Origin of the sequence: Plantactinospora solaniradicis, from assembly GCF_042658085.1 — a bacterium.
Classification (GTDB): domain Bacteria; phylum Actinomycetota; class Actinomycetes; order Mycobacteriales; family Micromonosporaceae; genus Plantactinospora; species Plantactinospora solaniradicis.
Map to the genome: position 1 here is coordinate 1 of NZ_JBHSPR010000032.1, position 54,953 is coordinate 54,953.

Consider the following 54,953-nt stretch of genomic DNA (forward strand, 5'->3'; position numbering starts at 1 on the left):
CGCCGACCCCGACCTGATCCCGGCGATCGAGGCCAACGCCCGGGTGCTGCTCGGCCCCCGCTACTACGGCCCGCCGAATTTCTCGATCCACAACCACGGACTCATGTCCAACCTCCAGTTGGTGTACGCGGCCGACGTGATCGGCCGGCCCGCGTGGAAGCAGACCGCCTTGCAGCGGATGGCGTCGGAGGGCCCGCAGTCGTTCTCCGACATCGGCATCTCCTGGGAGCAGTCGTCGATGTACCAGGAGGGCAACGCGATCCTGTGGGGTTACGCCGCCGACGTGTTCTCGCAGGCGCCCGGCTATGAGGACGAATCCGCGACGATGACCGCCCTGGTCGACCAGGCGTTGGCGTCGTACTCGTGGATGACGGAGCCCGACGGTGGCATCGTCCAGATCGGCGACTCGGACGAGCAGCCCGGCCGTCCCGCGCCCGCGTCGTGGACGGAGCGGGTGTTGCGGGACGATCAGGCCGGCTGGCTGATCGGCCGCTGGTCGTGGAGTGACCCGGCCACGAACTACTACACGGTCCGCTACGGACCGGGCCGGCGGGCGCACGGCCACCATGACCGCGCCGGCGGCGTCACCTGGAGTACCCAGGGGGTGCGGGTGCTGGTCGGCCCGGGTCGCTTCGCATACGACTCGACCAGCCCGTACCACGCCTACCAGATCAGCCCACAGAGCCACAACGTCGCGATCCCCGACGGTCGTACCGTCTCCGGCTCGGCGTACGCGTCGATCACCAGCTCCAAGGTGCAGGGACCGGCACACGCCTGGAACCTCGGCGACACCGTCTACGGCATCGCCCACACCCGGAATGTCAACATCAACCGCGATCTCAACCAGATGATCGTCAGCGACGACTTCCCGGCCGCGTCGCTGTGGCGGCAGAGTTGGCACCTCGATCCCGACTGGCAGCTCACCTCCGGCGGCGCCGACAGCACCCGGTTGACGTTCGCGCACCCGTCCGGGCGCACGCTGACGATCACCACCACCGGCCGGGTCTCGTCCGTGACGCTGGGCCAGACCCGACCGCCGGCCGGCTGGCACTTCCCGAAGTTCGGACTGCGGGAGTGGGCGCCGGAGATCGTGATCCGGTCGTACGGGCGGGCCAACACCACCACGTTCGTCCTGGCCTGATCCGGGCTCTCGGGCCGGGGGCGCAGGCCGCCGGCCCGAGAGCAGCACCGCGCGGGCATCCGGTGTGCCGCATGCTCCCGTTCCGGCCCTCTCCGTCGACCGCCTTGGCAGGCGTGGCTAATGAGGGTAGCTTTATGGCTATGACAGCCACGCAATACCTCCGGCGCCCCGAAGGACGAATCGCGTACGACGTACAGGGCAGCGGCCCGCTGGTGATCTGCGTACCCGGGATGGCCGAGCTGCGGCAGGCGTACCGGCTGCTGGTGCCGAGGTTGCTCGCCGCGGGCTTCCGGGTCGCCACCATGGACATCCGGGGGCACGGCGACAGCGACGCCACCTTCACGGCGTACGACGATGTCGCGCTCGCCGGCGACCTCCTCGCGCTCATCGACGAACTCGACGGGCCTGCGGTCGTGGTAGGCAACTCGATGGGCGCCGCCGCCGGGGTGATCGCCGCCGCCGAGGCGCCCGCGAAGGTGTCCGGCCTGGCCCTGCTCGGCCCGTTCGTCCGCGGCCCCGCCGGCGGCGCGATGCAGAAGCTGCTGATCCGGGCACTCTTCCTCCGCCCGTGGGGTCCGGCGGCCCTGCTCGGCTACTACCCGAAGTGGCTGCCGGGAACCAAGCCCGAGGGGTACGAGGAGCACAAACGGCGGGTACGCGACAACCTGCGCCGGCCCGGCCACTGGCGGGCCTTCGTCCGGACGAGCCGCACCTCGCACGAGCCCGCCCGGCGGCGACTGGCCGACGTGACGGCGCCGGCCGTGGTGGTGATGGGCGCCGCCGACGTGGACTGGGCAGACCCCGGAGCCGAGGCCGAGTGGATCGGCGGACAGTTGCGGGCCGAGGTGGTCATGGTCCCCGAGGTCGGCCACTTTCCCCAGGCCCAGGCGCCGGACGTGGTCGCCGCCGTCGTGACCCGCCTCGTCGAGCAGGTCGGCAAGGCGTGAGTGGACGGTTCCCGGCCGATCCGACGCCGGGATCCCCCGCTCCGGCGTCGCGGTTGACCAGGCAGTCCACGTCCGGCGGAAAACCTGGCCGGGAATGGTCGAAAAAGATGTTGCTCCACGCCATAGGTCGCCCTACCGTAGTTACCAGAGCGATCAACAAAGCGACACCAGACGACAGGGAGCATCCGATGTTGTGGCAACCATCATCGCAACCGCGACGGCACGTGCCGTCCGGTCCGATGGGTTACGCCATGCTCGGCCGACCCGTCGACCTAAGTGCCAGTGAGTGTGCCGATCTGGGCAACTGGCGGACGTAACGCGACTTCCGACGCGACTACGCCGCCCACCCAGACCGGGACCGGGCGGCGTTTTTCTTTACCCACACAGGGGTGTGGCGCAACTGGCAGCGCAACGGCCTCCAAAACCGAAGGTTGCAGGTTCGAATCCTGTCACCCCTGCTCTTCCCCCGACCTCGGCCGGCGGGACCGGTACCTGTTTGAAAACTCCACAGTGGATGGCAAGAGAAAGCGCCCGGCCGGTGCCGTACCACCGCGCCGGCCGGGCTGATCCGGGGCGAGGGAGACGGCTGACCCGCCTGTTTTGGGAACAGGAGACACCGAGTTCGATTCTCGGGTCCCGGACGCATGGGGCGGTAGCTCAGTGGGAAGAGCGCTGATCTGGCAGGTCTGAGGTGAGGGGTTCGAGTCCCCTCCGCTCCACCACACGCACAGGGACCGTTGGAGTAGTGGTTATCTCGCCAGACTCTCGATCTGGAGAAGGCCGGTTCGATTCCGGCACGGTCTACGCACGACAATCGCGGCCATAGCTCAATGGGAGAGCGCCTGGCATCCAACCAGAGGACCGGAGTTCGATTCTCCGTGGCCGCTCGCGGTGTCCCGTCGGGGAATGGTGTAACTGGCAACATGCCCGGCTTTGAACCGGGAGACGGTATCGCTTGTGCTGGTTCGAGTCCAGCTTCCCCGGCGCCCGCTCCGGTAGCCCAATGGCAGGAGGCAGCGCGCTCAAACCGCGCACAGTGTGCGTTCGAGTCGCACCCGGAGCACCCCGCACCAACACCAGCACCAACACCAACACCAACACATACCCGCGGCTGTAGCTCAGTAGGCAGAGCGCGACATTGCCATTGTCGAGGCCCCCGGTTCGAACCCGGGTAGCCGCTCGAAGATGCGAACCCCACCAACGACGACGAGAAGAGGAGGCATCCGGTGGACGTCCTGGTCATCAACGCCGATCTCGGCCCGCTCCACCGGGTCAGTGTCCGGCACGCCGTACGGATGCTCGTCCGGCGGGTCGCCGAGATCCACGAGGCCGAACCGGACCGGCTGATCGGGGTCTACCCGATGCCGAAGGTCGTCCGGCTCGTCCGGTACGTCGTCACCCGCTGGCGCTTCACGTCCGGACCGGCCTGGTCCCGCTCGGGTGTCCTCGTGCGGGACGGCCGCCGCTGCGGGTACTGCGGCGGACACGCCACCACCGTCGACCACATCCTGCCCCGCTCGCGCGGCGGCCGGAACACCTGGAACAACACCATCGCATCCTGTGACGGATGCAATCAGCGCAAGGCAGACCGCACCCCCGCCGAGGCGGGTATGGCACTGCGGTCGGCAGCGTCGGTACCCACGTGGGCCGCGCTGACCCGGCGCTGAGACGCGGCCGGCGGATCTCGCCCCCGCCGGCCGCCTTTCCCGGATCGTCCAACCGGCAGGACGTCTGACTCTGGATCAGAAAATCGAGGTTCGAATCCTTGTTCGGGAGCGCAATGCCCTCGTGGCCCAATCGGCAGAGGCAACGGTTCGAGGGACCGTACGGTGCGCGTTCGAATCGCGCCGAGGGCACGTTCTCCTGGGGTGGGTGCTGGTGCACAGCGTTGCCTTGCAAGCTGCGCGTGCGCGGTTCGATCCCGCGTCACTCCATCCCGCCCGGGTAGCCCAACGGAAGAGGCCGCCGGCTCAGAACCGGTGTGTTGCAGGTTCGACTCCTGCTCCGGGTACGAGCACAACACGGTGTCGTAGCTCAGTAGGTCAGAGCGCCGGACTGTCGATCCGGAGGTCGCGGGTTCGAGCCCCGTCGACGCCGCGCACGGAGGGTTCGCCATTGGCAAGGCAAGCGGGTTGCTAACTCGTCGCGGGTCACACCGCTGCCGGTTCGACTCCGGCACTCTCCTCTCCGTTCCGTCGTGGTGGGAAGTCGAACCCTCCCGACGGACCACGCCCCTGTAGCTCAGTGGACAGAGCGCTTGGCTACGAACCAAGAGGTCGGACGTTCGAACCGTTCCAGGGGCACACATCGGGACGTGGCGCAGCTTGGTAGCGCACCGCACTGGGGGTGCGGGGGTCGTCGGTTCGAATCCGGCCGTCCCGACTCGACACGGTCGCCGCCATGCGGCGACGACGGATATCGTCTCCGCGACGACACCGAAAGGATCCTGGTGCCCAACCCGACTGAACTGCATAAGGTCAACGCCCTCGTCCAGGGCTTCAAGCCGAAGGCCAAGCGCGAGCTCACCGACGCGCATCGGCGTACCCAGAAGGCGCCGCCGCTGTCCGGCATCTCCCGGACGTACCAACCGTTCGCCGACGACGTCCGGGAGCAGTTGCCGCCGGAGTCGACCCGGGTGCAGTACACCGTCAAGGAGGTCCTCGACGAGGTCGCCTCGACGATGGGCCGGCTGTTCGACCTGCAGCTCATGCAGGACTCCGGGAACGCCGAGGCAAAGGCCGACGTGGTGGTGGACGGGCAGTTGCTCGTCGGGGAGGCACCGGTCACCTACCTGCTGTTCCTGGAGAAGCAACTGGTCGACCTGCGGACCTTCGTCGACGGACTGGCCACTCTGGACGCGGCCGAAAAGTGGGACTTCGATCCCGACCGAGGCTGCTACGCCAGCACTCCGAGCCAGACCCAAAAAATGCGCAAGGTGCACCGCAACCACGTCAAGGCCGAGGCGACGGAGAAGCACCCGGCGCAGGTCGAGGTCTACACCGAGGACGTACCTGTGGGCACCTGGACCACCGTGAAGCTGTCCGGCGCCCTGCCGGCGGAGCGGGTCAAGGTGCTGCGTAGCCGGGTCGACAAGCTGCTGGAGGCCGTAAAGGTGGCCCGCGAGGAAGCGAACGGCAGCACCGTCGAGGACCGCGCGATCGGTGACCAGGTGTTCGGCTACCTGTTCGGGTAAGCTTCCAGACGCCCCCTTGGAGCGGGGGTTACGCGCGAAAGCGCGAAGCTGAGACTGACCTGTCAGGCTCACAAGGGTGACGGTTCCAGTGGAGGTTCGAGTCCTCCTCCCGGCACTTCGGGCCGGGATAGCCCAATTGGTAGAGGCAGGCCGTCTCCGGTCAGGCTGAGATTATCGCTCCAGACTCAGCACCCCCACCCATCGCCAGACCTACCGACCACGACAACCTCGTTGAGATGCTGGTTCGAGTCCAGTCTGCCGCTCCAACCTGCGGCGGTAGCTTAATGGCAAAGCGTTGCGACCGAAGACTGATCGTGGAACTTAAACGCCGCTGGCGTGCGAACGGGTGGACCTCAGGGACCCCGGGGCAGGGCATGCCCCGGGGCTCCGCCAATCGGCGGGTTGTGGCTCAGCTTGGTAGAGCACCGCGTTCGGGACGCGGGGGTCGTCGGTTCGAATCCGGCCAACCCGACAATGGAAGGCGCCGCTCAGCGGTGGGCGACCGGTCTTGAAAACCGGGGTGCCGGCAACGGCAGGGGTTCGACTCCTCCGCCTTCCTCTCCACATTTCCCAGCAGCAGGACATCGCGCGCCGCTAGCTCAACGGTAGAGCTACGCACTCTTAATGCGTAGGTTCGGGGTTCGAGTCCCTGGCGGCGTACTCGCGCCGATGGCGCAGTGGTAGCGCGGCGGTCTCATAAGCCGCAGGTCCCGGGTTCCCGGTCCCGCCTCCGTTCCGGTAGCTCAGCCTGGTAGAGCGCCGCGTCGACATCGCGGAAGTCGCTGGTTCGAGTCCAGCCCGGAACACGCATGGCGCCGTAGACGAGTGGCCAGAGTCGCCGGGCTTTCACCCCGGAGTTCGCGGGTTCGAATCCCGTCGGCGCTACAGAATCCCAGCCTCGGCGGCCCGTACGCCGGGGCGACGCCCGGATAGCTCAGCGGCAGCAGCGCCTCGTTTACACCGAGGAGGTCCCTGGTTCGATCCCAGGTCCGGGCACGGTGGCGGAAGCTCAGCCAGGTTGAGCGCCGGAATGTGAATCCGGAGGTCGCGGGTTCGAATCCCGTACGTCACCCCAAGCGCGTCGTGGGCGGCTGGTCGCCCGGCGGCCTGTAAAGCCGTTGCTTCGGCATGCCTGGTTCGAGTCCAGGGACGCGCACCGTGCCCCCGTAGCTCAGCGGAAAGAGCGCGGCGTTCCGAGCGCCGGGGCCGCTGGTTCGATTCCAGCCGGGGGCGCAGCACGACCTCGTCTCGTCCCCGGTGGGGCGGCCCGTCTGCAAAACGGGTGATTCTGTTCGGGTTCGACTCCCGACGAGGTCTCGACCTGCCATCCACTGTGGGCGTCGTGGGCGCGGGCGTCAGGATTCAATCATCCACATGACACTTGTCATCTAGACGATTGAACAACTATCGTCGCGGCATGCCCGAGAGCGAAGATCCCCCGTCCCGGCCGAGGCGACAACCCCGTCGCGCATCCACTCCGGACGAGCGGGGCCGGGCAGCCGAGCAGACTCGCGACCGGATACTCCAGGCTGCGGTACAGGAGTTCGGCGCGAAGGGGTACGCCGGAGCCCGTACGGCGGAGATCGCGGCCCGGGCCGGGGTCAACCAGCAGCTTATTTCGTACTACTTCGGCGGGAAGCGCGGGCTGCTGGACGAGTTGCGGCGCCGCTGGGCGGCCACCGAGGCCTCGGTCCGCCCGGCCGACACCAGCTTCGCGGCCTCGGTGTCGGCCTATCTGGACGCGACGCTGGACCGGCCGGACTGGGCCCGGCTGGTGATCTGGCAGGCGCTCGGCGACGACCGGGGCGACCAGGTCGACCCGGTCGACAGCCAGCGGGCACGGCTCGGACCGGCCCTGGAGCGGCTCCGGCAGCGTCAGCGGAGCGGCGAGGTCACCTCGGCGGTCGACGCCGAGTTCATCCTGCTGCTGACCCACCTGGTGACGTTCGCGCCGGTCGCGATGCCGTCCATCGTCGAGGCGATCTTCAACGTCGACCCGTACTCGCCGGAATACCGGGACCGGTGCCTCGCCCAGTTGCTCACGCTGCTGCACGCGCAGGACGCCGCCGGCACCACCTCGGCCACCGACCCGGACACCACCTCCCCGATCGCCGCGGACGACGCGACCAGAGCGGACGACGCGACCAGAGTGGACGACGCGACCAGAGTGGACGATGAGATCGGAGCAGACGATGAGTAGGACCGTCGTGTTCGACAGTTACGGTGCCGCCGAGGTGCTGCACGTCATCGACGTCGACCCGCCGGAGCCGGGTCCCGGCCAGATCCGCGTCGAGGTCAGGGCCGCCGGGGTGCAGCCGTTCGACGCGCTGTTCCGCAGGGGGGCGGCCCAGCAGTGGCTACCGGCCCGGTTCCCGCAGCGGCTCGGCAACGAGTTCGCGGGCGTCGTCGACGCCGTCGGCTCCGGGGTGGCCACGTTCACCGTCGGTGCCGAGGTGCTCGGCTGGGCCATGCTCACCTCGTACGCCGAGCACGTCGTGGTCGGTGCCGGTGATGTCGTACCGAAGCCGGCGGCGATGCCGTGGACCGAGGCGGGGGTGGTGTCGGCGTCCGGACAGACCGCGTGGAGCGCGTTGCGCCAGTTGCGGATCGACGGCTCCGACACCCTGCTGGTCCACGCGGCGGCCGGTGGTGTCGGCTCCTTCGCCGTACAGCTCGCCAGGGCCCGGGGTGCCGTTGTCATCGGTACCGCCAGCGAGCGCAACCATGGCTACCTCCGCACTCTCGGCGCGATCCCGGTCGCGTACGGGGACGGCCTCGTCGACCGGGTCCGGGCCGCCGCGCCGGACGGAGTCGACGTCGCGCTCGACGCCTCCGGCACGGTCGAGGCCCTGCGGGCGTCACTCGACCTCGTCGGCTCCCCCGAACGCGTCGGAACGGTCGCCTTCCAACCCGCCGCCGCCGAGTTGGGCATCCGGCGGCTGAGCACCGAGCGATCCGCCGAGCAGTTGCGCGAACTCACCGGGCTGTACGCGGCCGGAGCACTGCGGGTCACGATCGACCGGGCGTACCCGCTCGCCGAGGCGGCGTCGGCGCACCGCGCGATCGAGACCGGGCACGCCCGGGGCAAGATCGTCCTCGTTCCGTGACCCCGCCGGAACCGGTCTTCACCCCGGGAGAGCTCGACTACCTGGCCGCCCAACCGTTGGGCCGGCTCGCGACCGCCCAACCCGATGGCACACTCCAGATCAGTCCGGTGGCGTTCTACCACCACCCGGACAGGCAGACCATCGACATCGGCGGTCACGGCATGGCCGCCAGCCAGAAGTTCCGGAACGTCCGCGCCAACGGCCGGGTCGCCCTGGTCGTCGACGACGTCGCCTCGGTCCAGCCGTGGCGGGTCCGGTGCCTGGAGATCCGGGGGCGCGGCGAGGCTCTCGTCGATCCGACGGATTCGGCGGCGAGGCTGCCAGGGGCGATCATCCGGATCTACGCCCTGCGCATCATCAGTTGGGGCATCGACCCGCCGGGGCTTGGACGGGGCAGCCGCAACGTCCCGGGACCGCCACCCGGGCGCTGACCGCCGGCCCACGCGACCGGCTGGCGGCAGCCGGGTGGGTCAGCGTCGAGCGGCCGTCGCGGCCCGCCAGGCCCGGATCCCGAGTACGCCGACCGTCGTACCGATCACCAGGGACGCCCCGATCAGCAGGGCGTGTACCCACAGGAAGCTGGTCGGGCTGCCCTGTCCGATCTCGCCGGTCGACCAGGCGCGGGCGTCGTTCCAGATCGCGACCCCGAACCGGGGCCAGATGACCCAGGTCCACACCCCCACCAGGATCAGGAAGCCGGACCAGGCCCGCGTCAACATCATGGCTGGCCAGTATGCCAGTCACCCCGATCGGGTCGAGAGCGACCGGTCACCCCCTGACCGGCCGCTCTCGACCTGACCGGCCCGCCCGGACCGATCTCCCCCCGCCGGACCGCCCCGGCCGATCTCCCCCCGACCGATCGGCCTCCGGCCTGTTCAGCCCGCTCCGCTCAGCTCGGCACCGGTCCGGCCTCGACGGTCGTGGCGAGTCGACGCCGGACGCCCAGCAGTACGAGCCCGCCGAAGACCATCCCGAACGCCACCGTGCCCAGCAGGGCGAACGACTCTCCGGGCAGCAGCCCACCGACCGACCGGGCCACGGTGCCGAGCGCCATGTAGAGCCCGGCCCAGAGCACCGCGCCGACCGCCGCGAACCCGACGAACCGGCGGTACGACATCCGTAGTCCGCCCGCGGCGAGCGGCAGCAGCGCGTTCAGCACCGGCAGGAAGGGCGCCACCATGACCATCCGGCCCCCACCGCTGCCGAGCATCCGTTCTGCGGCCGCCCAGCGTGCCTCCCCGATCCACGCCCCCGTCCGGCTGCGGCGCAACCGCGCACCGAACCGCCGCCCGGCGAAGAAGGTGAGCGACCATCCGCCGAGGCAGCCGCCGATCACCGCGAGGAACGCACTCACGCTCGCCGGCCGCCCGACCCCCACGGCGGCGAGCACCGCGACGTCGCCGGGCACGAGTACGCCCAGCAGCGGAATCGCGTCGAGCATCATGACCACACCGAGCACCGCCAGAAAGACCACCGACGGAAGCTCCCCCACCTGAACCAGCCAGTCAGCCACGTGAAGAACGTTACGGAGGAAACGGGGCGTGGACATCCGGGTCAAGCCCCCGGAAGCGCGGCCGGTAACCCTGACACGATCTCGGGGTATGTCCCCCGCCCGGCGTAGCCCGGAACTACCCCGGTCGCGGTACGCCGGACTCGCCCGGCAACGGTACGACTCGCGACTTCCGGCCGCATTCGGCAGCCCGGGGGGCTACTGTCGGTGCGTGCGGGGCGCGCCGCTTCCCAGACGCGCCGCTAAGGAGACACGTATGGCAACCGGGACCGTGAAGTGGTTCAACTCGGAAAAGGGCTTCGGCTTCATCGAGCAGGATGGTGGGGGGCCGGACGTTTTCGTCCATTACTCGGCGATCTCGTCGTCCGGCTACCGAGAACTCAACGAGGGGCAGAAGGTCGAATTTGACGTGACGCAGGGCGACAAGGGTCCGCAGGCGGCGAACGTCCAGCCGCGCTGACCAACCCGACCCTCCGGCCCTGGACCCATCCGTCAGGTTCGGTCCGGGGCCGGGCGGTCGGGCAGTTCCCGGTGCCGGCGGAGCGGACCGATCAGCAGGATCAACCCGGCCAGCGCCAGGCCACCGGTGATCAACCACATCGCCGGGCGGAGGCCCAGGGCGGTGCCGAGGGTGCCGCCCAGCACGGCACCCAGCGGGATGGTGCCGTAGTTGACGACCTGCATGCTCACGATGGCCCGACCGAGCAATCCGTGCGGCACGTACGCCTGGCGGAAACTGCCCTTGAGCACGTTGCCCACGACGGTGCCGGCGCCGATCACCACTCCGGCGACGACCACGAACGCCAGCCGTATCCCGGGTCCGGCCAGTGGGATCAGCAGTCCGAACGGCGCGGCGCCCAGGTTGCTCACGAGCATCGCCCGGGCGCTGCCGAGTCGCTGGCGCAGCGGTGTGGCGAGGGCGGCGCCGAGGACTCCGCCGAGGCTCATGGCGGCGACCAGGGCCCCGACCGCGCCCGGACTGACCCCGACCTCGCGGACCAGGAAGACCACCAGGATCGCCTGGTATCCGGTCAGCCCGAGGTTGCTGACCGCGCCGAACACGGTCATCACCCGCAGGTAGGGATCGCGGGCCACGAACCGGATGCCCTCGGCGATCTCCCGGCCCAGTCCGGCGGCGGCCCGGTCGACGGCCCGGCGCGGTTCCCGGACCCGGATCGCCAGCAGGCAGGCGGCCGAGCCCAGGAAGCTCGCCACGTCCAGCAGGAGGGCGAGCACCGGGCCGACCGCCGAGGCCAGCAGCCCGGCGGCTCCGGGGCCGGCGACCTGGGCGACCGCCTCGGTGCCCTGCAACTTCGCGTTGCCCTCCGGCAACTCGGACCGGGCCAGTAGCACGGGCAGCCAGACCTGGTACGCGGTCTTGAAGAAGACGCTGACGATGCCGCCGCCGAGCGCCACGGCCAGCAGGTGGCCGATGCTCAGCGCCCCGAGCCAGGCGGCGATCGGCACGCTGAGGAACAGCAGCGCCGCGACCAGGTCGCAGACCAGCATCACCGGCCGGGCCGGCAGCCGGTCGACCCAGGCTCCGGCGGGCAGCCCGACGACCAGCCACGGCAGCCAGGCCGCCGCGGTCAGCAGCGCGACCTGGAACGTGCTGGCGTGCAGCACCGTGACGGCGACCAGCGGCAGCGCCACGCTGGTCACACTGCTGCCGAAGCTGCTCGCGGCCTGGCCGGTCCAGAACAGTCGGAAGTTCCGTCGCCGCAGCAGTCCGCCGGGGCGGCGTGGCGGGCCGGCCCGGGTCAGCGTCGGGGCCGACGTGGGGCTGCTCACGGCCGGGCCGGAATGCCGTAGGCGAAGAGGAACACCGGCTCGCGCCGACGGCCGTCGTCCGGTACCTCGCGGTCGGCCCACCGGGCCAGTACGGCGTTCAGTTCCTCGCTCAGCGCGGCGAGTTCCTCGGGGGTGAGCCGTAGCCACCGGTCGGTGGAGAAGGGGCCGTCCCCCCATGCCTCGTGCACGTCGTCAGCGGCGGCGTGCCAGTCCCGGACCAGGCCGGCGTGCCGGTCGAGGTTGAGCGAGACGGCGGCCTGCTGCACGGCCTGGGCCGCCGGGTCGGCGGCGAAGTCGGAGCTGGACCAGCGCACGCCGGGGGCGACCAGGCGCCACCAGCGTTCGCGGCGGTCCCGGGCCAGTTCGGGCGCTTCCTGGACGAGTTCGGAGGCGGCGAGCACCTTCAGGTGGTGGCTGACGTTGGCCACCGCCTGTTCGGTGCGCTCGGCCAGCATGCTGACGGTCGACGGCCCGTGCACCTTGAGCACGTCCATCAGCCGGCGCCGGAGCGGATGGGACATCGCGGCGAGCACCCGCGAGTCGGTGACCTGACGAACCTGCTTCTCCATGACCTCAGACTGACATGTACAACGATCGTTGCGCAACCGCTCTTGCGCAACAGTTGTTGTGCATCACCCGGAAAGCCCACGATCCACCACCGCCCAAAGGCCATATTTGTGAATACATAGCGACAACCTCACCTGCACACCATGACGTAGCATGGCTCCCGTGGTTCTCCCGGGTGAACGCACCGAGAAGGTCCCGGTGGACGGCGTCGTCATCGACCGCGACAGTCCGATGCCGCTCTACTTCCAGATCGCCCAGCAACTGGAGCAGGCGATCACCAGCGGTGCGCTGCCCGCCGGCTGCCGGCTCGACAACGAGATCGAACTCGCCGACCAGCTCGCGGTCAGCCGACCGACCCTGCGCAAGGCGATCGAGACGCTGGTCCGACAGGGTCTGCTGGTGCGGCGGCGCGGCCTCGGCACCGTGGTGATGGCCCGGCCGGTACGCCGCCCGCTCGCCCTCACCAGCCTCTTCGACGACCTGGCCAGCACCGGCCGGGCACCGACGACCGAGGTTCTCGAGTTCGGACTCGGGCCGGCCGACCACGACGCGGCGGCGGCGCTCGGCATACCCGAGGGCACCGAAGTGATCGTGGTCGAGCGACTGCGCCGTTCCGACGGCGAGCCGCTGGCGCTGATGCGCAACTACCTGCCGCCCGCCCTGGTCAGCGTGGACCGGGAGAGTCTGGGCGAGTACGGGCTCTACCAGTTGCTGCGCCGGCAGGGCGTGACCCTGCACCTGGCCAACCAGCAGGTCTCGGCCCGACCGGCCCGTCCCCGGGAGGCCCGGCTGCTCGGCGTGCCCCGCAACACCACCGTGCTCACCATCCACCGGACCACGTACGACTCGGCCGGCCGCGCCGTCGAGTACGGCGCCCACTGCTACCTCGCGGCGCGCTACTCCGTCGAGATGACCCTGGTGACCCGGTAACCCGGTAACCCGGTACCCGGCGCGCGGATCGCCGTCCGCCGATTTCCGGTCGGCGGGCGCGGCGGTGGATGGCCGGGCGTCGGTTCGGCTGATAGCTGAAGCGCTGGCAACCCGCCCGCGGGCGAATTTAGCGTGATGGCATGGAGAAGCTCGCCGTCGTCGTCGGGGCCACCGGTCAGATCGGCCGGGCCGCCGTCAGGGCCCTGGTCGCCGACGGCTGGCGGGTCCGGGCCGCCGCCCGTGGCCTGCGGGCCGGCGCACCCTGGCCATTGGACTGGGACGTCGAGTTGGTGCCGCTGGACCGCGAGGACGACGCCGGGCTGGCCACCGCGCTCGGCGACGGCTGCGACGTACTGGTGGACACGGTCGCGTACGGCGCCCGGCACGCCCGCCAACTGCTCGGGCTCGCCGACCGGATCGGTTCGGCCGTCGTCGTCTCCAGCGCGGCGGTCTACCTCGACGACGCGGGTCGGGGCTTCGGCACGGAGGGCGTCCGGTTCCCCGTACCGATCGCCGAGACCCAGCGGACCGTCGACCCGTTCGACCCCGACAGCACAGCGGGGAACGAGGCGCCGACCGAGGACACCTACGCGGCCGGGAAGGCGGCCCTGGAGCGCCGACTGCTCGCCGCCGGAGCGGTGCTGCCCACCACGCTGCTCCGGGCCGGCGCCGTACACGGGCCGCACACGGTGCACCCCCGTGAGTGGCACTTCGTCAAGCGCGCCCTGGACAACCGGCCGGTCCGGGTGCTGGCGTACGGCGGCGAGAGCCGCTTCCACCCGGTTTCCACCACGAACCTCGCCGAGTTGATCCGGCTCTCCGCCGCCGAGCCGGGCGCCCGGGTACTCAACGCCGCCGACCCGGAGCCGCCCACCGTACGGGAGATCGGTGCGGCCATCCACGACGTGCTGGGGCACGACGCGGAGGAGGTGCTGATCGACGGACCGTCCCCGGCACCGCCGGTCGGCGAGACGCCGTGGTCGACGCCGAACCCCGTGGTGCTGGATATGAGCCTGGCGGAACGCCAACTCGGCTACCGCCCGGTGACCGGCTATCTCGACTCGTTGCCGGAGACCGTGCGGTGGCTGGTGGACGCGGCGCACGGGCGGGACTGGCGGACCGTCTTCACCGACCTGGCGGAGAACTACCGCACCGACTACTTCGACTACCTCGCCGAGGACGCCTGGTTGCGCCGACGCCACTGACGCCGGGCCGGTCGCCCGCCCCGAACGCCCGGCTCAGGCGGTGGCAGTGGCGCTGGTGCTGGCAGCCAACTTGGCGGCCAGCTCCGCGGCCCGGTCCCCGAAGGCGGCCTTCAGGGCGGTGACGGCGTCGTCCAGGTCCTTCGAGCCCAGCCCGGCGAGCACACCGTCGATGATCTGCTGCTCGTTCACCCAGTCCTTGCCGAGTATGGTCATCTGATTGGCCTTGATCGCGACCAGCATGTCCTCGATCTCGTAGAAGTACTGCCGGAAGTCGGTACGGCCGACGCCGTCCGGCTTCCGCGCACCCTGCCAGAGGATGTAGTTGGTGTCCTTGGCGTACTTGAGCAGCTGCTCCTGCTCCGCATCGGACAGTGCCGGCATGATGTTCTCCCCTCCGGACAAGGTCCCGGCGACGTCGCGTCGGAACTTGTCCATGTTGAAGCTGGGATCGGTCTTGACGCTGGGATGCCCGTAGCCGCCGGGCTGGTGTTCCTTGTGCCCGGCAATCCCCCAGCCGGTACGGCGCTTGATGGCCGCCGCCCCCCGCACGTACGAGTCGTACTGCCGGTCGGTCCACGGCTCGCCCAGGGCGTGCTGCGCCTCGATGCCGATCAGGCCGGAGTTGCCGACCCCCTTGAAGGGCCCGGCCCAGCCGACCCGGACGTGGTTGCACCGGCCGGAGGCGATGACGTGCCAGTGACCCGTACGGGACAGGTAGAGCTGGGCGATCGGCGGTGGCGCGGTCGCGGAGCCGTTGAGCAGGACGTGTATCTCTCCGGCGTCGGTGGAATGCAACGAGCCACGGGTCTCGTGGCAGATGATCCCGTGTGGGTCGAAGGACGTGGACCCCCGGCTGCGCCACCCACCGACCTCGTGCACGGTCAGTCCGGCGGAGCGAAGTACGTCGGCGAGCCAGAGCAGTCTCATCGGTCAGCCCTCCTAACTAGGAGGCAGGGTCTCACTACCGACCGTATCGATGGCATCGACCAGAGTCCAGTCGTAAAACATGCCAATCTGACCAATAAGCAATGGTCAACCTAGGTGCGACCAAGATCCAGCCGGTGGTCTCCGGAGTCCACTCAGAACTGGAGACACTCACACTCCGTCATCAGTGCCCGGACGTTGCGCACGTACTGCGGGTTCGGGATCTTCAGCCCGTCGTCGGTCACCACCGCGCCGGGCCCGAAGTTGTACGCCGAGATCACCGCGTTCAGCAGACAGGAGTTGAGTTCGGTCGTGCAGTCTGCCGCGGAGACCCCGTAGGCGCCGTCGAAGAAGGCGTCGCCGATGTACTTGATCAGCCAGGCCAGGTAGTTGGCGCCGAGCGTGGCGTTGTCCCGATAGGCGTCGATGTCGTACGACTGGTCGAAGCGCTGGTTGACGAAGTCGGCGGTGTCCGGCATCACCTGCATCAGCCCCACCCCGCCGTCACAGGCGATGATGTTGGACTGCCACCCGCTCTCCTGCCAGGCGGTCGCCTTGACCAGGTCGACCGGGACCCGGATGCTCGGTGCCGAACTGGGCCAGTACACTCGCCCCGCCGCCTCGGTCAGCGCCTGCTTCACCTGCGCCCGGCTGGCCTGGGTGCCCTCGTAGCGTGGCTTGGTGCAGCTGGCCGGCGCCTTCGGCGGTGGCGGCGGCAGCTTCGTCTCGGTGGGCGGCTTCGGAGTCTTCCGTGGCCCCGGCTTCCGACTCGGCGTCCGGCTCGGGGTCGCACTCGGCGTCGGACGGACGCCGAGCCCCTGCACCGCCGGGGGTGGGTCGGTGGTCGCCTCCGCCTCCGGAACCGTCTCCGACCCGGACACCTGCTCGACGTCGGTACCCGTCGCCGCCGCACCGTCCCGCCCCGGGCCGCCGTTCGCGCAGCCCGCCACCGTGACAGCCAGCAGCAGCGTCACCAACACCTGTCCGGCTCGTCGCGCCCGCCGAGTCATCCCCGCTCCCCCCACCGTCTCCGGGGCGCACCCTAACAGGCTGAGCGGCGACTCAGGGGGCCTCGGCCGCCGGCTCGACGGAGGCCGCCGGCTCGCCGGAGGTGGCGGGCGCGGCGGGCGGCGCGGGTTCCGCCGGCACGGCACCGCGTACCGCCCGGTCCCGGGTCGCCCAGGCCACCATGAACACCGCCGTCCAGAGCACGCCGAGCAGTATCGAGGTGACCGTCTCGCTGGCCGTACTCCAGCCGACGTAGAGCCGGGCCGCGCCGATGGTCACCACGCCGACCGCCGCCACCGTCCAGGCCGCCACCGCCATCGGCCAGCGGCTCTGCCGGGCCAGCAGCCAGGCCAGCGTGCACAGGCTGGCCGCGACGACCGCGTTCTGCGCCGGAAACAGCGCGACCGGCGTACTCCGGGTGGGTCCGGTCACATCGGTGACCAGGGTCAGCACGACCAGCGGCACGAACGCGCCAACCGTACCCAGCACGCTGACCAGGTCGACCCGCCACGGCCGGGTACGCCAGCCGAGCACCGCGGCGACCAGCGCCACCACCAGGATCAGCACCGGTCCCCGGAGCGCCCCGATCGCGCCGTGCGCCAGCTCGGCGACCCCCTCGGTACGCCGCGACGTGAACCAGTCCGCGATCGCGTGGTCGACCACCGACAACCCGCTCTGCGCCACCACCAGGTCGAGCAGCCAGGCCAGCACGAGCCCGATCACGAACAGCACCGCCAGCCCGGCGACCAGGTTGGTCAGCAGGGTCCAGCCGGGCCCGATGTGCATCGACAACAGGAAGAACAGCACGCCGTACCGCCGGGCCAGCCCGCGTAGCGGGGGTGTCGCGACGGCCCGGGTCAGCAGCGACCTCGCCGGGTCCGGATTGCGCCCCAGCCACCGGCCGACCAGCACGATCGCGACGATGAACAGGATCAACAGCAGTACGGCGCCGGTCGCCTTGCCCAGGTAGTGGGAGACCGTCTCGTACGACTCTCCGGCCAGGTAGCCGGCCAGCACCGACCCGCCGACCCAGCTCACCACCCCGGCCAGGTTCCACGGCGCGAACCGCCGGTACGGCATCCCGGCACTGCCGGCCAGCCGGGGCACCAGGGTCCGGGCGAAGGCCACCCAGCGGGCCACGAAGACCCCGCGCCCACCGAGTCGGGCGAGCATCGCGTCGGCGCGGGCCCAGCGTTGCGCGCCGACCCGGGACCCCCATTTCCCGGCCCGCAACCGTGCACCGTGCCGTCGTCCGCTCCGGAACGCCAGCGCGTCGCCGATCACCGCTGCGAGAATCATCACCACCAGCGCCGGTGCCAACCGCAACATTCCGGTGTACGCCAGGAAGCCGACCAGCAGCAGGGTGGCCTCGGCCGGCATCACCAAACCGACGATCACCGCCGTCTCCGCTGCGACGAGCAGCGCTGCGGCCAGGTACACGAGCACCGGTGGCAACTCCCGCACCACCGTCAACACATCCTGCACGGCGACCCCCCGAACACCCCGGCCAGCATGCCAGGCTGACAGCGGGACCACACACCGATTCCCGTGGAGTACCGGGTTACCTCAGGGGGAACCCGGACGCCGGCCAGGATCGCCGAGGCGAGAGGATGGAGGACATGCAGACCCGCGCCGACCTTCGTAACGTCGCCATCATCGCCCACGTCGACCACGGCAAGACCACGCTGGTCGATGCCATGTTGCGGCAGTCCGGCGCGTTCTCCGCCCGGGCCGAGCCGACCGACCGGGTGATGGACTCCATGGACCTGGAGCGGGAAAAGGGCATCACCATCCTGGCCAAGAACACCGCCGTGCGCTACGTGCCGGCGGACGGTTCCGACCCGGTCACCATCAACATCATCGACACCCCCGGGCACGCCGACTTCGGCGGCGAGGTGGAACGCGGCCTGACCATGGTCGACGGGGTGGTGCTGCTGGTCGACGCCAGCGAGGGCCCGCTGCCGCAGACCCGGTTCGTGCTGCGCAAGGCGCTCCAGGCCCGACTGCCGATCATCCTGGTGATCAACAAGGTGGACCGGCCGGACGCCCGGATCAAGGAAGTGGTCGACGACACGTACGAACTCTTCCTCGACCTCGACGCGGACGCCGACCAGATCGACTTCCCGATCATCTACGCCTGCGCCCGCGACGGCGTCGCCTCGCTCACCCAACCGGCCGACGGCACCGTGCCCGACGACAGCAGCTCGCTGGAGCCGCTGTTCCGGACCCTGCTCGGCACCACCCCGCCGCCCTCCTACGACGAGGGCTTCCCGCTCCAGGCGCACGTCACCAACCTCGACGCCTCGCCGTTCCTCGGCCGGCTGGCGCTGTGCCGGGTCCGGCAGGGCACCATCCGCAAGGGCGAGACGGTGGCCTGGTGCCGCACCGACGGCAACGTCGAGCGGGTCCGGGTCTCCGAACTGCTCATCACGGAGGGTCTGGAGCGCAAGCCGGCCACCTCCGCCGGGCCCGGCGACATCATCGCCGTCGCCGGCATCCCCGAAATCATGATCGGTGAGACCCTGGCCGACCCCGAGGACCCCCGGCCGCTGCCGCTGATCACCGTCGACGAGCCGGCCATCTCGATGACCATCGGCACCAACACCTCGCCGCTGGTCGGCCGGGTCAAGGGCGCCAAGGTCACCGCCCGGTTGGTCAAGGACCGGCTGGAGCGGGAACTGGTCGGCAACGTCTCGCTGCGGGTGCTCCCCACCGACCGGCCGGACGCCTGGGAGGTGCAGGGCCGGGGCGAGCTGGCCCTGGCCATCCTGGTCGAGCAGATGCGCCGCGAGTCGTACGAGCTGACCGTCGGCAAGCCACAGGTGGTGACGAGGGAGATCGACGGAAAGATCTGCGAGCCGGTGGAGCGGCTGACCATCGACGCCCCCGACGAGTACCTCGGCGCCATCACCCAACTGCTGGCCACCCGGAAGGGCCGGATGGAGCAACTGGTCAACCACGGCACCGGCTGGGTCCGGATGGAGTGGCTGGTCCCGGCCCGGGGCCTGATCGGCTTCCGGACCGAGTTCCTCACCGACACCCGGGGCACCGGCATCCTGCACCACGTCTTCGAGTCCTACGAGCCCTGGTTCGGCCAGCTCCGTACCCGGAACACCGGATCGCTGGTGGCCGACCGGTCCGGCGTGGCCACCCCGTTCGCGATGATGAACCTGCAGGAGCGCGGCACCCTCTTCATCGAGCCCACGACCGAGGTCTACGAGGGCATGCTGGTCGGCGAGAACTCCCGGTCCGACGACATGGACGTCAACATCACCAAGGAGAAGAAGCTCACCAACATGCGCTCCTCGACCAGCGACGAGACCGAGAAGCTGATCCCGCCGCGCAAGCTGTCGCTGGAGCAGGCCCTCGAGTTCTGCCGCGAGGACGAGTGCGTGGAGGTCACCCCGACCTCCATCCGACTGCGCAAGGTCATCCTGGACGCGCCGTCCCGGGCCCGGGCCACCGCGCGGCGCAAGCACGCCGGCTGAGTCCGGCCGTACCTGCCGCAGATGACCTGGGACGAACTCGACACCGAGCTGGCCGGTTTTCCCGGCACGGTCTCGGTCTACGCCGGCCGGCTCGGCCGTCCGCCGGCGTACACCCGGCTCCCGGACGCCCGGCACTACGCGGCCAGCACCATGAAGGTGGCGGTGCTGGCCGCCCTGTACCGGGCCGCCGAGGCCGGGAACCTGGACCTGGCCGCGCCGGTGCCGGTGGTCAACGGGTTCACGTCGGCGAAGCCCGGCGCCGGGCGGTTCTCCTGCGCGTCGGACTACGACAACGACGAGGCGGTCTGGGCCCGGCTCGGCGACACCGCGGCACTGCACTGGCTCGCCGAACGGATGATCGTCAGGTCCAGCAATCTGGCCACCAACCTGGTGATCGAGCAGGTCGGGCTGCCCGCCATCGGTGCGGTCTGGGCCGACAGCGGCGCCCGGCACAGCCGTACCGACCGGGGAATCGAGGACTTCGCCGCCCGGGACGCCGGGCTGGACAACGAGGTCACCGCCGCCGACCTCGCCGGGCTGCTCGGCGGGATCGCCCGGTCCCGGCTCGCCGGACCCGCTGCCTGCACCGCCATGCTCGACGTGCTGTTCCGCCAGGAGCGCGGGGAGGACCTGGCCGCCGGGCTTCCGCCGGGCACCCGGATCGCGCACAAGAACGGTTGGGTACGCGGAGTCCGGCACGGTGCCGGCGTGGTGTTCCCGGACGACGCGCCCCCGTACGCCGTGGTGGTCTGCACCACCGCCACCCCGGCCCGGGACGGCGGCGCGGACCCGGGTCGGGACGACGAGGCCTGCCGGCTGATCGCCCGGATCTCGGCGACGGTCTGGGCGGGCCGGCACCGGTTGGGCCCGCTCGGCTGAACTGGGGCTGGATAGGGTGCCCCCATGTCGATCGCCTCGGTACGCACTCACCGGCTCTCCGCTCCGCTGCACACCCCGTTCGTGACCGCACTGCGCCGTACCTCCACAGTAGAGACCCTGGTCGTGGAGGTGGTCGACACCGACGGGCGGTCCGGGTTCGGCGAGGCACCCCAGGTGTGGCAGGTCACCGGCGCCTCCATCGGCGGGGCGCGGGCCTGCGTCGAGGAGATGCTCACGCCCCTGCTCACCGGCCGTGACGCCGACGACCTGGTGGCCCGGTGCGCCGAGGTACGTCGGGCGGTGGTCGGCAACGAGGCGGCCAAGGCAGCGGTGGACACCGCCCTGCACGACCTGGCGGCCCGCCGGCTCGGCGTACCGCTGGTCCGGCTGCTCGGCGGGGTGTCCCGCCGGGTGCCCACCGACGTCACCCTCTCGGCCGGAGACGCCGTCGAACTTGCCGGTGCGGCCAGACAGCGGGTCGCCGAGGGCTTCGACGTGCTCAAGGTGAAGGTCGGCACCGACGCGGCGGGTGACCTGGCCCGGGTCCGGGCGGTACGGGCGGCCGCCGGACCGCAGGCCCGGATCCGGCTCGACGCGAACCAGGGGTGGACGCCCCGGGAGGCGGTCCGGGTGATCCGGGGCATCGAGGACGCCGGGCTCGACGTCGAACTCGTCGAGCAACCGGTGCCGAGTCGGGACATCGCCGGCCTGGCCTGGGTCAGTGACCGGGTCGACCTGCCCATCCTGGCCGACGAGGCGGTGTACGGGGTGCGGGACCTGGTCGAGGTGATCCAGCGCCGTGCCGCGGACATGGTCAACGTCAAGCTGGCCAAGTGCGGCGGGCTCGGTCCGGCACGGACTCTGCTGGAACTGGCGACAGAGCATGGCGTCGGGACCGTGGTCGGGTCGATGATGGAAAGCCAGATCGGGTTGGGCGCGGCGGCCAGCCTGGTCGCGGCGTACGGCACCAGCGCGGTGTCCGATCTGGACGCCGCCTGGTGGCTGGCCTGGTCACCGGTGCAGGGCGGGATCCGTTACGAGGGCCCGAACGTGCTGCTGCCGGACGCACCGGGGCTGGGCATCGCCGGCCTGCACGCCCCGCTGCCACAACAGCGGTGAAGGCAATGTTCAACTAAACGTTGCAGTGCGGCGCTAAGTTTCATATCGTTCGGACGGAGAGCGGTCGAGGACGGGTGGGATCGACATGGTGCTGCGCGCCGGCCAGGAGGCCGTCGTCCGGGTCGCCGTCGCCACCCTCTGGGCACGCCCCGAGGCCGTCCGGCCGGTGGACGCGCCAGCCCTGTCGAGCCGGACCGACATCGCGGGATGGATCTCCGGAATGAGTTCCGACCAACGGGTCGGGGACTGCGTACTCAGCCAACTGCTGCTCGGCGAGCGGGTGCTGATCGAAGAGGTCAGGCCGGACGGCTGGGTCCGGCTCGTCGCGGTGGAGCAGCCGGCGGCCAAACTCGACCCGCGGGGCTACCCCGGCTGGTTGCCGCTCGAACAGCTCGCCGCGCCCGCCGGACCGGACGAGGCGCCCCCCGGCCCGACTCTGGTGGTGGCGGCCACGGTGACCCGGCTACACGCCGCCCCGGCCGGCGCGCTGGTGCTGCCCGGCGTCATCCTGGGCACCCGGCTGACCGGGGCGGGACCGGCCCGGAACGGCTGGCGCCCCGTCCGGGTGCCCGGCCACGAACAGCCGCTGTGGGTGACCGAGGGACATCTGGCGCCCGCGCCGACCCGCCTGCCGAGCGCGGTGGAGGTGCTCACGGTGGCCTGCCGGCTGCGCGACGTCGTCTACGTCTGGGGTGGCGTCTCGGCGTACGGCATCGACTGCTCCGGACTGGTGCACCTGGCCTGGCGTCGGTTCGGGGTCCGGCTGCCCCGGGACGCCGACGACCAGGCGGCGGCGACCACGCCGGTGCCGCTCGGCGCCGAGTGCCCCGGCGACCTCTACTTCTTCGCCCGGCCCGGCCGGCGGGTCCACCACATCGGGATCGTCACCGCCCGGCCCGGCCCGCAGGGCGCCCGGCGCATGCTGCACGCCTGCTACACGAAGCGGCGGGTGCTGGAGGAACCGATGCCCGCCGACCGGACCGCGACCCTGGTCGGCGCGCATCGGGTTGCCCTCTGAGCCGCTCCGGCGGTCAGCCGACCGGCACCTGCTCCTCCGCCCGGCGGTCCCGGCTCGACTTGATCAGACTGGCCACGGTCGCGATCGCCAGGGTGCCCAGGATGATGGTGAGCGAGAGCCAGATCGGGATGTGCGGCGCCCAACCGATCGGCTCGCCGCCGTTGAGGAACCCGAGGTTGTTGCCCGCGAGCGCCTCCAGCACCAACTTGACGCCGATGAAGCCGAGCACCACCGCGAGACCGATGTTGAGGTAGACCAGCCGGTCCAGCAGGCCCCCGAGCAGGAAGTAGAGCTGCCGCAGCCCCATCAGCGCGAAGACGTTGGCGGTGAAGACCAGGTACGGCTCCTGGGTGATCCCGAAGATCGCCGGGATCGAGTCCAGCGCGAAGACGAGGTCGGTGGTGCCGATCGCGATCAGCACGATCAGCATCGGGGTGAAGAGCCGCCGACCGTTCTCCTGGACCGTCAGGCGGGTGCCGGAGAAGTCCCGGGAGACCGGCAGGGCCCGGCGGCTCCACCGGATCAGCGCGTTCTCCTTGAAGTCCTCCTCGTTCGGCTCGCCCTGCCGGAAGAAGTTGATCGCCGTGTAGATCAGGAAGGCGCCGAAGATGTAGAACACCCAGGAGAACTGGGCCAGCAGGGCGGCTCCGGCGGCGATGAAACCACCCCGCAGGACCAGGGCCAGCACGATGCCGATCATCAGCACCTTCTGCTGGTACTGCCGGGGCACCCCGAACCGGGCCATGATGATCACGAAGACGAAGAGGTTGTCCACCGAGAGGCTGTACTCGGTGAGCCAGCCGGTATAGAACTCCCCGGCGATGGTGAAGTCGTTGGTCAGGGCCAGACCGACCCCGAAGATCAGCGCAAGACCGACGTAGAAGGCGACCCAGAGACCCGATTCGCGCAGGCTCGGCTCGTGGGGTCGACGGCCGATGACGACGAGATCGAGTATCAGGACCGCCGTCAGCACGACAAGCGAGATGGCCCATACCCAGGCGGACACGTTCAAGACACTCCTCCGGCAGACACGCGGCACCGCCGGTCGGCACGTGGGTCACGTGCGTCAGGCGGTGTAAACGGTGGTGACTGTCGGAGGTCTCTTCCGCCACCGCCGCACGGACCGCGCGGCGACAACCTACGGTGCCGGGTCGTCGTGCCGGCTGTTGACCGACCGACGACCGTGTTGACGACACCGTCGCGAAGGAATACTCCCCTCCTACAGGGCCATTGTTCACCATTCCCCGTCGGTTGCGCATCTCCCCTAGCTTCGTGTGCTAGCCGGCACCCTCGGTAATCATCCTAGGACCCTAGGTGTCAGCCCCGGGCGACATCGGGGCGGACAGGGACCAACCCGCCGCCAACAGCGCGTCGCAGGCCCGGACCGCGGCGCGGAGCCGCTCCGGATGTGGCCCGGTGAGTTCAATCACTGGTACGCCGGAATCGGCCAGTACCTCCCGGAACCGACCGGTCATCCATTCCCGTAGATGCTCGCCGTCGCGGAGCCCGTCGTCGTGGAACGGCACCCCGCGATGGTCCGTCAGCAGGTACAGGTCGGGCCTCCGGGCCGCGGCCCGGACCTGCGGCGACGCCGACCCGAGATAGCGCTCCTCCCAGACCGCGGTGGCCCGGGCGTCGGTGTCGCAGAACAGCAGTGGCCCGCTCCGGCGTGCCGCGGCGTCCTCCGCCGCCCGCTGCTCGCGGACCACCGACAGGAAGTCGGCCCGGTCCCATTCGACGTCGAAGACCGTCGCCTCCGGCTTGACCTGACGCAACCGGGCCAACTTGTCGGCGGTGAGTTCCCGGCCGTACTCCGGCACCCAGGCCGTCCGGTAGTGCCCGGCCAACGCCTCGGCGATCGTGGTGGTCCCGGTCGACTCGGCCCCGACCACGACGACCCGGCGGACGAACCAGGCCCGCACCGGCGGACCGAGCAGCTCCCAGTGCGCCACCGGATCGGCCCGGACCGCGCTGCCGGAGACGGGCACGGCCGCCCGGTCCGGGTCGACCAGGACGTTGACCGCATCGAACCGGCGAGCCAGTTCGGCACCGTACGCCTCCGAGGAGAAGACCGCGTCCACCCGAATCCCGCCGACGGCCTCCCGGAACACCGCGCAGTGCGCCTCCCACGCCGCCGGATCGGCATAGTCCACCGGATGGTCGTCGTACCGGCCCACGAACCGGACGTGCGGGTCGGCGGCGTGCGTCTCGCGTAGCCAGTCCAGCCGCGACCCGAGCGGAATCGACTCCCGCCGGGACGGCGCGACCACCACCGTGACGGCGGCGCACCGCCGGGCCGCCGCCGCGATCAGTGCGTGGTGCCCGGCATGCGGCGGATAGAACTTGCCGACCACCAGCCCGTGCCCGAACCGGGTACTCACGTCGTGGCGGGCGCCGGACCAGGAGCCACCGGCCGCGCCGCGGTGAGCCGGCGCAGGTCGGCCTGCCAGTTACGCAACCCGAACACGCAGAGTGCGAGGAAGACCAGGTACAGGCCGGCGGTGAGGTACAGCCCCTTGTACGCGTAGAGCGGGATGTAGATCAGGTCGGCGGCGATCCAGATCCACCAGCTCTCCACCCGCTTCCGGCACTGGCCGTACGTCGCCATCAGGGACAGTGCGGTGGTCACCGCGTCCGGCAACGGCACTGTCGAGTCGGTGGCCCGGTCCAGGAACAGCCACAGCAGCAGCGTCAGCACGGCACCGGAACTGGCCAGCACCATCCACTCCCGGGCACCGGTCCGGCTGACCACCAGCCGGCTCCGCTCGGCACCACCGAACAGCCACGCCCACCAGCCGTACAGTCCGAGCGCGACGTAGACGACCTGTAGGCCGGCATCGGCGTACAGGCCGGCCGTCCAGAACAGCAGCATCAGCAGCAGTACGTTGGCGATGCCGATCGGCCAGTTCCACATCCGCTGCCGGGCCAGCAGCCAGACGTTGAGCACGCCGGTCGCGAAGCCGAGCAGTTCGGCCCGGCTGGTGGGCGTGTCCGCCACGGTGAACGCCGTACCGGTAAGCCAGTCGAGCATGCCGCACCTCCCGCGCAAGATCCCCCTGGAGGTCCTACGGTAGGGACCGTCTGCCGGGACGGGTAGACCCCCGATCGACCCGCCGGACCAGCCCGTGCCAAGATCCGGGCATGGTGCTGGAGGTTGCGCTGATCGACGTGCTCGCCGGTCAGGAGGACGCGTTCGCGCAGGCGTACGCCAAGGGTCATCCGGTGCTGGCCGGTACACCCGGTTGCCGCTCGGTACGGATGACCCGTGGCATCGAGTCGCCGTCACGGTTCGTGCTGCTGGTCGAGTGGGACTCGGTCGCGGCCCACCTGGAGAACTTCCGGGAGACCGAGCGGTTCACCACCTGGCGCTCGCTGATCGGCCCGTACTTCGCGGCACCGCCGGTGGTCGAGCACTTCACGGACGTCGCACCGCCGGCCTGACCGCCACCGCGGCGGCCGGTACGCCCCAGCCCGGATCGGCGGGGACCCGCTCCAGTACCCCGCCGGCGAAGACGTCGTACAGCGGCAGGGTCTTCAGGTGGACGTACCCGATGTGGCAGTCGCAGGCCGCGTTCGGACACGGACGGGGCCGCAGCGCGGCGCGGTACGACCCGTCGTAGAGGTTGCCCAACGGGGTGTCCACGAAGTGGCACCGCCGCACGCTGCCGTCCCCACGCACCGAGATCACCGTCTCCCCGGCCCGGCACGGCGCCCCGGCCGACGGATGGGGTCGCACGCTGTACCCGAACAGCGGGTCGACGGCCGACCAGTCGGTCTCCTGCTCGGCGGTGTAGTGCTGCCCCTGCGCCGCGTTCACCCAGAGGTAGACGTCGGCGGGCAACGCGTCCCGCAGCGCCCGCGCCTCGGCCAGGTGCGTCGGCAGCCCGACCACGCCGACCGAGAACCGCACCCCCAGTTCGACCAACCGGTCGCAGCGGCGCAGGAACGTCTCCCGGCCCACCTGGCCGGGGTGGAAGGTGGCCCAGAGCGCGACGGTCCGGCGGTCGGCGTCGTCCAGCCAGTCCAGCCGGCAGGCCAGGTTGGTCTGGATCGCCACCCGGTCCAGGTGCGCCAGGTGGGAGAGCCGGACCAGCGCGTCCCGGTACCAGGACCGGGTGAGTCCCTCGCCCCACGGGGTGAACAGCACCGAGAGCCGGTCGGCGTCCGGGTTGCGGGTCGCCCAGTCGACGAACCGGCCCAGCGCGGCCCGGTCGGCGTCCAACTCGGCGCGGCTGTCCCGCCGCTTGGCGAACGGACAGTACGGACAGTCGTAGTTGCAGCTCGCCAACGGTCCCCGGTACAGCACGGAGAGGTTCATCGGAGCGGGTACCCGGCCATCGCCCGGCGTACCGGGGCGGAGACCAGCCAGGGGCCGATCGCGTCGGCACGCTCCAGCCCGGCGTCGGACAGCGCGGTCCGGTCGCCCGCCGAGCCCAGCCAGCCCCGGTCGGCGAGCACGTCGAGCTGTGGAAAGTCGTCGTCGACGGGCTGGCCGAACCGGTCCCGGTACGCCGCCGGATCGAACCCGTCCGCGCGGAGCAGCGACTTGACCAGCCACCGTCGGCGCTGCTCCACCGGATCCAGCCGGAAGCCGACCTCGGCGACGTCGAAGTCGGCTTCCGGCCGACGCAGATAGTCGTCGATGATGGTCCGGACGTGCCGGACCCCGACCGCGTAGTCGAACGAGTAGTGCAGGTCGGTGGTGTACGAGCGGGCACCACAGCCGAGCCCGACCATGCCGTCGTCCTGGCAGCAGTAGACCGGCCCCCTCGCCTCCGGGTCGTGCTCGGGCGCCAGGTCGGCGCGGCGGAAGTGACGCAGCGAGAGTTGCCGGTAGCCGGCGGCCCGCAGGGTGTCCCGGCCCTGCCGGTAGAGCGTGAGCCGCTGCGCGTCCCAGCTCGGGTCGGCGGTGTCCCCGCCGTCGGGCCCGGCTCCGTGCACCGGGCCGGACCCGCCGATGTCTACTGTGGATGTCCGTCGGCCGAGGCCGGTGAGCGGTCGGACGTAGAGCGGGTAGAGGAACACCTCCTCCGGCCGCCAGTGCAGGGCGCAGGAGAGCGACTCGGCCCAGGTCCGTTCGGTCTGCCCGGGGATGCCGTAGATCAGGTCGAGGTTCAGCTCCGGGATGCCACAGCTCCGGATGGTGGCCAGGGCACGCTCGACGTCGGTCCGGCGCTGCGGACGGCCGGCCGCCCGCGCCTCGGCGTCGAGGAAACTCTGCACCCCGATGCTGACCCGGGTGACGCCGCGTTCGGCGAGCACCCCGATCCGGTCCGGGGTGGCGGTGCTCGGCGAGGTCTCGACCGCCGTCGGCACCGCGCCGACCCGGGCGCCGAAGCCGGCGAGCAGGTCGAACATCGAGTTCAGCTCGCCCGCCGTCAGGTAGGTCGGGGTACCGCCACCGACGGCCACCCTGGCGAACCCGGCGTCGCCGAGCGCCGCGCGTACCCGCCCGGCCTGCCGACCCAACTGGGCAAGGTAGGCGGTCACCTGCTCGCCGGGCGGATTCGACCGGGTGAACAGGTTGCAGAACCCGCAGCGCATCTCGCAGAACGGCAGGTGCAGATAGAGGAAGAGGGCGTCGCGTGGCTCCGCCGCCCAGACCTCACGCAGCGCGGGGCGCGGACGCAACGGCCGGTACGCCGTCTTGTGCGGGTACGCGTACAGGTAGCCCTGGTACGGCGAGCCATCGAGCGGGTTCACCCCGGCACTCCCCGCCCGGCCGGATCACCCGACTCGGGCCAGTCCCCCGGCTTGCCCCAGTCACCGGGGTCGAGCACGAACTGCCCGTACGGCACCGTCCACACCACCTCGTGGCCGAGCCGGTGCCCGCTGTGCCCCTCCTCGCCGTACGCCGTGCCGTGGTCGGCGCAGAGCAGCACCAGGCACGGCCGGTCCCGGGAGGTGACGAGGGCGAAGAGCCGACCGATGTGCCGGTCGACGTACTCCAGCGCGGCGGCGTGGCTGTCCCGGCTGTCCCGGTCGGCGCCCGGCAGGTAGTGGCGGTTCGGCTGGTGGATCGCGGCGACGTTGACGAACAGGAACAGCGGCTTCTCCTCCGGCACCGTCGGCAGCACGGCGGCGATCCGGTCGAGCTGCGCCTCGAAGCAACGCGGCGCGGAGACGCCGAACTCGGCTTCCCAGTGCGCCTCGGCGAACAGCCCCGGCAGTACGCCGCCCAGCGGTGACTTGCCGTTGAAGAAGCCGACCCCGCCGACGCAGACGGTGTGGTAGCCGGCGTCGGCCAGCGCGCGGACCACGTCCGGGGCGTCGAAGGTCCAGGTCTGCTCGCCGGTCGTCTCGCTGCCCGGGAACGCCGCCGCGAAGAGCCGGGGATGTGGACCGGGAGTGGTCGGGGTGGGCAGGAAGCCGGCGAAGAACGCCTGGTGTGCCGCGTAGGTGAAGCTGGCCGGACTGTGCCGACGCTCCCACACCCCGTCCGGCAACGCCCGCGCCAGGTTCGGCGTACGCCCGGCGGCGGCCAGCTCGGCCGCCACGTCGTAGCGGAGCGTGTCGAGGGTGACGAACAACAGGTCATGGGTGCCGATCAGGTCTTTCATGCTGCCCTCCCGGCCGACGTCCCGGCCCGCCACCGGTCGAACCGACCGGACCTCAGCGCATGCAGTTCGGCCGCGTAGCTGTCCCGGCCCGCCGGGTCGAACACTCCGGGGAGGAGGTCCCCGAACGCGTTCACCTCGGCGACCGCATGCCGCCGCCAGTCGGTGCCGACCAACAGGTCCACCCCGACGTGCAGGCTGGTGGAGAAGCATGCGGCGGCCCGTACGCAGCTGTGCAGCGCCGCCGCGTACGCCCGTTCGCCCATTGCCGTACGCACCGCGCCGAGATCCCCCCGGGCGTTGCCCAGGTGCAGGTTGGTCAGCGGACCGGGGCTGGACCGGACCACGACATGCTCTGGCCGCCCGGCGACGACCAGCACCCGCAGGTCGATCGTCGCGTCGTCCAGCCCCGCCTTGGGGAACCAGCGCTCGACGTGCAGCCCGTCCGGGGCGAGCCGGTCCACGATGGTCGCGACCTCCCGCTCCCCGGTGTAGTCCCGGACCCGCAGCGAGTTGAACAACCGGCCGTCGGCGGCGAGTTCGACCGAGGTGGTGGCCCGGATCCGGCCGGGTGCCACCTGGAGGGCGAGCACCCCGGAGGCCGACGAGCCGTGCGCGGGCTTGACGAAGACCCGGTGCCAGCCGGCGGCCCGCATCGCCGCCCGCAGCTCGCCGTAATCGCCGAGGCCGCCCGGCCGAGGCAGTGCCGGCGGCACGGGAACTCCGGCGGCGGTCAGCCGGGCGTGACAGGTGCGTTTGTCGAACATCCCGAGAACGTCGGACGGCGGGTTGAGCAGGGTCGCTCCGGCGGCGTGGGCGGCCTCGTCGAGCCGATCCAGGGCGGCGCGCAGGCCGGCGTACCAGGGTGCGAGTCCGATGATCTCGCCGTGCTCGGCCGGTCGGCCGGCACCCCGCAGCAGCCGGTCGACCTCCGCGTCCTCGCCCGGTGAGTCGATCCGGACCATGGCCTGCCGTGGCAGTCGGACCGGGGCGGCCACCAACCGCCGCCACGGCAGCACCGTGGTCGGCACGCCGGCCTCGGCAGCGGCGGTCCGGAACAGCGTCACCCGCCGGTTGTCCGGGTTGCCGACGACCACCAGCGGCGCCCTGCCAGTCATCCGTCGATCATGCCAGTCACTCGTCGACGGCCACGTACCGGTCGCCGTGCCCGTCGGGCACCTCGGCCTCGGCCAGGCTGACCTCGACGCCGGGCAGCTCCGCGACCAGCCGCGCCGCCAACTCCCGCCCGATGTAGTGATGCCGCAGGTCGAGCCGATCCAGATGGGTCAACGGCTGCCCCGCCAACAACGCCGCGGCCCCCTCGTCGCCCAGAGTCCCCAACGACAGATCCAGCCGCCGCAACCGCGCCACCACCGGCGCACCCGCCAACGCCCCCGCAACCCGATCGGCGATCTCCGCGTTCCGCAGACCCAACGACACCAACGCCGGCAACCGCCCGCCATCCAGCACCGGCGCCAGATCCTCCACCGAGGCGTCGCCACCCCACCGATCGGTGCCGAGCCACAGCTCCAGATGCTCCAGCGCCGGCAGGTCGCACTCGCCCACCGCCCGGACCACGGCGGCCGACAGCCCCGCGGACTCGACAACCAGCTCGCGCAGCGCGGTGTGCCGGATCGGCGAGAGTTCCAGGCCGGTGCCGTGCTCGGAGTTCGTGTCGCCGCTGCGGATCCGCAGGACCTCCAGCTTCGGGTACGCGGCCAGCAGTGGCGTGACGTCCCCCTGGCAGATCCACGACAGCTCGCACTCCTCGGCGGGAACGTCACCGAGGAAGAGCGCGCGCAGCCCGGTCAGACGGGAGGCGGCGGCGCAGAGCTGGTCGATCGGTGCGGCGTTCATGGCGGAGTAGCCCCACTGCCCGATCACCAGGGCCCGGACGCCGGCCGGGTTGACGAGGTCGAGGAACTGTTCGAACGCGCTCTGGAAGGCCGGCGAGGGTCCGTAGTCCCAGTTGTCGTCGTCCTCCCACGCCTCGATCCGCCAGGCCACTGACCGGGGGTTGAGCGGCAGCCCCGCCTCGGGAACCAGCACCGGCGGATCGTCCGACCAGTGCTGGGTCAGCCCGAACACGGGCAGTCCGGCGAACTCGCGTGCGTGCCGGTGGAAACTGGTCCTCACTCGGCCACCGCGATGTACCGGGCACCGTTCCGGCCGGCCTTCCTGGCGTCGACCAGGTCGCCGCCCTCCGGGCTGTCGCGCAGTCGAAGCCGCCGGGCGACCGCATCCGACGCCACGCCCGCCGGTCGGTCGGGATCGACGTCCACCACCGGCAGGCCGGCGAACTCGGTGATGTGCGAATTGATCGTCATCTGTGCGACTCCGAAGCACTCGAGGGCGGCAAAACCCTAACAAGTCACACCGACATCCCACCGCCCGCCGCGACGGCATCCATACCACTGTGGACACTCCTGGCTCTGAACACCGGTACGGCGCCGCAACGGGCCCGCCCGACCCGGAACCGGGTGGCCAGGAGCCGGCCGATCCGGTTGACTCGGCACATGGATGAACGGGTAGCCCTCGTCACCGGGGTCAGCCGACGAATCGGCATCGGCGCGGCGGTGGCCCGCCGGTTCGCCGCCGCCGGCTACCGCCTACAGCTCACCGGCCTGCCCGGATACGACGACGCGCAGCCCTACGGCGGCGACCCCGACGGCGTACCCGCACTGCTGGCCGAACTGCACGGGGTGACCGGCGATCCCGACGCGGTCCGCTACCGGGCCGTCGACCTGACCTCCCCGGCCGCACCCGCCGAACTGATCGAGACGGCGGTACGCACGCACGACCGGCTGGACGTCGTGGTCGCGGCACACGCCTACTCGACGCACACCCCGCTGAACGGGCTCGACGCCGCCGAGATCGACCGGCACCTGATCGTCAACGTCCGGGCCACCCTGCTGCTGGCCGAGGCGTTCGCGGCGGCGTTCGACGCCGGCTCCGGCGGCCGGCTGGTGCTGTTCACCAGCGGTCAACGGCTCGGTCCGATGCCGGGCGAACTGGCGTACGCGGCCAGCAAGGCCGGCGTGGAGAACCTCACCCGGCAGTTGAGCCCCCTGCTCATGCCGAAGGGCATCACGGTGAACTGCATCAACCCCGGGCCGACCGACACCGGCTACGCGTCACCGGAGACCCTGGCCGTGGTCGGGCGGATGTTTCCGGGCGGCGAGTGGGGCCGCCCGGACGACGCGGCCCGGCTGATCGAGTGGCTCTGCTCACCCGACGGACGGTGGCTCACCGGACAGGTGATCGACTCCGAGGGCGGCTTCGACCGGTACGCCTGAACCGGGCCGGGGTCACTTCATCCCGGCCGCGTCCATCCCGCGCAGTTCCTTCTTCAGCTCGGCGGCCTCGTCCCGGATCCGGGCGGCGAGTTCGAACTGCAACTCCCGGGCCGCGGCGAGCATCTGGTCGTTCAACTCCTGAATGAGCTGGGCCAACTCGGCACGGGCCATCCCCTCCCGGGCCGGCGCCGTCCCGACCCGGCCTCGGCTGCGGGTCTCCGGCGCCTTGCCCCGGGACATCTGCCGCACCCCGCCGCCGACCCGGGTGGCGGTGCTCTCGTTCTCCTCGGCCTCCCGGTAGATGTCGTCCAGGATGTCGTGGATCTTCTTCCGCAGCGGCTCGGGACTGATCCCGTTCGCCTCGTTGTGCGCCACCTGCTTGGCCCGGCGGCGGTTCGTCTCGTCGATCGCGGCAGCCATCGACGGGGTCATCTTGTCGGCGTACATGTGCACCTGGCCCGAGACGTTACGGGCGGCCCGGCCGATGGTCTGGATCAACGATCGGCCGCTGCGCAGGAAGCCCTCCTTGTCGGCGTCGAGGATCGCGACCAGCGACACCTCGGGCAGGTCCAGACCCTCCCGCAGCAGGTTGATCCCGACGAGTACGTCGTAGTCGCCCTTGCGCAGCTCGCGCAGCAGCTCGACCCGGCGCAGCGTGTCGACCTCGGAGTGCAGGTACCGGACCCGGATGCCGTGCTCCAGCAGGTAGTCGGAGAGGTCCTCGGCCATCTTCTTGGTCAGCGTGGTGACCAGCACCCGCTCGTCCCGCTCGGTACGCAGTTTGATCTCGTGCATCAGGTCGTCGATCTGCCCCTTGGTGGGCTTGACGATCACCTCGGGGTCGATCAGGCCGGTCGGCCGGATCACCTGCTCGACCACCTCGCCCTGGGCCTGCTCCAGCTCCCACGGCCCCGGGGTGGCGGAGAGGAAGACCATCTGGCCGACCCGGTCCAGGACCTCGTCGAACCGCAGCGGGCGGTTGTCGGCCGCGCTGGGCAGCCGGAAGCCGTGGTCGATCAGCATCCGCTTGCGGGAGGCGTCGCCCTCGTACATCGCGCCGATCTGCGGGATCGTCACGTGCGACTCGTCGATCACGGTCAGGAAGTCGTCCGGGAAGTAGTCGAGCAGACAGTGCGGGGCACTGCCCGGCGAGCGGCCGTCGATGTGCATCGAGTAGTTCTCGATGCCGGAGCAGAAGCCGACCTGGCGCATCATCTCGATGTCGTAGCTGGTCCGCATCCGCAGCCGCTGCGCCTCCAGCAGCTTGCCCTGGCGCTCCAACTCGGCCAGCCGCTCGGCCAGCTCGGCCTCGATGCCGGCCAGCGCCCGCTCCATCCGCTCCGGCCCGGCGGTGTAGTGGGTGGCGGGGAAGATCAGCAGGTGGTCCACCTCACGGACCACCTCACCGGTCAGCGGGTGCAGGTAGTAGAGCTTCTCCACCTCGTCGCCGAAGAACTCGATCCGCAGCGCCAGTTCCTCGTACGCCGGGATGATCTCCAGGGTGTCGCCCCGGACCCGGAACGTGCCCCGATTGAACGCCATGTCGTTGCGGGTGTACTGGATGTCGACCAGCCGGCGGAGCAGCTTGTCCCGTTCGACCTCCTGGCCGGTCCTGATCCGGACCGAGCGGTCGAGGTATTCCTGCGGGGTGCCCAGGCCGTAGATCGCGGAGACCGTGGCCACCACGATCACGTCCCGACGGGTCAGCAGGGACATCGTGGTGGCGTGCCGCAGCCGCTCGACCTCCTCGTTGATCGAGGAGTCCTTCTCGATGTAGGTGTCGCTCTGCGGGATGTACGCCTCGGGCTGGTAGTAGTCGTAGTACGAGACGAAGTATTCGACCGCGTTGTGCGGCATCAGCTCGCTGAACTCCTTGGCGAGCTGGGCGCAGAGGGTCTTGTTGGGCGCCAGCACCAGGGTCGGCCGCTGTAGCCGCTCGATCAACCAGGCCGTGGTCGCACTCTTACCCGTGCCGGTGGCGCCGAGCAGCACCGAGTTCCGGTCGCCGCGCCGCACCCTGCGCTCAAGATCGTCGATGGCAGTCGGCTGGTCGCCGGAGGGAACAAACTCGCTGACCACCTCGAAGCGGCCGTCAAGTCGTGGAATGTCGAGCGCCATGACCTCAACCGTACGCCGACGGTGTGACAAGCCGCCGGGGCGACGGTGGGTACACGATCGGCTTCGATATCGTCATTGTGTGTCAAAGATCACCGCGATACCGTTCTAGGGTAGGCCGCTCGCGGCGGCCGACCGGGTAAGCGACGAAGCCGCCACACCGGTATCGTCGCACCCGGCGCAGAGGTTGCAGCCCCGGCGCAGGCCGGCGTGCGCACCTGATGCGGTCGCGCGAGAGCGCAGACCGGCCGCCGCGAGCGCCCCTTCGTCCGGAAAGGCCCTCAGGAGCCCGCTCGCCGTCAGGGGTCCGCTCGCCGTCAGGGGTCCGCTCAGGGCCGCCAGTCGCTCGCTGCCGCCCACTCCTCCGCGCGCCGGTGTTCCAGGTCGAACCACGGCTCCTTGGCGCCGGAGTACGCGTCGAGGTCCGGACCGATCTCCGCCAGCGCCCGCTTGACGGCCAGGTAACCCGCCCGCTGCTCCGGGTCGGCCCGCAGGTGGTCCCGCATCAGCAGGGCATACCGCCAGCCGGGCGAGCCCGTCACCCGGACGTGCAGGTTCACGAGCCGGCCCGGGTCGGCACCGCCGTGCAGCCGCTTCTCCCACCGGTCCCCGCCGTCCGGGTAGCGGGGCTGGTCCCACCACTGCCCCGGACACCGGGGAAATCCCGCGTCGGCCAGCCGTTCGGCGAGCGCGTCGGCCTCCGCCAGGGCGGCCACGCCGAGCTGGATGTCGATGACGTCCTTGGCGGCCAGCCCGGGAACCGCCGTCGAGCCGATGTGATCGACCCGCGCCTCCACGGGGCGTACCGCGTGCCGGATCCGCGCCGCCAGCCGGGCGAACTCGCCCGCCCAGTTCGGGTCGGGCTCGACCAGCCGGACCTCGTCGGCCCGTACCGGCCGGCGCGCCCGGACGTTCCGCTCGTACGGCAGCAGCCGGTCGTGCCAGAGCGCGTCCACCGCGGCGTACAGCTCGGGAAGTTCGCCGTCGTTGTCCAGCAAAACGTCGGCGGCGGCCTCCCGCCGGTCGTCGCCGGCCTGGGCCCCGATCCGCTGCCCCGCCTGCTCCGGGGTCATGCCACGGTCCCGGACGAGTCGGCCGATCCGGGTCCCCTCCGCCGCCCGTACCACCACCACCAGGTGGTACGTCGGGGCGAGCCCCACCTCGACCAGCAGCGGTACGTCGTTGACCACGATCGCGTCCGGGGCCGCCTCCGCGACGAGTTGTGCGGTGCGGGCGCGTACCCGGGGGTGGATGATCTCCTCCAGTCGAGCTCGCGCCGCCGGGTCGGCGAAGACGACCTCACCGAGTGCCGCCCGGTCCAGGCTGCCGTCGTCGCGGCACACCCGGGCGCCGAAGGCGGCCACCACCTCCCGCAGCCCGTCCGTACCCGGAGCAACCACCTCACGGGAGATCCGGTCGGAATCGATCACGACCGCCCCGAGACTGGCCAGTCGGGCCGCGACGACACTCTTGCCCGATCCGATCCCACCGGTGAGTCCGACCTTCAGCACCGGTCCAGTCAACCCGATCGGCGCCGAGCCGCCAAGATCTCCCGGGGCGGGCGTGTCGCCGGCCGGGTGGCAGCGGCGGAACCGGCGCAGGCAGCCCCGCTCCCCGACCCAGCGGAACCGGCGCAGCAGCCCCGCTCCCCGACCCAGCGGAACCGGCGCAGGCAGCCCCGCTCCCCGACCCAGCGGAACCGGCGCAGCAGCCCCGCTCCCCGACCCGGCGGAGAACGGCGGAGGCCCGCTCCCCGACCCGGCGGAAAACGGCGGAGGCCCGCTCCCCGACCCGGCGGAACCGGGGATGGGGAACGGGCCTCCGTCTTGGGACTACTTGCCTCCGGCGAGCTTCTCGCGCAGCGCCGCGAGCGCCTCGTCGGTGGCCAGCGTGCCGGCCGGCTCCTCGGCCTGGCGGGCCGGAGCGGTGCTGGACGACGTGCCGCCACCGCCACCGGTGGCACCGCCAGCGGCGGGGACGGCCGGGGTCGGGTTGGCCGCAGCCTCGGCGTCGGCAGCGCGGGAGTTCTGCACCTGCTTGGTGTGCGCCTCCCAGCGGGTACGAGCCTCGGCGTACTGGGTCTCCCAGGTCTCCCGCTGCTTGTCGAAGCCTTCCAGCCACTCCCCGGTCTCCGGGTCGAAGCCCTCCGGGTAGATGTAGTTGCCCTCGTTGTCGTAGGTCGCCGTCATGCCGTAGAGGGTCGGGTCGAAGTGCTCCTCGCCCTCGACGAAGCCCTCGTTGGCCTGCTTGAGCGACAGCGAGATCCGCCGACGCTCCAGGTCGATGTCGATGACCTTGACCATGACGTCGGAGCCGACCTGGACAACCTGCTCCGGGATCTCCACGTGCCGCTCGGCGAGCTCGGAGATGTGCACCAGGCCCTCGATGCCGTCGTCAACCCGGACGAACGCCCCGAACGGCACCAGCTTGGTGACCTTACCCGGCACGATCTGCTGGATCGCGTGGGTACGGGCGAACTGCCGCCACGGGTCCTCCTGGGTCGCCTTCAGCGACAGCGAGACCCGCTCACGGTCGAGATCGACGTCCAGCACCTCGACCTCGACCTCCTGGCCGACCTCGACGACCTCGGACGGGTGGTCGATGTGCTTCCAGGAGAGCTCGGAGACGTGCACCAAGCCGTCCACGCCGCCAAGGTCGACGAACGCGCCGAAGTTGACGATCGAGGAGACAACGCCCTTGCGGACCTGCCCCTTCTGCAGCTTGTTGAGGAACTCGGTACGCACCTCGGACTGGGTCTGCTCGAGCCAGGCCCGGCGGGACAGCACCACGTTGTTGCGGTTCTTGTCCAACTCGATGATCTTGGCTTCGAGCTCGCGCCCGACGTACGGCTGGAGGTCCCGCACCCGACGCATCTCCACCAGGGAGGCGGGCAGGAAGCCACGCAGGCCGATGTCCAGGATGAGGCCGCCCTTGACCACCTCGATGACGGAACCGCGGACGACGCCGTCCTCGTCCTTGATCTTCTCGATGGTGCCCCAGGCGCGCTCGTACTGCGCCCGCTTCTTCGAGAGGATCAGGCGCCCCTCTTTGTCCTCCTTCTGGAGGACCAGCGCCTCGATGTGATCACCGACCGACACCACCTCGGCGGGGTCCACGTCGTGCTTGATCGACAACTCGCGCGAGGGGATGACGCCCTCGGTCTTGTAGCCGATGTCGAGCAGGACCTCGTCCCGATCGACCTTGACGACGGTGCCTTCGACAATGTCGCCGTCGTTGAAGTACTTGATGGTCTCGTCGATCGCGGCGAGGAAAGCTTCCTCGGAACCGAGGTCGTCGATGGTGACCCTGTTGGCGCTCGAGGGGGCCTCGATGCTGCTCGTCATGTGGGCGGTTGCTCCGGTCGGATGGATGTCACAGCAGGTTTGTGTCGCGGTGACCCGTTTACGCCCCCGGATCCGCCGCCGGTCACCCCGCCGATCGGTGGTCCCGATCATTGGGTGTAATCCGACGACCGCGGACCTGCTCCCTGCCGAGGCACACGATCCGCGAGCGCATCGAACAGCTTACCGTGCGCATTACCACAGCATGCAAGCCCTCCCAGCACGTGATGAGATCCGCCGTCCACTGCTCGGGAAGAGCTTCCCCGCGACGCTCGAATCCGCCCCGCTTCGACGGGTTCCTGACCTCCTGGTCGGGCCGGCCCACGCGCGACGCGGATCCGCCCAGGGCACTAGCGTGACCACGTGGATGATGACACCCGGATCGACGACGACGCGCCCGGAGTGCTCCGACGGCGGGTCAGCGACCGGGAGAGCCGGTGGGCCAACCGCCGGTGGTGGGATGCCGACGCCGACAACTACCAGGCCGAGCACGGCGGGTTCCTCGGCGAGGTGGACTTCGTGTGGTGCCCGGAGGGGCTGCGCGAGGCCGACGCCCACCTGCTCGGCGAGCTGCGCGACCGCCGGGTGCTCGAACTCGGCTGCGGCGCCGCCGCGGCGGCGCGCTGGCTGGCCACCCGGGGCGCCCATCCGGTCGGGCTGGACCTCTCCGCCGGGATGCTGCGGCACGCCGCGCTCGCCGCCGCCACCTCCGGGGTACGCGTGCCGCTGGTCCAGGCCGACGCCCTGGCGCTGCCGTTCGGGAACGCCACCTTCGACATCGTCTGCACGGCGTTCGGCGCGATCCCGTTCGTGGCGGACTCGGCGGCGGCACTGCGCGAGGTGTTCCGGGTGCTGCGCCCCGGCGGCCGGTGGGTCTTCTCGGTCACCCACCCGATGCGCTGGATCTTCCTCGACGATCCGGGCGAGGGCGGGCTGACGGCCACGCACTCGTACTTCGACCGCCGCCCGTACGTCGAACAGGACGCCGCCGGCGTGCCGAGCTACGTCGAGCAGCACCGCACCCTCGGCGACCGGGTACGCGAGATCGTCGGTGCCGGCTTCGTCCTGCGGGACGTCCTCGAACCGGAGTGGCCCGCCGGACACGAACAGATCTGGGGGCAGTGGAGCCCGCTGCGCGGCCGGCTCTTCCCCGGCACCGCCATCTTCGTCTGCGACAAACCGGACAGCACGTCCGCCTAGCGTCGTTCCGGCTCCGTATGCTGGCCCCGTGAGCGCCGAGCCGATCGCGCAGACCCCCGGGCCGTGGCAGCCGGACCCGATCCGGCAGCGCCAGGCCAGCTACACGCTGGAAGACCTGCTACACCTGCCCCCGGACGCCCCCCGCGTCGAACTCCTCGACGGAGTCATCCACGTGGTCCCCTCCCCCACCCTGGGCCATCAGAACATCTCGGGCCTGCTCTGGAACTGGCTTCGCAGGCACCTGCCCGGCCATCTCCGGGCGGCACAGGCGGTCGGGGTGTCCCTGAGCGCCAACTTCACCCGCGAGCCGGACGTGCTGGTGCACCTGGCCGAGGTCGCGCCGAACCGGTCGTTCCTGCTGCCCCACGAGGTGGTGCTCGCCGTCGAGGTCGTCTCGCCCGGCACCCGGCGTACCGACCGGTTCAGCAAGCCCGCCGAGTACGCCGGCGCGGGCATCCCGGGCTACTGGCGGGTGGAGCAGGACCCGGTCCGGGTGTACGCGTACCGGCTGGCCGATCGGCCAGGCCGCAGCGGCGATCGGGAGTACGAACTACTCGCCGAGACCGCCGACCTGCTGGAGGTGGAGCAGCCGTTCCCGGTCAAACTCCCCATCGCGGAGATCACGCCGTAGCCGAGGCGATTCGGGACGGCCGGCCGGAGCTGTTTTGCCCCGACCCGGTCGGGTAGACGCAGCGCATGGCCGAACGGAGGAAGCTGCACAAGGGCGACCGGGTGAGCTGGCGCAGTCACGGCTCCACCGCGCACGGCACCGTCCAGGAGGAGATCACCGAACGGACGTACGCCGGGAAGCGCACCGTCGCCGCGTCGAAGGAGAATCCGCAGTACCGGGTCCGCACCGACGAGGGGCGGGACGCAGTACACAAGCCGGACGCGCTTCGCGATGAGTAAGCGGAACGACGGCCGCAGCGACCGTGACCCGGTCCGGGAGTTCAAGGACGCGGTCAACATGAACCCGGGCGAACTCGGCAAGTGGCTGGCCACCGACGACTCGAAGTCGGCGGGGCAGCACAAGGGCGGCGGCGAGTCGGTCGGGCACGAGTCGGGCCGGCGGATCATGGACCTGTTGCGCAAGCGGGCGAACCAGTTCACCGAGCGCGACGTGGCACACATGCGCAAGGTCGTCGGGTACGTACGGCGGCACATGGCCCAGCGGCCGTCCGGCGACGTACGCAACACCCGGTGGCGCTACTCCCTGATGAACTGGGGCCACGACCCGCTCAAGGAACCTCTTCCGCCGCCCGGCGGTCCGTCCCGCAAGGCCCTGCAACGGCATCAGGACGCCGAACGGTCGTCGGGGCGGAACCGGCGGCGTTGAGGACCGTGGCCCGACGGCGCCCCCTACCGTAGGGCGTCGGTGGTCGGCCTAGCGTAGGGCGTCAGTGGTCGGCGCTGTTCCAGTCCGAGCCGACGCCGACGGAGACCTCCAGCGGCACCGCCAGCGGGTAGGCGCCGCCCATCTCCCGGCGGACCAACGCCTCAAGCTCGGGCCGTTCGCCGGGGGCCACCTCGAAGACCAGTTCGTCGTGCACCTGGAGGAGCATCCGGGACCGGAGCGCGGAATCGCGTAGCGCGGTGTCGACGTGCAGCATCGCCACCTTGATGATGTCGGCGGCCGAGCCCTGGATCGGCGCGTTGAGCGCCATCCGCTCGGCCATCTCCCGACGCTGCCGGTTGTCGCTGACCAGGTCGGGCAGGTAGCGCCGACGGCCGAGGATGGTCTCGGTGTAGCCGTCCAGCACCGCCTTCTTCACCACCGACTGGAGGTAGTCCCGGACACCGCCGAACCGGGTGAAGTACTCCTCCATCAGGGCCCGCGCCTCGTCGGCACCGATGCCGAGCTGCTGGCCGAGGCCGAATGCGCTCAGCCCGTACGCCAGGCCGTAGTTCATTGCCTTGATCTTGCGCCGATGGTCCGCGGTGACCCCGGTCAGCGGCACACCGAAGACCGACGAGGCGGTGGCGGCGTGGAAGTCGGCTCCGGAGTTGAAGGCCTCGATCAACGCCTCGTCGCCGGAGAGGTGGGCCATGATCCGCATCTCGATCTGGCTGTAGTCGGCGGTGAGCAGGCAGTCGTAGCCCGGCCCCACCACGAAGGCCCGGCGGATCCTCCGGCCCTCCTCGGTACGGATCGGGATGTTCTGCAGGTTGGGGTCGGTCGAGGAGAGCCGGCCGGTCGCCGCCACGGTCTGGTGGAAGGTGGTGTGGATCCGTGCGTCGTCGGAGACCGACTTGAGCAGGCCGTCGACGGTGGACTTGAGCCGGGCCACGTCACGGTGTCGGAGCAGGTGCTCCAGCAGCGGATGCGGTTGCTGCGCGTACAGCCACTGCAGGGCGTCGGCGTCGGTGGTGTAGCCAGTCTTGATCTTCTTGGTCTTGGGCAGGCCGAGCTCGGTGAAGAGGATCTCCTGCAACTGCTTGGGCGAGCCGAGGTTGAACTCCCGGCCGATCACCCCGTACGCCGCCTGGGCCACCGCCTTGACCTCGCCGGCGAAGTGCGCCTCCAGCTCCGACAGGTAGTCGGTGTCGGCGGCGATGCCGATCCGTTCCATCGCGCCGAGCACCTCGACCAGCGGCTGCTCCACCCCGCCGAGCAACCGGGCCGACAACTCGCCGTCCCGGGACAGCTCGGCGTCGATGGCGTCGGCCAGGTCCAGGGTCGCCCGGGCCCGGAGCATCAGGTTCTGCTCGATCTCACCGTCGTTGCCCAACCCGTCGAAGGCGAGCTGGCCGGTTTCCGGCACGTCGATCCGCAGTTCGCGGTGCAGGTAGCGCAGTGCCAGGTCGGTCAGGTCGTAGGACCGCTGGTCGGGCCGGGCGAGGTAGGCGGCGAGCGCGGTGTCCCGGACGACCCCGCGCAGCGTCCAGCCGTGCGCGGCGAACGCCAGCAGCGCCGGCTTGCTGTCGTGCAGCACCTTGGGCCGGTCCGGATCGGCCAGCCAGGCGGCCACCGCCGCCTCGTCGGTCTCGTCCAGGGCGGCCGGGTCGAACCAGGCCGCCTCGCCGGTCGCGGTGGCCAGGGCGATGCCGGTCAACGAACCCGTCCCCCGGCCGAACGTGCCGGCGACGGCGACGCCGGCCGGAACGCCGGAGGGGGCGTGTTCACCCAGCCAGGCCGCCACCTCGCCGCCGGGCAGAACCTTGCCGGCCAGGTCGAAGCCGGCCTCGGCCTCCGGCTGCACCGCGTCCAGGTACTGGTAGAGCCGGTCCCGCAGGATCCGGAACTGCAGGGTGTCGAAGACCTGGTGCACCGCCTCACGGTCCCAGCCCGCCCAGCGGGCGTCCTCGACCCGCAGCGGCAGCTCCAGGTCGGCGACCAGACAGTTGATCTCGTAGTTGCGGATCACGTCGGAGAGCCGCTCCCGCAGGCTCTCCCCCGCCTTGCCCTTGATCTCGTCGGCTCGGGCCACCACGCCCTCGACGCCGCCGTACAGGTTGATCCACTTTGCGGCGGTCTTGGGTCCGACACCCGGCACGCCCGGCAGGTTGTCGCTGCTCTCGCCGACCAGCGCGGCAAGGTCGCGGTAGCGGTCCGGACCGACCCCGTAGCGGTCGCTGATCGCGGCCGGATCCATCCGGGCCAGGTCGGAGACGCCCTTGCGCGGGTAGAGCACGGTGATCCGGTCGTCGACGAGTTGGAAGGCGTCCCGGTCGCCGGTGGAGATCAGCACGTCCATCCCGGCGTCGCGGCCCTGGCAGGCGAGCGTGGCCAGCACGTCGTCGGCCTCGTAGCCCTCCTTCTCCACCACCGGCACCCGGAGCGCGGCCAGCACCTCCTTGACCAGGCTGACCTGGCCGTGGAAGTCGGTCGGCGTCTCCGAGCGACCCGCCTTGTACTCCGCGTACTTCTCGGTCCGGAACGACCGCCGGGAGACGTCGAAGGCCACCACGATGTGCGTCGGCTGCTCGTCACGCAACATGTTGATCAACATGGAGGTGAAGCCGTAGACCGCGTTGGTCGGCTGCCCGGTCGTGGTGGAGAAGTTTTCGACCGGCAGGGCGAAGAACGCCCGATAAGCCAGGGAATGACCGTCGAGCAGGAGCAGACGCGGCGTCGAGGCTGTCACGATAGGCGACTCTAGTCCGCACCCCCGACAGAGCCGGGACCCGGTGGTTAAGAAGGGGCCCTTCCTATGCAGAAAGCGATAAGAAGGGGCCCTTCCTTACATCCGCTTACAGCACCTTGGCGAGGAACGCGCGGGTCCGCTCGTGCTTCGGGTTGGCGATCACCTCGCGGGGAAGGCCGGACTCGACCACCACGCCGCCGTCCATGAAGACCAGCGAGTCACCCACCTCACGGGCGAACCCGATCTCGTGGGTCACCACGATCATGGTCATGCCGTCCCGGGCCAGGTCCTTCATCACGTCCAGGACCTCGCCGACCAGTTCCGGGTCGAGGGCACTGGTCGGCTCGTCGAAGAGCATCACCTTCGGCCGCATGGCCAGCGCCCGGGCGATCGCCACCCGCTGCTGCTGGCCACCGGAGAGCTTCCCCGGGTACGTGTTGACCTTGTCCGCCAGGCCGACCCGCTCCAGCAGCTCGATGCCGCGCTTACGGACCTCCGCACGCGGCTCCCGGCGAACCCGGATCGGTGCCTCGATCACGTTCTCCAACGCGGTCATGTGCGGAAAGAGGTTGAACCGCTGGAACACCATGCCGATCGACCGGCGCTGCGCGGCGACCTCCTTCTCGCGCAGCTCGTGCAGCCTGCCACCGCGCTCCCGGTAGCCGACGAGTTCGCCGTCGACCCAGATCCGGCCACCGTTGATCTTCTCGAGGTGGTTGATGCAGCGCAGGAAGGTCGACTTGCCCGAACCGGACGGGCCGAGCACGCAGCACACCTCGCCGGCCCGCACCTCCAGGTCGACGCCGCGCAGCACCTCCAGGTGACCGAACGACTTGTGCACGTTCTCCGCCCGGACCATCACGGTGGCGTCGGCCTCGGCCTCCGGCGGCGCGGCCTGCTCCGGAATCGTCGCCCCGGTCATCCCGGCGTCCCTCCCGTCCCGCTCGGGGTTCCACCCACGGTTCCACCCGCCCCGGCGGCACCGCCACCGGTCTCGGCGGCAAGGTTACGCAGCCGGAACCGGGCCCGCTCGGTCTGGCCGTAGCCCTTGCCGAAGTGCCGCTCCAGGAAGTACTGGCCGATCAGCAGGATGCTGCTGAGCAGGAGGTACCACAGGCAGGCGGCGACGTACATCGGGAAGATCTGGAACGTCCGCTTGCCGACCGCGTCCAGCTGGAAGAACAGCTCCATGCTGACCGGTACGTACATCAGCAGCGAGGTGTCCTTGAGCATCGCGATGGTCTCGTTGCCGGTCGGCGGGATGATCATCCGCATCGCCTGCGGCAGCACCACCCGGCGCAGCGTCTGGCCCCGGCTCATCCCCAGCGCGCCGGCCGCCTCACCCTGCCCGGGATCCACCGACTGGATGCCGGCGCGGACGATCTCCGCCATGTACGCGGCCTCGGAGAGCGCCAGACCGAGCAGGCCGGCCATGAACCCGGTCAGGACGTCCCGGGAGTCGAAGCCGAAGAGCCGCAGTTCGAGGCCGTCGATGCCGAAGAGCTGCCCGAGCTGGGTGTCGAACGGCACCCCGAACTCCAGCCGGCTCCACAGGATGCCGATGTTGCCGAACACGGCCAGCAGCACCAGCCGGGGCACCGCCCGGAAGAACCAGGTGTAGAGCCAGGAGACGGTCCGCAGGATCGGGTTGGTCGACAACCGCATCACCGCGACCGCGACCCCGAGCCCCACGCCGATCAGCATGGCGCTGACCGTCATCAGCACGGTGCCCTGGACCAGCCCGTTGATGATCGGGGGCCGGAACATATTGTCGATCATGAACGACCACTGGAAGGCGTCGTTCGTTAGCAGTACGTGCAGGAACATCGCCGTCAGTACGGCGAGTACCGCTATGGTCACCCAGCGGCCGGGATGCCGTACGGGCACGGCCTTGATCGGTTCCGGCCGTGCCCGCGCGGTCGTGGCTTCCTCGGTGGTCATCTCATCTCACGGGTTGATGGCCGGATCAGTGATGGCGCCGTCGCCGACCTTCCACTTGTCCAGCACCGTCTTGTACGAGCCGTCGGCGATCAACGCCTTCGTCGCGTCCCGCACCGCCTCGGCGAACGCCGTCTGGTCCTTGGCGACCACGTAGCCGTACGGAGCGGCGTCGTACATCTTGTCCAGCAGTTCGAGCTGGCCGTTGGACTGGGTGACGGCGTACACCCCGACCGGGTAGTCGGCGAGCATCGCGTCGTCCTTGCCGGAGACCACGGCAGCGGTCGCCGCGTCCTGGCCCGGGAACTGCTCGATCGTGATCGCCGGCTTGCCGCCGTCGGTGCAGGTCTTCGACCGGGCCGTGATGTCGTCGACCTGGACGGTGTCCTTCTGCACGGCGATCTTCTTGCCACACGCGTTGTCGATCGTGACGCCCGCCGCGTTGCCCTTCTTGGTCACCCACTGCGTGCCGACCTGGTAGTAGCTCACCATGTTGGCCTGGCCCTTGCGCTCGTCGTTGATGGTGAACGACGAGACGCCGACCTCGTACTTGCTGGTGTTGACGCCGGTGATGATGTCGCCGAAGTTCGCCGAGACGAACTCCGCCTTCAGGCCGAGCTTCGCCGCCACCGCGGTGAAGAGCTCGACGTCGAAGCCGACCACGGTCTTGCCGTCCGGGTCGAGGAACTCGGCCGGGGCGTACGACGAGTCGGTCCCGACGACGATCTTGCCATCCGACTTGATCGCGTCCGGCACCTTCGCCGCGAGCGCCGAGTCGGCGTCCGCCGAGACGCTCGGGCCGGCACCCGGGGTGTCCCCGCCGTCCTCCTGCTCGCCGCAGGCGGCGAGGGTCAGGCTCAGCAGGGCAGCGCCGGCGATGCCGAACACGGCCCGCCGCCTACCACTATTGATATTGAACATGCACTCCTCCTCATAACTGAGCCAGCCGACAGGTTAGGCCACACCCAGATACGCCTCTTTCACCGCGGGGTCATGCAGCAGTTCGGCGCCGGTTCCGGCCTTGACGATCCGACCGGTTTCCAGCACGTACGCCCGGTGTGCCCGGGCCAGCGCCTGTTGGGCGTTCTGTTCGACCAACAGGACCGTGGTGCCCTGTTGGTTGATTTCGGTGATGATCGAAAAGATCTGCTGGATCAGCATCGGCGCCAGCCCCATCGAGGGCTCGTCGAGCAGCAGCAGCTTCGGCCGGCTCATCAGCGCCCGACCCACCGCCAGCATCTGCTGCTCGCCGCCGGAGAGCGTGCCGCCCGGCTGCTTGGCCCGCTCGGCGAGCCGGGGAAAGAGTTCCAGCACCCGGGCCAGGTCCGCGGCCACGCCGGCCCGGTCCCGTCGGGTGTAGGCACCCATGTCCAGGTTCTCCAGCACCGACATGCCCGGGAAGATCCCCCGGCCCTCCGGCGCCTGGCAGAGCCCGAGCCGGACCCGCAGGTCCGCCCGCATCTTCGTGATGTCCTGCCCGGCGAAGCTGATCCGACCGGAGGCGACCGGACGGATCCCGGAGACCGCCCGCATCGTCGTCGACTTGCCGGCGCCGTTCGCGCCGATCAGCGCGACGATCTCGCCCTCGTTGACCGTCAGGCTGATGCCGTGCAGCGCCTGGATCCGCCCGTAGAGCAGGCTCACGTCCTCGATCTCAAGCAGCATCTTCCGGCACCCCCAGGTAAGCGGCGATCACCCGGTGGTCCTCGCGCACGTCGGCGGGGAGCCCTTCAGCGATCTTCTTCCCGAACTCGAGCACGACGATCCGGTCGGTGACCCCCATCACGAGGCGCATGTCGTGCTCGATCAACAGCACCGTCACGCCACGGTCGCGGATCTGCCGGATGAGCTGGAGCAGTTCCTCCTTCTCCGCCGGGTTGAAGCCGGCCGCCGGCTCGTCCAGGCAGAGCAGCACCGGGTCGGTGGCCAGCGCTCGGGCGATCTCGAGGCGGCGTTGCTCGCCGTACGAGAGGTTGCGGGCCACCTCGTCGATCCGGTCCCGGATACCGACGAACTCCAGCAGCTGCTCGGCCTTCTCCCGACCCTCCCGCTCTTCCCGCCAGTGCCGGGGAAGCCGGAAGAGTGCGGAGATCACACTCGTCTTGTGGTGCGTGTCCGCGCCGACCTGGACGTTCTCCAGCGCGGTCATCTCCGGGAAGAGCCGGATGTTCTGGAACGTCCGGGCCATGCCCAGCTTGGTGATCTGGTGCCGCTTCTTGCCGGTGATCCGCGATCCCCGGAACCGGATCTCGCCCTCGGTCGGCTGGTAGATGCCGGTCATCGCGTTGAAGCAGGTGGTCTTTCCGGCGCCGTTGGGACCGATCAGACCCAGGATCTCTCCCTTGTAGAGGGTGAAGTCCACCTGGTCGAGCGCGACCACGCCACCGAAGCGCAGGGTGACGTTGTCGACCTCCAGCAACGGCTCGCGCGTGCTTGCCGCCGGCTGCCCTGCCGGGCTCGCCACCGTGTCGGGGCTGGCCGGAGCGGTCCGCTGCGAATCGGTTCCGCCCGGGGCTGGCTGTGCCGGTACCGCCGGCTTCCGTCCGGTCTCAGCCACCGACGGTCACCTCCTTGCGACGGTCCTTGAACTCGGCCGCTCGTCGTCGGTTCGGGATCAGGCCCTCCGGCCTGAAGATCATCATGACCACGAGGATGACTCCGAAGAACAGGAAGCGGTACTCGTACAACTCGACACCGAACAGCTCGATGCCCCGGAACCGCTCGATCAGGTACGCCACCAGACCGCCACCGACGATGGCGCCGACGATGTTGCCGGAGCCGCCGAGGATCACCGCGGCGAGAATGATGATCGAGTTGAGCAGTTCGAAGTTCTGCGAGTTGACGAAGTTCTGCTTGCCGGCGTACAACGCCCCGGCCAGGCCGCCGATCGCGGCACCGGCGGCGAACGCCCACAGCTTGAACTTGAACGTGGGCACGCCCATCAACTGGGCCGCGTCCTCGTCCTCCCGGATCGACACCCAGGCCCGGCCGACCCGGCTACGGGTCAGGTTCCGCACCCCGAACACCACCAGGATGATCACGCTCAGCACCAGCCAGTAGTACGGGCGCGCGTCGAGCACCCCGAAGACCGGCTTGCCGTCGGCGTACTCGCCGGGCGGGTGCGGGATCTGGTTGAAGCCCCGCTGCCCCTTGAGGAACGTCGAACTCGTCGCCGCGATCCGGATCATCTCGGCGAAGCCGAGCGTGACGATCGCCAGGTAGTCACCGCGGAGCCGCAGTGTCGGCGTACCGAGGGAGATGCCGGAGATCATCGTCAGTGCGATGGCCAACGGCACCACGGCCAGCCACGGCCAGAGGGTCTTGAGGTCGCTGCTCGGTGAGGTCAACACCGCCACCGTGTACGCGCCGACCGCGAAGAAGCCGAAGTAGCCGAGGTCCAACAGGCCGGCGAAGCCGACCACGATGTTGAGTCCGACCGCCAACAGCACGTAGATGGAGACCGTGAAGAGCACCTGACCGAAGTTGGACTCGGTGGTCGGGATCGGCCCCAGGTACTGGTAGAACTCCTTGTTCGGCAGGGCGTAGAAGAACACGATCACGGCCGCCAGTACGACCCACCGCATCCACCGCGGGGCCCTACGCCACCGCTCGCCAACCGATTGCCAGTCGTTACGAATGCGTTCTGCAGCACCGCTCATGCCCGCGCCCTCCCCAGTGACTCGCCAAGCAGTCCAGTCGGCCGGAACATCAGCAGGACGACGAGGACGGCGAACGCGGCGAAGTCCTTCCACTGCGAACCGATCAGGCCCGACGCGTAGTTCTCCACCAACCCGAGCAGCAGGCCGCCGAGCAGCGCGCCGCGCAGGTTGCCGATGCCGCCGAGCACCGCGGCGGTGAACGCCTTGAGACCCAACAGGAAGCCGACGCTGTAGGTCAGCGCACCGATCCGGATGTCGTACAGCAGGCCCGCGACCCCGGCCATCGCACCACCGGCGATGAAGACCAGCAGGATGATCCGGTCCTTGTTGACGCCCATCAGGGCGGCGGTGTTGGGATCCTGCGCCACGGCCCGGATACCGCGACCGAACCGGGTGCGGTTGACGAAGAGGTCGAGCAACACCATCATCACCAGCGCGGAGCCGACGATCAGCAGCTCGATGGGCCTGATCGGGGTTCCGGCGATGGTGAACAGCGGCTCGATGCTGACCAGGTTCGGCACGCCCTCCGGCAGCCGCCGGGTGTAGATGCCGAACGCCTCGGAGATGGCGATGGAGGCACCGATCGCGGTGATCAGGAAGGCCAGCGGAGGCGCGTTGCGCTTACGCAGCGGCCGGTAGGCCACCCGCTCGATCACGCTCGCGGTCACCGCCGAGGCGAGTGCCGCCGCCACCATCGCGATGCCCAGGTACATGATGATCGAACCGACGCCGTTGACCACGGAGTCCTGGTTGAGACCGAGGGCACCCCAGGTCCAGATCGCCGCGAAGGCGCCGGCGATGAATACCTCGGAGTGGGCGAAGTTGATCAGCTTCAACACGCCGTAGACGAGCGTGTAGCCGAGCGCGACGAGGGCATAGATGGCGCCCTGGGTCAGGCCCGTTGTAGTGAGTTCCCCGAAATTGGAGAACAGTCCGTTGAAGTCCAAGGAAGGGTGCTCCCGGTTTGGCTTGACGACGACTTCGGGTGCGACCGGGGCTGTGCTCCCGGTCGCACCCGAGATCAATCAACTGCTACAAGACGGGCAGGTCAGGACTTCGGAATCTCCTGGTCCGGCACAACCTGGCCACCCTGGACCTTGTACGCCCACACCTTGACCTGCGCGGGGTCCAGCTCGCCGGTCTCGGTGAACTTGTAGGTCGCCGCGACGCCCTCGCCGCTGTAGCCCTTCACGAACTCCAGCAACGCCTCGCGGGTCGCCTTGCCGTCCTTGATGCCCGCGAGCAGGATGTTCGCCGCGTCGTAGGCGGTGTCGCTGTAGGTACCCGGCGCGACACCGTTGAGCGCCTGGTAGTCGGCGGCGAACGTGCCCTTGGCCTTGGCGGCCGGCTGGCACGGGCAGGTCAGGATGGTGCCCTCGGCAGCCGCCTGTCCCGCGCTGGAGATGTAGGCGGGGTCGTTGACGCCGTCCCCGGCGACCAGCGTGGCGGTCACACCGGCGCCGGTGAGCTGCTTACGGATCAGCCCGGCCTCCTGGTAGTAGCCGCCGTAGAAGACGACCGTGGCGCCGGAGCTCTTGACCTTGGTGACGCTGGCCGAGAAGTCCGTCTGCTTCCCCTCGCCCTGCACCTTGTCACTGCCGACGACCGTGGCACCGAGGAGCTTCTTGACCTCGTCGGCCAGACCCACACCGTAGGCGGACTGGTCGTCGATGACGTAGACCTTCTCGGCCTTGAGCACGTTCTTGATGTAGGTCGCGGCCGCCGGGCCCTGGCTCAGGTCGTTGCCGACCGCGCGGAAGAACGTCGGCCACTTCTGCTGGGCGAGCGTCGGGTTGGTCGCGGAGGCGGTGATGTGCACCAGGCCGGCCTCGGAGAACAGCGGGTTGGCCGCCTCGGACTCGCCCGAGTAGGCCGGGCCGACGATGCCAAGGATCTTCTCGTCGTCGATGGCCCGCTGCGCCAGCTGCGGCGCCTGGTCCGGGCTGCCCTGCGAGTCGAGCTCCACCTGCTCGACCTTGCAGTCGGCGTTCTCCTTGTTGTACTTGTCGACCGCGAGCTTCACCCCGTTGTTCTCATTAATGCCGAGCGCTGCCGAGCTGCCCGTCAATGCGCCAAAAAAGGCGATCTTGCTACCACAAGCCTCGCCCCCGGCGGCATCATCCTCGCCGCCGCTACCGGAGCACGCCGCTCCGCTAGCGACGAGCGCCACCAGGGCAACGCCGCCGAGTGTGCGTGCGATTCTCTGCCTCAAGGCCCGAACCCTCCTCCGTCCAGGGGTCCAAACCACCCGCCGCTAATTGGCTCTTGCCGGGAATCGCGGGGATGGGTGAACCGGACCGTTGTCGCGGTCTGGGGCCGGACGTTATCCCACCGATCGGCAGCGCCGATAGACCCGCAGCAGGGGGTTGACCTAAACGTTACAAGGCGTGGCTGATCCACTGCGCCAGCTGTAAGACCGGAGCAGGACACCGGCGGCCACCGGGGACACCCGGCCGCCGAACCCGCTGGCGGCGGCTGGCCACCGAACTCAGCGGGTGGACATCGGCGTTCCGGTCGACCAGAGGGTGCTGCCGGTCCCGTCGTCCAGGGCGAGCACCAGGCGGTGATCCTCAACACCGAGCGTCACGGAGCGGGACGCCCCGGCCGGCATGCCCGGGACCGGACCCCGCAGCGAGCGCCACGAACCACCCTCGTCCTCGGAGATCCAGAGTTGGTAGGCCGTACCGTCGGAAACCGCCGCGACGAGCTGCCCGTCGATCGCGACGAGACCGGACACCGTAGCCGCGCCACTACCCTGCGTGCTGCCGAACCGCCCGGCGACCACCCAGCCGGAACCGTCGTCCCGCCACGCCCCGAACGTCGTACCACGCGGGCCGACAGCGATCCGGTGACCGTTGACCACCGCGACCCGCTGGAGTTCGTCGTACCCGGGGGTGCCGGGTACCTCCTGGCGCTGCCAGCCCCGGCCGTCGCGGGAGACCCAGGCCACCGGATCCCGCTCGACCCGCCCGGTCCGGCCGATACCACCGACGGCCAGCCAACCGTCCGGCCCGGCGGCGGCGTCGAACGCCCAGGTCCGCCCGGCGGCGTCGCTGGCCAGGCCGGGAGCCCCCTCGACGATCTCGAAGGCGGCCGGGTCGGTCGCCACCCAGACGGCGGCACCGCTGATCCGGTTCCCCACGATCAACCAGCCGGACGGTCCGACGGCCATCCGGGCGACGCTCGCCGCCGTCGGCCCGCCGTAGAGTTCGAAGGGCGCGGACACCTCGGCCAGGGACCCGTCATCGGTCTGCCGCCACCCGGTCACCCTCGGATTGCCGTGTACTCCCCCGGCGTGGGCACCGAGCGCGGCCAGCCGACCGTCCCGGCAGGCCGCCGCGTACAGGACGGCGCGTCGCCCGTAGAAGCTGTCCGCGCGTACGGCCAGTGGCTCCCAGGACCGGCCGTCGGCGCTCCGCCAGGCAACGGGACGCTCGGTACCGTCGGCCGCCACCGCCCCGCCGACCACGAACCACCGGTCGGCGCAGCTCGACACGTCCCGCACCATCAGCCGCTCGGCGCCGCCATCCGGAGCGGGCAGGGTCGACGAGACCCAGCTCGGATCGATCGGGCCTACGGGGTCGATCGGGCCACCGCCGGCCTGATCGCCGCCGCGCACCGGCTCGCGACAGCCGCCGGCCAGCGACAGTACCGCCAGCACGGCGACCACCGCACCGACCCGTAACCCGCGAAACATGAAGTCGATCGTACGGAGACGACGCCGCGAACGGTGACCTCCGGCACACCGGCCGCGGGCGGCCCCCGCTGCCTCAGCCCGCCTCGGCCGGCTCGGCGCCCGTCCCCTCGGCCAGGATCCGCTCGGCCACCTCACGCATCGTCATCCGGTGGTCCATCGCGGTGCGCTGGATCCACTTGAACGCCTGCGGCTCCGTCATTCCGTACGTGGTCATCAGGGCGCCCTTGGCCCGCTCCACGGTCTTGCGGATCTCCAGCCGGTCGGTGAGTCCGGCCACCTCGGCTTCCAGCGCGGCGATCTCGGAGTAGCGCGACAGCGCGATCTCGATCGCCGGTACCAGGTCGCTCTTCTGGAACGGCTTCACTAGGTACGCCATCGCGCCGGCCGCCCGGGCCCGCTCCACCAGGTCACGCTGGCTGAACGCGGTGAGGATGACCACCGGCGCGATCCGACCACCGGCGATCCGCTCCGCGGCGGCCAACCCATCCATGATGGGCATCTTGATGTCGAGGATGACGAGGTCGGGCTTCAGCTCCTCGGCCAGGCGCACGGCTGTCTCGCCGTCGCCCGCCTCCCCCACCACGTCGTAGCCCTCCTCGACCAGCATTTCGGCCAGGTCCAGCCGGATGAGCGCCTCGTCCTCAGCAATCAACACCCGCCTACGCTCGGCACCAGCCTGAATGTCGGCCACGAGCCCCTACCCCCAACTACTTTCCGACACCTGCCCAGCCGGGTGTCGCCGTCCTCAGCGTAGTGGGTAGTCTTATCGACGCTAGGCCCCTGTAGCCCAACGGCAGAGGCGCGATTCTCAAAAGATCGACAGTGTGGGTTCGAATCCCACCGGGGGCACAACTGACAGGACGTTTTCTCTGGTCAGCGCGGTTCTCCGCATTCGCCGTCCCCTACGGCACGGCACCGGGGCGCGCAAGACGCCTGGTCAACGGCGTGCTGGCCGGTGTGGGTCCCCGCCGGCACCGTTCACCCTGAAGACGCATTCTGCCCATAGCCGTAAATCGTTGGACAACGCGTACATTGCACGGCGAGCATGGCGGGCATGCGGCAGGAGGAGATCTGGGACGTCGACGCCGCCCAGCGCTATGACACGCCGGGCACCGGCATGTTCGCACCCGAGGTGCTGGGGCCGGCCGTGGACCGCCTCGCCGAATTCGCAGGTGACGGAGGCGTGCTGGAGTTCGCCATCGGGACCGGTCGGGTGGCCGTCCCGCTCGCCGAGCGCGGGGTGCCCGTCACCGGCATCGAGCTGTCCCGTCCGATGATCGACCAACTCCGCACCAAGGCGGACGAGGCCACGATCCCGGTCGTCGTGGGAGACATGGCGACCGCCACCGCCCCGGGGACGTACACCGTCGTCTACCTCGTCTTCAATACGATCTCGAACCTGCTCTCCCAGGCCGAGCAGGTCGCATGCTTTCGTAACGCCGCCCGCCACCTGACCCCCGGCGGCCGGTTCGTGGTCGAGCTGTGGGTGCCCGAGCTACGCCAGCTTCCACCGGGTCAGCAGGCAGTGGTCTGGCACTCCGAGTCCGGATACATCGGCCTGGACACCTACGACGTTCTACGCCAGCAGGTCGTCTCGCACCACTTCAGGTTCGACGAGGGCAGGCAGGCCGAGCTGTTCCGCAGCCCGCACCGCTACATCTGGCCCGCCGAGCTGGATCTCATGGCGCAGTTGGCCGGATTCGAGCTGGAGAGCAGGCACGCGGACTGGCGCGGCACGGAGTTCACCGCCGAGTCGCGGTCCCATGTGTCCGTCTACAGCATCCCGACGGACCGCTAGATTCGACCGCCACGGCGGGAACAGCCGGTCGGCATGGGCGTGAGTCCTCTCCGCGCCCGTCCGGTCCCAACGCTCGTCAGCACGCTTGCCGGCATTCTGCTTCGCGTACCCTGGGGTGGTGACTGTCGCGGCCGGCCGGGCGCCCTCGGTGCTGTTGCTGCGCTGGCTCACGGTCGTCGGGGCGTTGTTCGCCGTCGCATTGTTCGGCGGCCCGTCGTGTGGTGACACGCCGCTCGCGGCGGTGCCGATGGCGGGTCACGCTGCCTGCCCCAACGTGCTCCTACAGGCTTCGCTGCCGGGAACGCTGGTGCCCGAGGCGGGCGGCGGCGCGCCGCACGGCGGGCACGATCCGAGTGACGTCGTTGCCGGCGCGTGCCTGTTCGTGGTCGTGGCGCTGGCCGGGCTGGCCATTGCCGGCGCGGTTCGCCGGCCGCTGTTGG

The 54,953-nt window shown here is 70.3% G+C and carries 52 protein-coding genes and 27 tRNA genes (1 of these 79 running past the window's edge); 49 read left to right on the plus strand and 30 right to left on the minus strand.

Features of this window, described 5'->3' with window-relative positions:
• From ACFP2T_RS28745 to ACFP2T_RS28905, 33 genes are all read left to right on the plus strand, one after another.
• The coding region (locus ACFP2T_RS28745; protein ID WP_377427040.1) for a hypothetical protein at positions 1–1,141 on the plus strand (1,141 nt) is incomplete at its 5' end.
• A 140-nt stretch (positions 1,142–1,281) separates the two neighbouring features.
• On the plus strand, positions 1,282–2,088 hold the full coding sequence (locus tag ACFP2T_RS28750; RefSeq protein WP_377427043.1) for an alpha/beta fold hydrolase: 807 nt from the start codon (positions 1,282–1,284) through the stop codon (positions 2,086–2,088).
• Between the two features lie 385 nt (positions 2,089–2,473).
• A tRNA-Trp gene (locus tag ACFP2T_RS28755) sits at positions 2,474–2,546 on the plus strand.
• A gap of 110 nt (positions 2,547–2,656) precedes the next feature.
• Positions 2,657–2,729 (plus strand) — tRNA-Pro (locus ACFP2T_RS28760).
• Between the two features lie 5 nt (positions 2,730–2,734).
• Positions 2,735–2,810 (plus strand) — tRNA-Ala (locus ACFP2T_RS28765).
• Positions 2,811–2,819: 9 nt separating this feature from the next.
• A tRNA-Glu gene (locus ACFP2T_RS28770) sits at positions 2,820–2,892 on the plus strand.
• 12 nt (positions 2,893–2,904) lie between these two features.
• A tRNA-Gly gene (locus ACFP2T_RS28775) sits at positions 2,905–2,975 on the plus strand.
• Between the two features lie 13 nt (positions 2,976–2,988).
• A tRNA-Gln gene (locus tag ACFP2T_RS28780) sits at positions 2,989–3,072 on the plus strand.
• A gap of 5 nt (positions 3,073–3,077) precedes the next feature.
• A tRNA-Leu gene (locus ACFP2T_RS28785) sits at positions 3,078–3,151 on the plus strand.
• Between the two features lie 44 nt (positions 3,152–3,195).
• Positions 3,196–3,268 (plus strand) — tRNA-Gly (locus ACFP2T_RS28790).
• 46 nt (positions 3,269–3,314) lie between these two features.
• Positions 3,315–3,755, plus strand: coding sequence for an HNH endonuclease (locus ACFP2T_RS28795; RefSeq protein WP_377427045.1), 441 nt, complete (start codon positions 3,315–3,317; stop codon positions 3,753–3,755).
• A gap of 37 nt (positions 3,756–3,792) precedes the next feature.
• Positions 3,793–3,864 (plus strand) — tRNA-Gln (locus tag ACFP2T_RS28800).
• Positions 3,865–3,870: 6 nt separating this feature from the next.
• Positions 3,871–3,944 (plus strand) — tRNA-Leu (locus tag ACFP2T_RS28805).
• 9 nt (positions 3,945–3,953) lie between these two features.
• Positions 3,954–4,022, plus strand: a tRNA-Ala gene (locus ACFP2T_RS28810).
• A gap of 4 nt (positions 4,023–4,026) precedes the next feature.
• Positions 4,027–4,099 (plus strand) — tRNA-Leu (locus ACFP2T_RS28815).
• A 12-nt stretch (positions 4,100–4,111) separates the two neighbouring features.
• Positions 4,112–4,185, plus strand: a tRNA-Asp gene (locus tag ACFP2T_RS28820).
• Positions 4,186–4,190: 5 nt separating this feature from the next.
• A tRNA-Ser gene (locus ACFP2T_RS28825) sits at positions 4,191–4,273 on the plus strand.
• Positions 4,274–4,318: 45 nt separating this feature from the next.
• Positions 4,319–4,391 (plus strand) — tRNA-Arg (locus tag ACFP2T_RS28830).
• A gap of 5 nt (positions 4,392–4,396) precedes the next feature.
• Positions 4,397–4,470 (plus strand) — tRNA-Pro (locus tag ACFP2T_RS28835).
• Positions 4,471–4,537: 67 nt separating this feature from the next.
• The gene (locus ACFP2T_RS28840) at positions 4,538–5,281 is read left to right on the plus strand and encodes a DUF7873 family protein (RefSeq protein WP_377427048.1); all 744 of its coding nucleotides are present in this window, start codon (positions 4,538–4,540) and stop codon (positions 5,279–5,281) included.
• A gap of 398 nt (positions 5,282–5,679) precedes the next feature.
• Positions 5,680–5,753, plus strand: a tRNA-Pro gene (locus tag ACFP2T_RS28845).
• Between the two features lie 4 nt (positions 5,754–5,757).
• A tRNA-Ser gene (locus ACFP2T_RS28850) sits at positions 5,758–5,840 on the plus strand.
• A 29-nt stretch (positions 5,841–5,869) separates the two neighbouring features.
• Positions 5,870–5,941, plus strand: a tRNA-Lys gene (locus ACFP2T_RS28855).
• A 72-nt stretch (positions 5,942–6,013) separates the two neighbouring features.
• A tRNA-Val gene (locus ACFP2T_RS28860) sits at positions 6,014–6,087 on the plus strand.
• A gap of 5 nt (positions 6,088–6,092) precedes the next feature.
• A tRNA-Glu gene (locus ACFP2T_RS28865) sits at positions 6,093–6,166 on the plus strand.
• A 38-nt stretch (positions 6,167–6,204) separates the two neighbouring features.
• Positions 6,205–6,277, plus strand: a tRNA-Val gene (locus tag ACFP2T_RS28870).
• Between the two features lie 2 nt (positions 6,278–6,279).
• Positions 6,280–6,356: transfer RNA gene (locus ACFP2T_RS28875), tRNA-His, on the plus strand.
• A gap of 1 nt (position 6,357) precedes the next feature.
• A tRNA-Tyr gene (locus ACFP2T_RS28880) sits at positions 6,358–6,437 on the plus strand.
• Between the two features lie 4 nt (positions 6,438–6,441).
• Positions 6,442–6,514 (plus strand) — tRNA-Arg (locus ACFP2T_RS28885).
• Between the two features lie 6 nt (positions 6,515–6,520).
• Positions 6,521–6,598, plus strand: a tRNA-Cys gene (locus tag ACFP2T_RS28890).
• Positions 6,599–6,698: 100 nt separating this feature from the next.
• The gene (locus ACFP2T_RS28895) at positions 6,699–7,481 is read left to right on the plus strand and encodes a TetR/AcrR family transcriptional regulator (protein ID WP_377427051.1); all 783 of its coding nucleotides are present in this window, start codon (positions 6,699–6,701) and stop codon (positions 7,479–7,481) included.
• Positions 7,474–8,388, plus strand: coding sequence for an NADP-dependent oxidoreductase (locus ACFP2T_RS28900; protein WP_377427054.1), 915 nt, complete (start codon positions 7,474–7,476; stop codon positions 8,386–8,388). Before ACFP2T_RS28895 ends, ACFP2T_RS28900 begins: the two co-directional genes overlap by 8 nt.
• A complete protein-coding gene (locus ACFP2T_RS28905; protein WP_377427057.1) occupies positions 8,385–8,819 on the plus strand; it encodes a PPOX class F420-dependent oxidoreductase in 435 nt (144 codons plus the stop codon). The genes ACFP2T_RS28900 and ACFP2T_RS28905 overlap by 4 nt, the downstream gene beginning before the upstream one ends.
• A gap of 39 nt (positions 8,820–8,858) precedes the next feature.
• Here the strand turns inward: ACFP2T_RS28905 and ACFP2T_RS28910 are convergent, their stop codons facing one another.
• Both ACFP2T_RS28910 and ACFP2T_RS28915 read right to left on the minus strand, forming a co-directional pair.
• Positions 8,859–9,110: an SCO4848 family membrane protein gene (locus ACFP2T_RS28910; RefSeq protein WP_377427060.1), complete on the minus strand. Its 252-nt coding sequence runs from the start codon at positions 9,108–9,110 to the stop codon at positions 8,859–8,861.
• Positions 9,111–9,277: 167 nt separating this feature from the next.
• Positions 9,278–9,901 (minus strand): DedA family protein, encoded by a 624-nt coding sequence (locus ACFP2T_RS28915; protein ID WP_377427063.1) that lies wholly within the window; start codon positions 9,899–9,901, stop codon positions 9,278–9,280.
• Positions 9,902–10,154: 253 nt separating this feature from the next.
• Between ACFP2T_RS28915 and ACFP2T_RS28920 the strand changes: the two genes are divergently transcribed.
• Complete coding sequence (locus ACFP2T_RS28920) at positions 10,155–10,358, plus strand: cold-shock protein (RefSeq protein WP_192771124.1); 204 nt, start codon at positions 10,155–10,157, stop codon at positions 10,356–10,358.
• 32 nt (positions 10,359–10,390) lie between these two features.
• Here the strand turns inward: ACFP2T_RS28920 and ACFP2T_RS28925 are convergent, their stop codons facing one another.
• Together ACFP2T_RS28925 and ACFP2T_RS28930 are read right to left on the minus strand one after the other, a co-directional pair.
• Positions 10,391–11,689: an MFS transporter gene (locus ACFP2T_RS28925; protein ID WP_377427067.1), complete on the minus strand. Its 1,299-nt coding sequence runs from the start codon at positions 11,687–11,689 to the stop codon at positions 10,391–10,393.
• The gene (locus tag ACFP2T_RS28930; protein WP_377427070.1) at positions 11,686–12,258 is read right to left on the minus strand and encodes an ArsR/SmtB family transcription factor; all 573 of its coding nucleotides are present in this window, start codon (positions 12,256–12,258) and stop codon (positions 11,686–11,688) included. Before ACFP2T_RS28930 ends, ACFP2T_RS28925 begins: the two co-directional genes overlap by 4 nt.
• A gap of 160 nt (positions 12,259–12,418) precedes the next feature.
• Here ACFP2T_RS28930 and ACFP2T_RS28935 point away from each other — a divergent pair, with 160 nt between their 5' ends.
• Together ACFP2T_RS28935 and ACFP2T_RS28940 are read left to right on the plus strand one after the other, a co-directional pair.
• Positions 12,419–13,186: a GntR family transcriptional regulator gene (locus ACFP2T_RS28935; protein ID WP_377427072.1), complete on the plus strand. Its 768-nt coding sequence runs from the start codon at positions 12,419–12,421 to the stop codon at positions 13,184–13,186.
• Positions 13,187–13,326: 140 nt separating this feature from the next.
• The gene (locus ACFP2T_RS28940) at positions 13,327–14,391 is read left to right on the plus strand and encodes an NAD-dependent epimerase/dehydratase family protein (protein ID WP_377427075.1); all 1,065 of its coding nucleotides are present in this window, start codon (positions 13,327–13,329) and stop codon (positions 14,389–14,391) included.
• A 33-nt stretch (positions 14,392–14,424) separates the two neighbouring features.
• On the opposite strand, the gene ACFP2T_RS28945 is transcribed toward ACFP2T_RS28940, so the two are convergent.
• The 3 genes from ACFP2T_RS28945 to ACFP2T_RS28955 form a co-directional block, all read right to left on the minus strand.
• Positions 14,425–15,318, minus strand: a complete 894-nt coding sequence (locus tag ACFP2T_RS28945) for a peptidoglycan recognition protein family protein (RefSeq protein WP_377427077.1) — start codon at positions 15,316–15,318, stop codon at positions 14,425–14,427.
• Between the two features lie 152 nt (positions 15,319–15,470).
• Positions 15,471–16,325, minus strand: a complete 855-nt coding sequence (locus tag ACFP2T_RS28950) for a lytic transglycosylase domain-containing protein (RefSeq protein ID WP_377427080.1) — start codon at positions 16,323–16,325, stop codon at positions 15,471–15,473.
• Positions 16,326–16,377: 52 nt separating this feature from the next.
• Complete coding sequence (locus tag ACFP2T_RS28955) at positions 16,378–17,808, minus strand: DedA family protein (protein ID WP_377427082.1); 1,431 nt, start codon at positions 17,806–17,808, stop codon at positions 16,378–16,380.
• A gap of 134 nt (positions 17,809–17,942) precedes the next feature.
• Between ACFP2T_RS28955 and typA the strand changes: the two genes are divergently transcribed.
• The 4 genes from typA (at position 17,943) to ACFP2T_RS28975 (ending at position 22,827) form a co-directional block, all read left to right on the plus strand.
• Entirely contained in the window at positions 17,943–19,811 is a 1,869-nt protein-coding gene (gene typA, locus ACFP2T_RS28960) for a translational GTPase TypA (RefSeq protein WP_377427084.1), read from the plus strand.
• 21 nt (positions 19,812–19,832) lie between these two features.
• Positions 19,833–20,690 (plus strand): serine hydrolase, encoded by an 858-nt coding sequence (locus ACFP2T_RS28965; RefSeq protein WP_377427086.1) that lies wholly within the window; start codon positions 19,833–19,835, stop codon positions 20,688–20,690.
• 24 nt (positions 20,691–20,714) lie between these two features.
• Positions 20,715–21,809: a mandelate racemase/muconate lactonizing enzyme family protein gene (locus tag ACFP2T_RS28970; RefSeq protein WP_377427090.1), complete on the plus strand. Its 1,095-nt coding sequence runs from the start codon at positions 20,715–20,717 to the stop codon at positions 21,807–21,809.
• Between the two features lie 85 nt (positions 21,810–21,894).
• Positions 21,895–22,827 carry a C40 family peptidase gene (locus tag ACFP2T_RS28975; protein WP_377427092.1) on the plus strand — a complete coding sequence of 311 codons (933 nt, stop codon included), beginning with the start codon at positions 21,895–21,897 and terminating at the stop codon, positions 22,825–22,827.
• A gap of 13 nt (positions 22,828–22,840) precedes the next feature.
• Here ACFP2T_RS28975 and ACFP2T_RS28980 read toward each other — a convergent pair whose 3' ends face one another.
• The 3 genes from ACFP2T_RS28980 to pnuC all read right to left on the minus strand — a co-directional run bounded on the left by ACFP2T_RS28980 (position 22,841) and on the right by pnuC (position 25,858).
• Positions 22,841–23,839 (minus strand): TerC family protein, encoded by a 999-nt coding sequence (locus ACFP2T_RS28980; protein WP_377427095.1) that lies wholly within the window; start codon positions 23,837–23,839, stop codon positions 22,841–22,843.
• Between the two features lie 298 nt (positions 23,840–24,137).
• Positions 24,138–25,208, minus strand: a complete 1,071-nt coding sequence (locus ACFP2T_RS28985; protein ID WP_377427097.1) for an AAA family ATPase — start codon at positions 25,206–25,208, stop codon at positions 24,138–24,140.
• Positions 25,205–25,858, minus strand: coding sequence for a nicotinamide riboside transporter PnuC (pnuC, locus tag ACFP2T_RS28990; RefSeq protein ID WP_377427099.1), 654 nt, complete (start codon positions 25,856–25,858; stop codon positions 25,205–25,207). Before pnuC ends, ACFP2T_RS28985 begins: the two co-directional genes overlap by 4 nt.
• A gap of 110 nt (positions 25,859–25,968) precedes the next feature.
• Here pnuC and ACFP2T_RS28995 point away from each other — a divergent pair, with 110 nt between their 5' ends.
• Complete coding sequence (locus tag ACFP2T_RS28995; protein ID WP_377427101.1) at positions 25,969–26,268, plus strand: antibiotic biosynthesis monooxygenase family protein; 300 nt, start codon at positions 25,969–25,971, stop codon at positions 26,266–26,268.
• Here the strand turns inward: ACFP2T_RS28995 and ACFP2T_RS29000 are convergent.
• Genes ACFP2T_RS29000 through ACFP2T_RS29025 form a run of 6 tightly spaced genes read right to left on the minus strand, consistent with a single transcriptional unit; the run spans position 26,243 to position 31,711 of the window.
• Complete coding sequence (locus ACFP2T_RS29000; RefSeq protein WP_377427104.1) at positions 26,243–27,145, minus strand: STM4011 family radical SAM protein; 903 nt, start codon at positions 27,143–27,145, stop codon at positions 26,243–26,245. The genes ACFP2T_RS28995 and ACFP2T_RS29000 overlap by 26 nt on opposite strands.
• Positions 27,142–28,530, minus strand: coding sequence for an STM4012 family radical SAM protein (locus tag ACFP2T_RS29005; protein WP_377427105.1), 1,389 nt, complete (start codon positions 28,528–28,530; stop codon positions 27,142–27,144). The genes ACFP2T_RS29000 and ACFP2T_RS29005 overlap by 4 nt, the downstream gene beginning before the upstream one ends.
• Positions 28,527–29,387: an STM4013/SEN3800 family hydrolase gene (locus tag ACFP2T_RS29010; RefSeq protein WP_377427108.1), complete on the minus strand. Its 861-nt coding sequence runs from the start codon at positions 29,385–29,387 to the stop codon at positions 28,527–28,529. The genes ACFP2T_RS29005 and ACFP2T_RS29010 overlap by 4 nt, the downstream gene beginning before the upstream one ends.
• Complete coding sequence (locus ACFP2T_RS29015; protein ID WP_377427110.1) at positions 29,384–30,502, minus strand: STM4014 family protein; 1,119 nt, start codon at positions 30,500–30,502, stop codon at positions 29,384–29,386. Before ACFP2T_RS29015 ends, ACFP2T_RS29010 begins: the two co-directional genes overlap by 4 nt.
• 16 nt (positions 30,503–30,518) lie before the next feature.
• Complete coding sequence (locus ACFP2T_RS29020; protein WP_377427113.1) at positions 30,519–31,520, minus strand: STM4015 family protein; 1,002 nt, start codon at positions 31,518–31,520, stop codon at positions 30,519–30,521.
• On the minus strand, positions 31,517–31,711 hold the full coding sequence (locus tag ACFP2T_RS29025; RefSeq protein ID WP_377427116.1) for a hypothetical protein: 195 nt from the start codon (positions 31,709–31,711) through the stop codon (positions 31,517–31,519). Before ACFP2T_RS29025 ends, ACFP2T_RS29020 begins: the two co-directional genes overlap by 4 nt.
• A 189-nt stretch (positions 31,712–31,900) precedes the next feature.
• On the opposite strand from ACFP2T_RS29025, the gene ACFP2T_RS29030 reads away from it, so the two are divergent.
• Positions 31,901–32,680, plus strand: a complete 780-nt coding sequence (locus ACFP2T_RS29030; protein ID WP_377427119.1) for an SDR family oxidoreductase — start codon at positions 31,901–31,903, stop codon at positions 32,678–32,680.
• 12 nt (positions 32,681–32,692) lie between these two features.
• On the opposite strand, the gene uvrB is transcribed toward ACFP2T_RS29030, so the two are convergent.
• The 3 genes from uvrB to rpsA form a co-directional block, all read right to left on the minus strand.
• The gene (gene uvrB / locus ACFP2T_RS29035) at positions 32,693–34,798 is read right to left on the minus strand and encodes an excinuclease ABC subunit UvrB (RefSeq protein WP_377427121.1); all 2,106 of its coding nucleotides are present in this window, start codon (positions 34,796–34,798) and stop codon (positions 32,693–32,695) included.
• Positions 34,799–35,124: 326 nt separating this feature from the next.
• A complete protein-coding gene (coaE, locus tag ACFP2T_RS29040; protein WP_377427124.1) occupies positions 35,125–36,306 on the minus strand; it encodes a dephospho-CoA kinase in 1,182 nt (393 codons plus the stop codon).
• A 321-nt stretch (positions 36,307–36,627) separates the two neighbouring features.
• Entirely contained in the window at positions 36,628–38,250 is a 1,623-nt protein-coding gene (rpsA, locus tag ACFP2T_RS29045; RefSeq protein ID WP_377427126.1) for a 30S ribosomal protein S1, read from the minus strand.
• 267 nt (positions 38,251–38,517) lie between these two features.
• Between rpsA and ACFP2T_RS29050 the strand changes: the two genes are divergently transcribed.
• The 4 genes from ACFP2T_RS29050 (at position 38,518) to ACFP2T_RS29065 (ending at position 40,672) form a co-directional block, all read left to right on the plus strand.
• Positions 38,518–39,336, plus strand: coding sequence for a class I SAM-dependent methyltransferase (locus tag ACFP2T_RS29050; protein ID WP_377428025.1), 819 nt, complete (start codon positions 38,518–38,520; stop codon positions 39,334–39,336).
• A gap of 28 nt (positions 39,337–39,364) precedes the next feature.
• Positions 39,365–39,967 (plus strand): Uma2 family endonuclease, encoded by a 603-nt coding sequence (locus ACFP2T_RS29055; RefSeq protein WP_377427127.1) that lies wholly within the window; start codon positions 39,365–39,367, stop codon positions 39,965–39,967.
• 65 nt (positions 39,968–40,032) lie between these two features.
• Positions 40,033–40,245 carry a hypervirulence associated TUDOR domain-containing protein gene (locus tag ACFP2T_RS29060; RefSeq protein ID WP_377427130.1) on the plus strand — a complete coding sequence of 71 codons (213 nt, stop codon included), beginning with the start codon at positions 40,033–40,035 and terminating at the stop codon, positions 40,243–40,245.
• Positions 40,238–40,672 (plus strand): DUF3140 domain-containing protein, encoded by a 435-nt coding sequence (locus ACFP2T_RS29065; protein WP_377427132.1) that lies wholly within the window; start codon positions 40,238–40,240, stop codon positions 40,670–40,672. The genes ACFP2T_RS29060 and ACFP2T_RS29065 overlap by 8 nt, the downstream gene beginning before the upstream one ends.
• 61 nt (positions 40,673–40,733) lie before the next feature.
• On the opposite strand, the gene polA is transcribed toward ACFP2T_RS29065, so the two are convergent.
• The 11 genes from polA to ACFP2T_RS29120 form a co-directional block, all read right to left on the minus strand.
• Positions 40,734–43,421 (minus strand): DNA polymerase I, encoded by a 2,688-nt coding sequence (gene polA / locus ACFP2T_RS29070; RefSeq protein WP_377427135.1) that lies wholly within the window; start codon positions 43,419–43,421, stop codon positions 40,734–40,736.
• 106 nt (positions 43,422–43,527) lie between these two features.
• Positions 43,528–44,343 (minus strand): amino acid ABC transporter ATP-binding protein, encoded by an 816-nt coding sequence (locus ACFP2T_RS29075; RefSeq protein WP_377427138.1) that lies wholly within the window; start codon positions 44,341–44,343, stop codon positions 43,528–43,530.
• Positions 44,340–45,362: an amino acid ABC transporter permease gene (locus ACFP2T_RS29080; RefSeq protein ID WP_377427141.1), complete on the minus strand. Its 1,023-nt coding sequence runs from the start codon at positions 45,360–45,362 to the stop codon at positions 44,340–44,342. Before ACFP2T_RS29080 ends, ACFP2T_RS29075 begins: the two co-directional genes overlap by 4 nt.
• Positions 45,363–45,368: 6 nt before the next feature.
• Positions 45,369–46,280, minus strand: a complete 912-nt coding sequence (locus tag ACFP2T_RS29085; protein ID WP_377427144.1) for an ABC transporter substrate-binding protein — start codon at positions 46,278–46,280, stop codon at positions 45,369–45,371.
• 33 nt (positions 46,281–46,313) lie between these two features.
• A complete protein-coding gene (locus ACFP2T_RS29090) occupies positions 46,314–47,024 on the minus strand; it encodes an ABC transporter ATP-binding protein (RefSeq protein WP_377427147.1) in 711 nt (236 codons plus the stop codon).
• The gene (locus tag ACFP2T_RS29095; protein WP_377428026.1) at positions 47,014–47,823 is read right to left on the minus strand and encodes an ABC transporter ATP-binding protein; all 810 of its coding nucleotides are present in this window, start codon (positions 47,821–47,823) and stop codon (positions 47,014–47,016) included. The genes ACFP2T_RS29090 and ACFP2T_RS29095 overlap by 11 nt, the downstream gene beginning before the upstream one ends.
• 85 nt (positions 47,824–47,908) lie before the next feature.
• Entirely contained in the window at positions 47,909–49,018 is a 1,110-nt protein-coding gene (locus tag ACFP2T_RS29100) for a branched-chain amino acid ABC transporter permease (RefSeq protein ID WP_377427149.1), read from the minus strand.
• The gene (locus ACFP2T_RS29105) at positions 49,015–49,965 is read right to left on the minus strand and encodes a branched-chain amino acid ABC transporter permease (RefSeq protein WP_377427151.1); all 951 of its coding nucleotides are present in this window, start codon (positions 49,963–49,965) and stop codon (positions 49,015–49,017) included. The genes ACFP2T_RS29100 and ACFP2T_RS29105 overlap by 4 nt, the downstream gene beginning before the upstream one ends.
• Positions 49,966–50,066: 101 nt before the next feature.
• Positions 50,067–51,230, minus strand: a complete 1,164-nt coding sequence (locus tag ACFP2T_RS29110) for a branched-chain amino acid ABC transporter substrate-binding protein (RefSeq protein WP_377427154.1) — start codon at positions 51,228–51,230, stop codon at positions 50,067–50,069.
• A 276-nt stretch (positions 51,231–51,506) separates the two neighbouring features.
• Positions 51,507–52,715 (minus strand): hypothetical protein, encoded by a 1,209-nt coding sequence (locus ACFP2T_RS29115; protein WP_377427156.1) that lies wholly within the window; start codon positions 52,713–52,715, stop codon positions 51,507–51,509.
• A 73-nt stretch (positions 52,716–52,788) separates the two neighbouring features.
• A complete protein-coding gene (locus ACFP2T_RS29120; protein ID WP_377427159.1) occupies positions 52,789–53,406 on the minus strand; it encodes an ANTAR domain-containing response regulator in 618 nt (205 codons plus the stop codon).
• Positions 53,407–53,491: 85 nt separating this feature from the next.
• On the opposite strand from ACFP2T_RS29120, the gene ACFP2T_RS29125 reads away from it, so the two are divergent.
• The 3 genes from ACFP2T_RS29125 to ACFP2T_RS29135 form a co-directional block, all read left to right on the plus strand.
• Positions 53,492–53,564, plus strand: a tRNA-Leu gene (locus tag ACFP2T_RS29125).
• Between the two features lie 205 nt (positions 53,565–53,769).
• On the plus strand, positions 53,770–54,513 hold the full coding sequence (locus ACFP2T_RS29130) for a class I SAM-dependent methyltransferase (protein WP_377427160.1): 744 nt from the start codon (positions 53,770–53,772) through the stop codon (positions 54,511–54,513).
• A 118-nt stretch (positions 54,514–54,631) separates the two neighbouring features.
• On the plus strand, positions 54,632–54,953 hold the 5' portion of the coding sequence (locus tag ACFP2T_RS29135) for a hypothetical protein (protein WP_377427163.1). 92 nt of this gene lie beyond the right edge of the window; the window shows 322 of its 414 coding nt (coding positions 1–322); it begins with the start codon at positions 54,632–54,634; the stop codon falls past the right edge of the window.

Excerpts from the sequence above, each read along its gene's own strand:
- ACFP2T_RS28995 (WP_377427101.1), top strand. The coding sequence starts at position 25,969 with ATGGTGCTGGAGGTTGCGCTGATCGACGTGCTCGCCGGTCAGGAGGAC.
- ACFP2T_RS28930 (WP_377427070.1), bottom strand. The coding sequence starts at position 12,258 with ATGGAGAAGCAGGTTCGTCAGGTCACCGACTCGCGGGTGCTCGCCGCG.
- ACFP2T_RS29030 (WP_377427119.1), top strand. The coding sequence starts at position 31,901 with ATGGATGAACGGGTAGCCCTCGTCACCGGGGTCAGCCGACGAATCGGC.
- ACFP2T_RS28920 (WP_192771124.1), top strand. The coding sequence starts at position 10,155 with ATGGCAACCGGGACCGTGAAGTGGTTCAACTCGGAAAAGGGCTTCGGC.
- ACFP2T_RS28975 (WP_377427092.1), top strand. The coding sequence starts at position 21,895 with ATGGTGCTGCGCGCCGGCCAGGAGGCCGTCGTCCGGGTCGCCGTCGCC.
- ACFP2T_RS28940 (WP_377427075.1), top strand. The coding sequence starts at position 13,327 with ATGGAGAAGCTCGCCGTCGTCGTCGGGGCCACCGGTCAGATCGGCCGG.
- ACFP2T_RS28965 (WP_377427086.1), top strand. The coding sequence starts at position 19,833 with ATGACCTGGGACGAACTCGACACCGAGCTGGCCGGTTTTCCCGGCACG.
- ACFP2T_RS29130 (WP_377427160.1), top strand. The coding sequence starts at position 53,770 with ATGCGGCAGGAGGAGATCTGGGACGTCGACGCCGCCCAGCGCTATGAC.
- ACFP2T_RS29010 (WP_377427108.1), bottom strand. The coding sequence starts at position 29,387 with ATGAAAGACCTGATCGGCACCCATGACCTGTTGTTCGTCACCCTCGAC.
- uvrB (WP_377427121.1), bottom strand. The coding sequence starts at position 34,798 with ATGGCGCTCGACATTCCACGACTTGACGGCCGCTTCGAGGTGGTCAGC.
- rpsA (WP_377427126.1), bottom strand. The coding sequence starts at position 38,250 with ATGATCGGGACCACCGATCGGCGGGGTGACCGGCGGCGGATCCGGGGG.
- ACFP2T_RS29100 (WP_377427149.1), bottom strand. The coding sequence starts at position 49,018 with ATGAGCGGTGCTGCAGAACGCATTCGTAACGACTGGCAATCGGTTGGC.
- ACFP2T_RS28950 (WP_377427080.1), bottom strand. The coding sequence starts at position 16,325 with ATGACTCGGCGGGCGCGACGAGCCGGACAGGTGTTGGTGACGCTGCTG.
- ACFP2T_RS29115 (WP_377427156.1), bottom strand. The coding sequence starts at position 52,715 with ATGTTTCGCGGGTTACGGGTCGGTGCGGTGGTCGCCGTGCTGGCGGTA.
- ACFP2T_RS29025 (WP_377427116.1), bottom strand. The coding sequence starts at position 31,711 with ATGACGATCAATTCGCACATCACCGAGTTCGCCGGCCTGCCGGTGGTG.
- ACFP2T_RS29060 (WP_377427130.1), top strand. The coding sequence starts at position 40,033 with ATGGCCGAACGGAGGAAGCTGCACAAGGGCGACCGGGTGAGCTGGCGC.
- ACFP2T_RS28750 (WP_377427043.1), top strand. The coding sequence starts at position 1,282 with ATGACAGCCACGCAATACCTCCGGCGCCCCGAAGGACGAATCGCGTAC.
- ACFP2T_RS29000 (WP_377427104.1), bottom strand. The coding sequence starts at position 27,145 with ATGAACCTCTCCGTGCTGTACCGGGGACCGTTGGCGAGCTGCAACTAC.
- pnuC (WP_377427099.1), bottom strand. The coding sequence starts at position 25,858 with ATGCTCGACTGGCTTACCGGTACGGCGTTCACCGTGGCGGACACGCCC.
- ACFP2T_RS28945 (WP_377427077.1), bottom strand. The coding sequence starts at position 15,318 with ATGAGACTGCTCTGGCTCGCCGACGTACTTCGCTCCGCCGGACTGACC.
- ACFP2T_RS28910 (WP_377427060.1), bottom strand. The coding sequence starts at position 9,110 with ATGATGTTGACGCGGGCCTGGTCCGGCTTCCTGATCCTGGTGGGGGTG.
- ACFP2T_RS29085 (WP_377427144.1), bottom strand. The coding sequence starts at position 46,280 with ATGTTCAATATCAATAGTGGTAGGCGGCGGGCCGTGTTCGGCATCGCC.
- ACFP2T_RS28895 (WP_377427051.1), top strand. The coding sequence starts at position 6,699 with ATGCCCGAGAGCGAAGATCCCCCGTCCCGGCCGAGGCGACAACCCCGT.
- ACFP2T_RS28970 (WP_377427090.1), top strand. The coding sequence starts at position 20,715 with ATGTCGATCGCCTCGGTACGCACTCACCGGCTCTCCGCTCCGCTGCAC.
- ACFP2T_RS29080 (WP_377427141.1), bottom strand. The coding sequence starts at position 45,362 with ATGACCACCGAGGAAGCCACGACCGCGCGGGCACGGCCGGAACCGATC.
- ACFP2T_RS29015 (WP_377427110.1), bottom strand. The coding sequence starts at position 30,502 with ATGACTGGCAGGGCGCCGCTGGTGGTCGTCGGCAACCCGGACAACCGG.
- ACFP2T_RS29065 (WP_377427132.1), top strand. The coding sequence starts at position 40,238 with ATGAGTAAGCGGAACGACGGCCGCAGCGACCGTGACCCGGTCCGGGAG.
- ACFP2T_RS29075 (WP_377427138.1), bottom strand. The coding sequence starts at position 44,343 with ATGACCGGGGCGACGATTCCGGAGCAGGCCGCGCCGCCGGAGGCCGAG.
- ACFP2T_RS29090 (WP_377427147.1), bottom strand. The coding sequence starts at position 47,024 with ATGCTGCTTGAGATCGAGGACGTGAGCCTGCTCTACGGGCGGATCCAG.
- typA (WP_377427084.1), top strand. The coding sequence starts at position 17,943 with ATGCAGACCCGCGCCGACCTTCGTAACGTCGCCATCATCGCCCACGTC.
- ACFP2T_RS28900 (WP_377427054.1), top strand. The coding sequence starts at position 7,474 with ATGAGTAGGACCGTCGTGTTCGACAGTTACGGTGCCGCCGAGGTGCTG.